The 56,917-nt window shown below is 43.2% G+C and carries 56 protein-coding genes, 1 tRNA gene and 1 pseudogene (1 of these 58 only partly in view); 50 read left to right on the top strand and 8 right to left on the bottom strand.

Annotated elements, in window-relative coordinates:
• Positions 1-241: the 3' end of an ABC transporter ATP-binding protein gene (locus HMPREF2893_RS06205; protein ID WP_003005434.1), read on the top strand. The gene continues 470 nt to the left of window position 1, outside the view; the window shows 241 of its 711 coding nt (coding positions 471-711); its start codon lies beyond the left edge, outside the window; its stop codon occupies positions 239-241.
• A 174-nt stretch (positions 242-415) separates the two neighbouring features.
• Entirely contained in the window at positions 416-1,072 is a 657-nt protein-coding gene (locus HMPREF2893_RS06200) for a CBS domain-containing protein (protein ID WP_003005183.1), read from the top strand.
• A gap of 476 nt (positions 1,073-1,548) precedes the next feature.
• On the opposite strand, the gene HMPREF2893_RS06195 is transcribed toward HMPREF2893_RS06200, so the two are convergent.
• Positions 1,549-2,436 (bottom strand): YitT family protein, encoded by an 888-nt coding sequence (locus HMPREF2893_RS06195; protein WP_070675049.1) that lies wholly within the window; start codon positions 2,434-2,436, stop codon positions 1,549-1,551.
• Between the two features lie 149 nt (positions 2,437-2,585).
• Here HMPREF2893_RS06195 and tmk point away from each other — a divergent pair, with 149 nt between their 5' ends.
• The 8 genes from tmk to HMPREF2893_RS06155 all read left to right on the top strand — a co-directional run bounded on the left by tmk (position 2,586) and on the right by HMPREF2893_RS06155 (position 8,631).
• Positions 2,586-3,224 carry a dTMP kinase gene (gene tmk / locus HMPREF2893_RS06190; RefSeq protein ID WP_021153665.1) on the top strand — a complete coding sequence of 213 codons (639 nt, stop codon included), beginning with the start codon at positions 2,586-2,588 and terminating at the stop codon, positions 3,222-3,224.
• Positions 3,221-4,114, top strand: coding sequence for a DNA polymerase III subunit delta' (locus tag HMPREF2893_RS06185; protein WP_070675047.1), 894 nt, complete (start codon positions 3,221-3,223; stop codon positions 4,112-4,114). Before tmk ends, HMPREF2893_RS06185 begins: the two co-directional genes overlap by 4 nt.
• 9 nt (positions 4,115-4,123) lie before the next feature.
• Positions 4,124-4,444: a DNA replication initiation control protein YabA gene (gene yabA, locus HMPREF2893_RS06180; RefSeq protein ID WP_003005416.1), complete on the top strand. Its 321-nt coding sequence runs from the start codon at positions 4,124-4,126 to the stop codon at positions 4,442-4,444.
• A gap of 2 nt (positions 4,445-4,446) precedes the next feature.
• Positions 4,447-5,304 (top strand): 16S rRNA (cytidine(1402)-2'-O)-methyltransferase, encoded by an 858-nt coding sequence (gene rsmI, locus HMPREF2893_RS06175; protein WP_013903955.1) that lies wholly within the window; start codon positions 4,447-4,449, stop codon positions 5,302-5,304.
• Positions 5,305-5,321: 17 nt separating this feature from the next.
• A complete protein-coding gene (locus HMPREF2893_RS06170; RefSeq protein WP_070675042.1) occupies positions 5,322-5,903 on the top strand; it encodes a GNAT family N-acetyltransferase in 582 nt (193 codons plus the stop codon).
• Positions 5,887-6,378 carry a methylated-DNA--[protein]-cysteine S-methyltransferase gene (locus HMPREF2893_RS06165; protein ID WP_049506481.1) on the top strand — a complete coding sequence of 164 codons (492 nt, stop codon included), beginning with the start codon at positions 5,887-5,889 and terminating at the stop codon, positions 6,376-6,378. Before HMPREF2893_RS06170 ends, HMPREF2893_RS06165 begins: the two co-directional genes overlap by 17 nt.
• 5 nt (positions 6,379-6,383) lie before the next feature.
• Positions 6,384-6,737 (top strand): arsenate reductase family protein, encoded by a 354-nt coding sequence (locus HMPREF2893_RS06160; RefSeq protein WP_003013024.1) that lies wholly within the window; start codon positions 6,384-6,386, stop codon positions 6,735-6,737.
• 352 nt (positions 6,738-7,089) lie between these two features.
• Positions 7,090-8,631, top strand: a complete 1,542-nt coding sequence (locus HMPREF2893_RS06155; RefSeq protein WP_049488524.1) for an ABC-F family ATP-binding cassette domain-containing protein — start codon at positions 7,090-7,092, stop codon at positions 8,629-8,631.
• 323 nt (positions 8,632-8,954) lie between these two features.
• Here the strand turns inward: HMPREF2893_RS06155 and HMPREF2893_RS06150 are convergent, their stop codons facing one another.
• Positions 8,955-9,800: a peptidylprolyl isomerase gene (locus tag HMPREF2893_RS06150; protein ID WP_070675041.1), complete on the bottom strand. Its 846-nt coding sequence runs from the start codon at positions 9,798-9,800 to the stop codon at positions 8,955-8,957.
• A gap of 239 nt (positions 9,801-10,039) precedes the next feature.
• On the opposite strand from HMPREF2893_RS06150, the gene HMPREF2893_RS06145 reads away from it, so the two are divergent.
• From HMPREF2893_RS06145 to HMPREF2893_RS06115, 8 genes and pseudogenes are all read left to right on the top strand, one after another.
• Complete coding sequence (locus HMPREF2893_RS06145; RefSeq protein ID WP_070675040.1) at positions 10,040-10,804, top strand: hypothetical protein; 765 nt, start codon at positions 10,040-10,042, stop codon at positions 10,802-10,804.
• A 69-nt stretch (positions 10,805-10,873) separates the two neighbouring features.
• Positions 10,874-11,734, top strand: a complete 861-nt coding sequence (locus HMPREF2893_RS06140) for a hypothetical protein (protein WP_070675039.1) — start codon at positions 10,874-10,876, stop codon at positions 11,732-11,734.
• A complete protein-coding gene (locus HMPREF2893_RS06135; protein ID WP_070675037.1) occupies positions 11,727-12,230 on the top strand; it encodes a hypothetical protein in 504 nt (167 codons plus the stop codon). The genes HMPREF2893_RS06140 and HMPREF2893_RS06135 overlap by 8 nt, the downstream gene beginning before the upstream one ends.
• Before the next feature lie 100 nt (positions 12,231-12,330).
• Positions 12,331-12,873, top strand: coding sequence for a hypothetical protein (locus HMPREF2893_RS06130; protein WP_070675036.1), 543 nt, complete (start codon positions 12,331-12,333; stop codon positions 12,871-12,873).
• Between the two features lie 99 nt (positions 12,874-12,972).
• Positions 12,973-15,084 (top strand): annotated as a pseudogene (locus HMPREF2893_RS06125) (DNA translocase FtsK); the annotation flags it as partial.
• 42 nt (positions 15,085-15,126) lie between these two features.
• Complete coding sequence (locus HMPREF2893_RS11300; RefSeq protein WP_398577639.1) at positions 15,127-15,333, top strand: DNA translocase FtsK; 207 nt, start codon at positions 15,127-15,129, stop codon at positions 15,331-15,333.
• A gap of 66 nt (positions 15,334-15,399) precedes the next feature.
• A complete protein-coding gene (locus HMPREF2893_RS06120; RefSeq protein ID WP_021153652.1) occupies positions 15,400-15,786 on the top strand; it encodes an SMU1112c/YaeR family gloxylase I-like metalloprotein in 387 nt (128 codons plus the stop codon).
• 8 nt (positions 15,787-15,794) lie between these two features.
• Positions 15,795-18,113, top strand: coding sequence for an HAD-IC family P-type ATPase (locus HMPREF2893_RS06115; protein ID WP_049522637.1), 2,319 nt, complete (start codon positions 15,795-15,797; stop codon positions 18,111-18,113).
• A gap of 186 nt (positions 18,114-18,299) precedes the next feature.
• On the opposite strand, the gene HMPREF2893_RS06110 is transcribed toward HMPREF2893_RS06115, so the two are convergent.
• Positions 18,300-18,644, bottom strand: coding sequence for a DUF3397 family protein (locus HMPREF2893_RS06110; protein ID WP_024056054.1), 345 nt, complete (start codon positions 18,642-18,644; stop codon positions 18,300-18,302).
• Positions 18,645-18,804: 160 nt separating this feature from the next.
• On the opposite strand from HMPREF2893_RS06110, the gene rplK reads away from it, so the two are divergent.
• The 7 genes from rplK (at position 18,805) to HMPREF2893_RS06075 (ending at position 23,744) form a co-directional block, all read left to right on the top strand.
• Positions 18,805-19,230 carry a 50S ribosomal protein L11 gene (rplK, locus tag HMPREF2893_RS06105; RefSeq protein ID WP_003005369.1) on the top strand — a complete coding sequence of 142 codons (426 nt, stop codon included), beginning with the start codon at positions 18,805-18,807 and terminating at the stop codon, positions 19,228-19,230.
• Between the two features lie 97 nt (positions 19,231-19,327).
• The gene (rplA, locus tag HMPREF2893_RS06100) at positions 19,328-20,017 is read left to right on the top strand and encodes a 50S ribosomal protein L1 (RefSeq protein ID WP_003005355.1); all 690 of its coding nucleotides are present in this window, start codon (positions 19,328-19,330) and stop codon (positions 20,015-20,017) included.
• A 163-nt stretch (positions 20,018-20,180) separates the two neighbouring features.
• Positions 20,181-20,912, top strand: coding sequence for a UMP kinase (gene pyrH, locus HMPREF2893_RS06095; RefSeq protein WP_003005706.1), 732 nt, complete (start codon positions 20,181-20,183; stop codon positions 20,910-20,912).
• 19 nt (positions 20,913-20,931) lie between these two features.
• A complete protein-coding gene (gene frr, locus HMPREF2893_RS06090) occupies positions 20,932-21,489 on the top strand; it encodes a ribosome recycling factor (protein WP_003005165.1) in 558 nt (185 codons plus the stop codon).
• Positions 21,490-21,588: 99 nt separating this feature from the next.
• Positions 21,589-22,443, top strand: a complete 855-nt coding sequence (gene cvfB / locus HMPREF2893_RS06085) for an RNA-binding virulence regulatory protein CvfB (RefSeq protein WP_003005366.1) — start codon at positions 21,589-21,591, stop codon at positions 22,441-22,443.
• A 10-nt stretch (positions 22,444-22,453) separates the two neighbouring features.
• The gene (locus HMPREF2893_RS06080) at positions 22,454-22,669 is read left to right on the top strand and encodes a YozE family protein (protein ID WP_003005127.1); all 216 of its coding nucleotides are present in this window, start codon (positions 22,454-22,456) and stop codon (positions 22,667-22,669) included.
• A gap of 79 nt (positions 22,670-22,748) precedes the next feature.
• Positions 22,749-23,744 (top strand): PhoH family protein, encoded by a 996-nt coding sequence (locus HMPREF2893_RS06075; protein ID WP_023918766.1) that lies wholly within the window; start codon positions 22,749-22,751, stop codon positions 23,742-23,744.
• A 47-nt stretch (positions 23,745-23,791) separates the two neighbouring features.
• Here HMPREF2893_RS06075 and ald read toward each other — a convergent pair whose 3' ends face one another.
• Positions 23,792-24,904 (bottom strand): alanine dehydrogenase, encoded by a 1,113-nt coding sequence (gene ald, locus HMPREF2893_RS06070; protein WP_023918764.1) that lies wholly within the window; start codon positions 24,902-24,904, stop codon positions 23,792-23,794.
• 200 nt (positions 24,905-25,104) lie between these two features.
• Between ald and HMPREF2893_RS06065 the strand changes: the two genes are divergently transcribed.
• From HMPREF2893_RS06065 to tehB, 16 genes are all read left to right on the top strand, one after another.
• A complete protein-coding gene (locus tag HMPREF2893_RS06065) occupies positions 25,105-25,674 on the top strand; it encodes a GNAT family N-acetyltransferase (protein ID WP_070466351.1) in 570 nt (189 codons plus the stop codon).
• Between the two features lie 50 nt (positions 25,675-25,724).
• A tRNA-Thr gene (locus HMPREF2893_RS06060) sits at positions 25,725-25,797 on the top strand.
• Between the two features lie 394 nt (positions 25,798-26,191).
• Entirely contained in the window at positions 26,192-27,916 is a 1,725-nt protein-coding gene (gene tetA(46) / locus HMPREF2893_RS06050; RefSeq protein ID WP_070466347.1) for a tetracycline efflux ABC transporter Tet(46) subunit A, read from the top strand.
• Position 27,917: 1 nt separating this feature from the next.
• Positions 27,918-29,654 carry a tetracycline efflux ABC transporter Tet(46) subunit B gene (gene tetB(46) / locus HMPREF2893_RS06045; RefSeq protein WP_070449688.1) on the top strand — a complete coding sequence of 579 codons (1,737 nt, stop codon included), beginning with the start codon at positions 27,918-27,920 and terminating at the stop codon, positions 29,652-29,654.
• A gap of 97 nt (positions 29,655-29,751) precedes the next feature.
• Positions 29,752-30,249, top strand: a complete 498-nt coding sequence (gene ybeY, locus HMPREF2893_RS06040; protein ID WP_003005431.1) for an rRNA maturation RNase YbeY — start codon at positions 29,752-29,754, stop codon at positions 30,247-30,249.
• The gene (locus HMPREF2893_RS06035) at positions 30,230-30,628 is read left to right on the top strand and encodes a diacylglycerol kinase family protein (protein ID WP_003005463.1); all 399 of its coding nucleotides are present in this window, start codon (positions 30,230-30,232) and stop codon (positions 30,626-30,628) included. Before ybeY ends, HMPREF2893_RS06035 begins: the two co-directional genes overlap by 20 nt.
• Before the next feature lie 29 nt (positions 30,629-30,657).
• Positions 30,658-31,557 (top strand): GTPase Era, encoded by a 900-nt coding sequence (gene era, locus HMPREF2893_RS06030; RefSeq protein WP_003004993.1) that lies wholly within the window; start codon positions 30,658-30,660, stop codon positions 31,555-31,557.
• Between the two features lie 48 nt (positions 31,558-31,605).
• Positions 31,606-32,430 (top strand): DNA-formamidopyrimidine glycosylase, encoded by an 825-nt coding sequence (mutM, locus tag HMPREF2893_RS06025; protein ID WP_070675030.1) that lies wholly within the window; start codon positions 31,606-31,608, stop codon positions 32,428-32,430.
• Positions 32,431-33,027 (top strand): dephospho-CoA kinase, encoded by a 597-nt coding sequence (coaE, locus tag HMPREF2893_RS06020; protein WP_070675027.1) that lies wholly within the window; start codon positions 32,431-32,433, stop codon positions 33,025-33,027.
• 16 nt (positions 33,028-33,043) lie between these two features.
• Positions 33,044-34,243 carry a multidrug efflux MFS transporter gene (locus tag HMPREF2893_RS06015; RefSeq protein WP_303660010.1) on the top strand — a complete coding sequence of 400 codons (1,200 nt, stop codon included), beginning with the start codon at positions 33,044-33,046 and terminating at the stop codon, positions 34,241-34,243.
• A complete protein-coding gene (rpmG, locus tag HMPREF2893_RS10620) occupies positions 34,233-34,382 on the top strand; it encodes a 50S ribosomal protein L33 (protein WP_083312235.1) in 150 nt (49 codons plus the stop codon). Before HMPREF2893_RS06015 ends, rpmG begins: the two co-directional genes overlap by 11 nt.
• A 41-nt stretch (positions 34,383-34,423) precedes the next feature.
• Positions 34,424-34,657 (top strand): preprotein translocase subunit SecG, encoded by a 234-nt coding sequence (gene secG, locus HMPREF2893_RS06010; RefSeq protein WP_003008189.1) that lies wholly within the window; start codon positions 34,424-34,426, stop codon positions 34,655-34,657.
• Between the two features lie 95 nt (positions 34,658-34,752).
• Positions 34,753-37,113 carry a ribonuclease R gene (gene rnr / locus HMPREF2893_RS06005; protein ID WP_070675024.1) on the top strand — a complete coding sequence of 787 codons (2,361 nt, stop codon included), beginning with the start codon at positions 34,753-34,755 and terminating at the stop codon, positions 37,111-37,113.
• Positions 37,076-37,543, top strand: coding sequence for an SsrA-binding protein SmpB (gene smpB, locus HMPREF2893_RS06000; protein ID WP_003005443.1), 468 nt, complete (start codon positions 37,076-37,078; stop codon positions 37,541-37,543). The genes rnr and smpB overlap by 38 nt, the downstream gene beginning before the upstream one ends.
• A 175-nt stretch (positions 37,544-37,718) precedes the next feature.
• Positions 37,719-39,464 (top strand): C69 family dipeptidase, encoded by a 1,746-nt coding sequence (locus HMPREF2893_RS05995; protein WP_070675021.1) that lies wholly within the window; start codon positions 37,719-37,721, stop codon positions 39,462-39,464.
• 106 nt (positions 39,465-39,570) lie between these two features.
• Positions 39,571-40,431, top strand: a complete 861-nt coding sequence (tehB, locus tag HMPREF2893_RS05990; RefSeq protein WP_070675017.1) for an SAM-dependent methyltransferase TehB — start codon at positions 39,571-39,573, stop codon at positions 40,429-40,431.
• A gap of 128 nt (positions 40,432-40,559) precedes the next feature.
• Here tehB and HMPREF2893_RS05985 read toward each other — a convergent pair whose 3' ends face one another.
• Together HMPREF2893_RS05985 and HMPREF2893_RS05980 are read right to left on the bottom strand one after the other, a co-directional pair.
• Positions 40,560-41,102, bottom strand: a complete 543-nt coding sequence (locus tag HMPREF2893_RS05985) for a TetR/AcrR family transcriptional regulator (RefSeq protein WP_070675014.1) — start codon at positions 41,100-41,102, stop codon at positions 40,560-40,562.
• 342 nt (positions 41,103-41,444) lie between these two features.
• Positions 41,445-42,791 (bottom strand): Nramp family divalent metal transporter, encoded by a 1,347-nt coding sequence (locus HMPREF2893_RS05980; protein ID WP_003013089.1) that lies wholly within the window; start codon positions 42,789-42,791, stop codon positions 41,445-41,447.
• A gap of 170 nt (positions 42,792-42,961) precedes the next feature.
• Here HMPREF2893_RS05980 and HMPREF2893_RS05975 point away from each other — a divergent pair, with 170 nt between their 5' ends.
• From HMPREF2893_RS05975 to HMPREF2893_RS05960, 4 genes are all read left to right on the top strand, one after another.
• A complete protein-coding gene (locus HMPREF2893_RS05975) occupies positions 42,962-43,663 on the top strand; it encodes an ABC transporter ATP-binding protein (protein WP_070595245.1) in 702 nt (233 codons plus the stop codon).
• Between the two features lie 13 nt (positions 43,664-43,676).
• The gene (locus tag HMPREF2893_RS05970; protein WP_070675011.1) at positions 43,677-46,400 is read left to right on the top strand and encodes an FtsX-like permease family protein; all 2,724 of its coding nucleotides are present in this window, start codon (positions 43,677-43,679) and stop codon (positions 46,398-46,400) included.
• Positions 46,401-46,565: 165 nt separating this feature from the next.
• Complete coding sequence (locus tag HMPREF2893_RS05965) at positions 46,566-47,408, top strand: metallophosphoesterase family protein (RefSeq protein ID WP_070675008.1); 843 nt, start codon at positions 46,566-46,568, stop codon at positions 47,406-47,408.
• A 111-nt stretch (positions 47,409-47,519) separates the two neighbouring features.
• A complete protein-coding gene (locus HMPREF2893_RS05960; RefSeq protein ID WP_023918737.1) occupies positions 47,520-47,969 on the top strand; it encodes an Rrf2 family transcriptional regulator in 450 nt (149 codons plus the stop codon).
• 240 nt (positions 47,970-48,209) lie between these two features.
• Here HMPREF2893_RS05960 and HMPREF2893_RS05955 read toward each other — a convergent pair whose 3' ends face one another.
• The gene (locus HMPREF2893_RS05955) at positions 48,210-49,292 is read right to left on the bottom strand and encodes a M24 family metallopeptidase (protein ID WP_003008166.1); all 1,083 of its coding nucleotides are present in this window, start codon (positions 49,290-49,292) and stop codon (positions 48,210-48,212) included.
• 160 nt (positions 49,293-49,452) lie between these two features.
• Between HMPREF2893_RS05955 and ccpA the strand changes: the two genes are divergently transcribed.
• Positions 49,453-50,457 carry a catabolite control protein A gene (gene ccpA, locus HMPREF2893_RS05950; protein ID WP_003005429.1) on the top strand — a complete coding sequence of 335 codons (1,005 nt, stop codon included), beginning with the start codon at positions 49,453-49,455 and terminating at the stop codon, positions 50,455-50,457.
• A 161-nt stretch (positions 50,458-50,618) separates the two neighbouring features.
• Here the strand turns inward: ccpA and HMPREF2893_RS05945 are convergent, their stop codons facing one another.
• On the bottom strand, positions 50,619-51,209 hold the full coding sequence (locus HMPREF2893_RS05945) for a TetR/AcrR family transcriptional regulator (RefSeq protein ID WP_024055141.1): 591 nt from the start codon (positions 51,207-51,209) through the stop codon (positions 50,619-50,621).
• Between the two features lie 156 nt (positions 51,210-51,365).
• Between HMPREF2893_RS05945 and HMPREF2893_RS05940 the strand changes: the two genes are divergently transcribed.
• The 4 genes from HMPREF2893_RS05940 (at position 51,366) to thrS (ending at position 56,675) form a co-directional block, all read left to right on the top strand.
• Entirely contained in the window at positions 51,366-51,953 is a 588-nt protein-coding gene (locus HMPREF2893_RS05940) for a class I SAM-dependent methyltransferase (protein WP_049485661.1), read from the top strand.
• Between the two features lie 102 nt (positions 51,954-52,055).
• On the top strand, positions 52,056-53,054 hold the full coding sequence (locus tag HMPREF2893_RS05935) for an LTA glycolipid anchor biosynthesis glycosyltransferase, IagA/BgsA family (protein WP_003008161.1): 999 nt from the start codon (positions 52,056-52,058) through the stop codon (positions 53,052-53,054).
• 1 nt (position 53,055) lies between these two features.
• Positions 53,056-54,378 (top strand): glycosyltransferase family 4 protein, encoded by a 1,323-nt coding sequence (locus HMPREF2893_RS05930; RefSeq protein ID WP_021153617.1) that lies wholly within the window; start codon positions 53,056-53,058, stop codon positions 54,376-54,378.
• A gap of 353 nt (positions 54,379-54,731) precedes the next feature.
• Positions 54,732-56,675 (top strand): threonine--tRNA ligase, encoded by a 1,944-nt coding sequence (gene thrS, locus HMPREF2893_RS05925; RefSeq protein ID WP_070675005.1) that lies wholly within the window; start codon positions 54,732-54,734, stop codon positions 56,673-56,675.
• Positions 56,676-56,917: the final 242 nt, after the last annotated feature.

Genomic DNA, 56,917 nt, shown 5'->3' with positions numbered 1-56,917 from the left:
CTTGCTTCTGGATGAACCTTCTATGGGATTGGCTCCAATCTTTATCCAAGAAATCTTTGATATCATCCAAGATATCCAAAAACAAGGGACAACGGTTCTCTTGATCGAGCAAAATGCCAACAAGGCTCTTGCCATCGCAGACCGCGGTTATGTTTTGGAAACAGGGAAAGTCGTTCTTACCGGAACAGGAAAAGAACTCTTAGCCTCAGAAGAAGTCCGCAAGGCCTACCTTGGTGGATAAGATTTCTAAAGTTCACTAGAATATTAAAAAGAAAGGTCCTGAAGACCTTTCTTTTTTTATCTTTCTTGTTTGATTTTTCTAAATTTTGAAAACAAGAGAAAACTGCTGAAAGCGTTTGAAATCATTCTTAAAATCAAGTATAATAAAACTAATAAAAGCATAGGAGAACTTGTTATGGCTGTTAAAGATTTTATGACACGTAAAGTGGTTTACATTAGTCCAGATACGACAATTGCCCACGCGGCAGATTTGATGCGCGAACAAGGTTTGCACCGTTTGCCAGTCATTGAAAACGATAAATTGGTTGGGTTGGTGACAGAAGGTACGATTGCAGAAGCAAGTCCATCTAAAGCAACAAGCTTGTCTATTTTCGAGATGAACTATCTGTTGAACAAGACTAAGGTTAAAGATGTCATGCTTCGCGATGTCATTACCGTCTCTAAATTTGCGAGCTTAGAAGATGCGACCTACCTCATGTATAAGAACAAGGTGGGAATTCTTCCAGTCGTGGACAATGACCAAGTATCCGGTGTCATCACAGACCGTGATATTTTCCGTGCTTTCCTTGAAGTATCCGGTTATGGAGAAGAAGGAGTTCGTGTTCGCTTTGTGACAGAAGATAAGGTTGGCGTTCTAGAACAAATCATTCACTTGATTGTAGAAGAAGGGTATAACATCGCAAATACAGTCAATATCCCAACAAAAGACGATCGTGTGGTTATCGAAGTCCAAATTGATGGGGTGACAGATCTAGAAGGAATCCGTAGTAAATTTGAAGCCAACGGTTTGAAAGTCGATGAAATCACTCGAACAACCGCAAAAGCTATTTAATAAAAAAATCAGGCTGGATGACAATCCAGTCTGATTTTTGTATAAGGTAACCTAATAAATTCTATAAAAATAATTATGATTTTATTAATCATGACGTGTATTCTAAGATTTTCCGCCGTGAGAAAAGAGCATGAAACATACTTGTTTCATGCTCTCGGAATTTTTGAGAGTAAAACAGTTTGGGGAACTGTTTTAGCCTGAGCTTAGAAATTAAAAAGCGAAGGGGCTCAATACAAATTGAACACAGGTTGCGGATTGTGTCAAAAAGATAAGTCTTCCTAGAATCTAAAGATTCTTCGTCAAACTTCCTATTTTGACTTTATCCGCAGGCGCCCTTTGTATCTTGATTTAGTCATGGAACTTCCTGGATTGCTGAAATCATCCACTGGATAATTTCACCTAACGTCCGTACTCACCTAAGGAAAATCGTAAATAGAAAAACAAAGCTAGATGAGAATCTAGCCTTATTTTTTCTATTAACGGGTAATGGGTTGTTTTTCTTTATCTAAAGTAAAGCCTTCGCCGAGAATTTCATGGGCTTCAGAAATGGTGATGAAGGCGAATGGATCGATCTGATTGATGATGTCTTTCATTTGTTTCATCTCATTCCGTGAAACGACACAGTAGACGATATCCAGGTCCTTACGGCTGTAATAGCCCATCCCGCGAATAAAGGTAATCCCGCGACCCAGATCGTCAGAAACCTTTTTGGCAATTTCTTCTGGTTTAGAGGTAACGATAAGGAAGCCTTTTCCAGCAAAACCACCTTCTCCAATCAAGTCGATCACAAGGGTGTCAATCAGGATAAAGAAGAGGGTATACATAGCTGTGCGGACATCTTGGAAGACTACGACAACAGTTATCAGAACAATGGCATCTACAATCAACATGAGTTTTCCCATGGTGAGGGAAGTGTATTTGTTAAAGATGCGAGCGAGGATATCAGTTCCTCCCGTAGTTCCCCCAGCATTGAAGATGATCCCTAGCCCTAAACCAAGGACAACCCCTGAGGCGATACAGGCAAGCAGAATATCTCCTTTAAAGGCTGTAAAGATAAAGTGATGGTAGTGGTGGCTGAGGGGCATAGCTTCAAAAATTGCCATCCATGCCGAAACCGAGAAAGTCCCCAGTAAGCTCAGATAAAGAGATTTCTTGCCCAGCAGTTTCCAAGCCAGAACGAAGAGAGGGATATTGATCAGCAAGTTCATCAGGGAAACGGGGATTTTGAAGAGGTAATAGGTGATCAAGGTAATCCCTGTCGCTCCTCCTTCATAGAAGTGAAAGGGAATGACTAAAAAATAGATCCCAAACGAAAAAATGCCGGCCCCCAAGATGATAGCCAGAATATCTTTAAATTTAAACATGATAGGTTGTCTCCTAAAACTTTATAAGAACATTGTAACAAAAAAGTGAAAAAATGAAAATGACTTTGAAAAATTTTCTCTCCTAAAATACAAGATTTTTACCCTTATTTTTGGTAAAATAAAAAGAAGAAAACTAGAAAGAGGATACTATGGTAAACGGTACATTAATTTCATTTGAAGGTCCAGAAGGAGCGGGAAAATCATCGGTCCTAGAAGCCGTTTTGCCTCTACTTGAAGAAAAAGGAATTCCTTTTATTACAACCCGTGAACCAGGCGGTGTAGACATTGCAGAAAAGATCCGCCAAGTCATTTTAGATCCAGACCATACTCGTATGGATGCCAAGACCGAGTTGTTGCTCTATATTGCTAGTCGCCGGCAGCATTTGGTGGAACGTGTCTTGCCAGCCCTTGCAGCTGGGAAGATTGTCTTGATGGACCGCTTTATTGATAGCTCGGTCGCTTATCAAGGGTATGGTCGCGGTCTGAGTGTGGAAGATATCGAGTGGCTCAATCAATTCGCGACAGATGGTCTTAAACCAGATCTCACCCTTTACTTTGATCTGGATGTCGAAGAAGGGCTCGCTCGAATTGCGAAAAACCAAGAGCGGGAAGTCAATCGTTTGGATTTGGAAGGATTGGAGCTTCACCAAAAAGTCAGACAGGGTTATTTAGCCTTGTATGAAAAGGAACCAGAGCGCATTGTGAAAATCGATGCCAGTCAATCCTTTGAAGCAGTCTTTGCGGATGTCTTGGCTGTTTTAGAAAATCGCTTGGGGATATTGAAATGAAGCTAGAAGAGATCCAACAGCTCCAGCCAGAATTGGTGGAGCGTTTCACCCAGATCTTAGAACACAAACAGCTCAGTCATGCTTATCTCTTTACGGGTTCTTTTGCCAGTTTTGAGATGGCCCTCTTGCTAGCTCAAAGTCAATTTTGCGAAGATTTGCAGGGAGTCTGGCCTTGTGGCAAATGCCGTTCCTGCCGCTTGATTGCTGAAGAAGAATTCTCAGACGTAAAGATCGTGCGTCCAGTCAACCAGATCATTAAGACGGACCGCATTCGTTCGCTGGTTCAAGATTTTTCTCAATCAGGATTTGAAGGAAGTCGGCAGGTCTTTATCGTCCAAGATGCGGATAAGATGCATACCAATGCGGCCAACTCTCTCTTAAAAGTCATGGAAGAGCCCCAGAGTGAGATCTATCTCTTCTTGTTGACATCCGATGAAAACTTAATCTTACCGACTATCAAGAGTCGGGCCCAGCAGGTTCATTTTCCTAAAAAGCAAGCCTACCTAACGGAACTGCTAGAAAAAGAAGGCTTGATCAAGTCACAGGCAAATTTAGTAGCTCGTTTTAGTTTTAGTCTCGAAGAAGCAGAACAACAAAAAAAGAATGCTACGTTTTTTGAACTGGCAAAAGTTTGTGATCAGTTCATCGAACGTTGTCAATCCAATTTGAATCGCGCCTATTTGGAAGTGACACGCTTGGTGAGTTTAGCAGATGATAAGGAAAAACAAAGCCAGGCCTTTCGTTTGATGGAGTTGGCTTTAGAAGAGCAGTTGCGCTTAAGTCGATCCCAGCAGTTGCTTGAGAAATTGAGTCATGCTCGCAGGATGTGGAAGGCCAATGTTTCTTTTCAAAATGCTCTAGAATATATGGTGTTGAGCTTAGAAAGTTAAGGAGTCAGAATGAATAAAAAAGAATTATTTGATGCTTTAGACGGCTTTTCTCAGAATTTGTTGGTCACCTTGGCTGAAGTCGAAGCCATCAAGAAAAATTTGAAACAAGTCATCGAAGAAAATACAGCTCTTCGCTTAGAAAATGATAAATTGAGAGAGCGTTTGGGGGAAGTTGAGAAGACTTCATCCGCAAAGTCCCAACACCATGGTCGTGAAAATTTGCAACGTATTTACAATGACGGTTTTCATATCTGCACTTATTCCTACGGTCAACGCCGTGAGAACGATGAAGAGTGTATGTTTTGTGACGAGTTGTTATTTAGGGAGTAAGCATGCAGATCCAACGAAGTTTTAAAGGGGAAAAGAAAACTGGGGTGCTTTACCTGGTCCCAACACCGATCGGTAATCGGGAGGATATGAGTTACCGCATGGTCCAGACCTTAAAGGATGTGGACTTGATCGCAGCTGAGGATACTAGAAATACAGGACTCTTACTCAAGCATTTTGAGATTGCGACACCCCAGACTAGCTTTCATGAGCACAATGCCATGGAGAAAATTCCAGATCTAATCGCCTATTTAGAATCCGGAAAGGATGTGGCGCAAGTCTCAGATGCAGGACTCCCTAGTATTTCTGACCCTGGTCATGATTTGGTCAAGGCAGCGATTGAACGCGAGATTCCTGTCGTAGCTGTGCCTGGTCCTAGTGCAGGTATAACGGGTTTGATTGCCAGTGGCCTAGCCCCTCAACCTCATATTTTTTATGGATTTCTGCCTCGCAAAGAGGGGCAACAGAAGGCATTTTTCCAAGAAAAAGTGGCCTACCCTGAGACTCAGATCTTTTATGAGTCGCCCCATCGAGTGAAGGCAACCCTAGAGAATATGTTGGCTGTCTATGGGGATCGTCCTGTCGTATTGGTTCGTGAATTAACCAAGATCTATGAGGAATATACTCGCGGCAGTATTTCTGAGTTAGTCGCATTTCTTGAAGAAAATCCTCTCAAAGGGGAGTGCCTCTTGATTGTCGAAGGAGCCAAGGAAGAAGAGCTAGACCTAGAAGAGGTCGACTTGATCCAAGAGATCGATACCTTGGTCCAAGAGGGCATGAAGAAAAATCAAGCAATTAAACAGGTCGCCAAACAATACGGCCTGCAAAAGAGTGAGCTCTATGCTCGTTACCATCAAGACTAGGAAAGGTTGGAAGCAGGATGGAAATTAGAATGGCTTATCCCAACGAGATTAAGCGAATTATGGAAATCATCCAAGATGCCAAGGAAAGCCTGGCTCAAAGACAGGTCGACCAGTGGCAGGATGGCTATCCAGATGAAGAGATCATTTTTGAAGATATTCTAGAAAGTCGTGGCTATGTGGCAGTTGAAGATCAGGAAGTTGTCGCCTATGCAGCCGTCCACAAGGGAAATGAAGCGGCCTATAATGAGATTTACGATGGCAAGTGGGAGCATGACAACTATATGTATGTCACTTTTCACCGAGTCGCTGTAGCCAAAGAAGCTGCTGGCAAAGGGGTAGCGCAGACCTTCCTTCAAGGTTTAATCGAAGGGGAAAAAGGACCAGATTTCCGTTGCGATACGCACCCAGATAATGTGGTGATGCAGCATTTACTTGAAAAATTGGGCTACCATTATTGTGGAAAGGTCCCCATTGATGGAGTCCGTCTGGCTTATCAAAAGATCAAGCGAAAAGCAGAAACGAGTCTATTCCAAGTGGTCTCAGAAGAGGACCGCTGGGACCAAAGAGCAGAAGCAGCCTACAATGACTCTCTATCTTAAACAATTTTATGAAAGCCCGATGGGGCTTCTTTCGATCATTGTCAGTGAAGAAGGCCTTGTAGAGCTTGATTTTTATGATCCGAAAGAAGAGGCGCCTGATCCCTATGGGGCGCGGGAACAGATCCATCCCTACCATGAGAAGGTGAAGGAGTGGTTGGATCACTATTTTGCTGGGGAGCCAATCGCTATCAGCTTTCCACTAGTACCGCAAGGGACAGCCTTTCAAGAGCGGGTGTGGCAGTTATTGCGAGAGATCCCATATGGTGAGACCAAGACCTATGGCCAGCTGGCCCAGGATCTTTCTTGTGGTTCAGCCCAGGCCGTGGGACAGGCTGTCGGACGTAATCCCTTGACGATCTTAGTCCCTTGTCACCGTGTGATGGGAAAAGATGGACAACTGACGGGCTACGCGTCTGGACTCGATCGCAAACGCTGGCTCTTACACCATGAAGGAATTACCTGGAAGGAGAAATAAAATCGATGTATACCTTTATTGAATACCCAAAATGTTCGACTTGTCGAAAGGCTAAATCAGAATTGGACGGTCTCCAATGTGAGTTTCAAAGCCAAAACATTGTCACAGAAACACCGACTAGCCAAGAATTGCAAGATTGGATGGCAGCTTCTGGCCTACCGATCAAGTCTTTCTTCAATACTAGCGGAATGAAATACCGAGAACTCGGTTTGAAAGATAAGGTGGATCAACTGACAGTGAAAGAAGCGGCGGATCTCCTTGCTTCAGACGGTATGCTGATCAAACGGCCTCTGCTTGTCAAAGACGGAAAAGTAGTTCAAGTGGGCTACCGGAAACCATACGCAGACTTAGGTTTGTAAAAGAAAAGGGAGTTGGGCTCCTTTCAGATCGAAGACAACGTCTTCTGAAAAACTTTCCTTAGGTGAGTACGGACGTCAGCGAACTTCTACGAAGTTCCATGACTTAGTTTTGAGCCTGAGGTCTCAAAACTCCCGAGCGCTTGAAATTTAATAGTTCAAGCGCTTTTCTCACGGCGGAAAGTTTCGGTATATTCTTTATGAAATTCATAAGTTAGAACTTATTTTGATTTCTTGACAAAATCGCGTAACTATAATTTATTTATATATATTCTAAAGGGAGTTGGGCTCCCTTTTCATTTTGTAGTGAAGATGATATAATCATACGAGTGAAATCAATGAAAGAGAGTCAAGCATGAGTATTTTGGAAGTGAAAAATTTGAGTCACGGTTTTGGGGACCGGGCGATTTTTGAGGATGTGTCCTTCCGTTTGCTAAAGGGAGAGCATATCGGGCTTGTCGGGGCCAATGGTGAGGGGAAATCGACCTTCATGAGCATCGTGACTGGTAAAATGCAACCTGACGAAGGAAAGGTGGAGTGGTCTAAGTATGTGACGGCAGGTTACCTGGATCAGCATTCGGTCTTAGAAGAAGGACAAACTGTTCGCGATGTCTTACGGACCGCTTTTGATGAGTTGTTCACAGCTGAAGCTCGCATCAATGACCTCTATATGGCCATGGCGGAAGAGGGAGCCGATGTCGATGCTCTGATGGAAGAGGTTGGAGAACTCCAAGAGCGTCTAGAAAGTCGTGATTTTTATACCTTGGATGCCAAGATTGATGAAGTGGCGCGTGCTCTTGGGGTCATGGACTTTGGCATGGATACGGATGTGACCTCCTTGTCAGGTGGGCAACGGACCAAGGTCCTCTTGGCCAAACTCTTACTTGAGAAACCAGATATCCTTCTCTTGGACGAGCCAACCAACTACTTGGATGCAGAGCACATCGATTGGCTCAAACGCTACTTGCAAAATTATGAAAATGCCTTTGTCCTCATTTCCCATGATATTCCTTTCTTGAACGATGTGATCAACATCGTCTACCATGTGGAAAATCAGCAGTTAACCCGCTATTCCGGAGACTACTACCAATTCCTTGAAGTCTATGAAATGAAGAAATCGCAATTGGAAGCGGCTTATGAGCGCCAGCAAAAAGAGATTGCTGATTTGAAAGATTTCGTAGCCCGCAATAAGGCGCGTGTGGCTACACGGAACATGGCCATGTCTCGTCAGAAGAAGCTGGACAAGATGGAACTCATTGAGTTGCAAAGTGAGAAACCAAAACCCTCCTTTGAATTTAAAAATGCCCGGACTCCTGGACGCTTTATCTTCCAAGCCAAAGATCTTCAGATTGGCTATGACCGTCCGTTGACCAAGCCTTTGAACTTAACCTTCGAGCGCAATCAAAAGGTGGCCATCATCGGGGCCAACGGGATCGGGAAAACCACTCTCTTGAAGAGCTTGCTGGGAATCATCCCACCAATCGCTGGTGAAGTCGAGCGTGGAGACTACCTAGAGCTTGGCTACTTCGAGCAAGAGGTCGAAGGTGGCAATCGTCAGACCCCGCTTGAAGCAGTTTGGAATGCCTTTCCAGCTCTCAACCAAGCAGAAGTCCGTGCAGCCCTTGCTCGCTGTGGTTTGACTACCAAGCATATCGAGAGCCAAATCCAGGTGTTATCCGGTGGAGAGCAAGCCAAGGTACGCTTCTGTCTCTTGATGAATCGTGAAAATAATGTCTTGGTACTAGACGAGCCGACCAACCACTTGGATGTGGATGCCAAAGATGAATTGAAACGGGCTCTGAAAGAGTACAAGGGATCGATCCTCATGGTTTGCCACGAGCCAGACTTCTATGAAGGCTGGATGGACCAAATCTGGGACTTTAATGAATTGACTTAAAGACAAAAAGAGAACCGCATGGTTCTCTTTTCAGATTCTTCTTAGAAACTTTCCTTAGGTGAGTACGGAGGTTAGGTGAAAATATCCAGTGGATGATTTCAGCAATCCAGGAAGTTCCATGACTAATTATTGAGCCTAAGGTCTCAATAATTCCGTGTGCCTGAAACAAATCTGTTTCAGGCACTTTTCTCACGGCGGAAAGTTTCAGTAGATGAATGACTTAAATAATTAGAATTCTTTTTTTTACCAATGAATCTATTAGCTAATTTTATGTAAAATGTTTATCAATATCTTAAAAAGAGAGCCTCTCGGTTCTCTTTTCATTATTTCTTGAAATTATAGTCTTTTAAGATCTCGATTTTTTCAATCTTTATGTCTGTTTTTGGTTTGTCCTTATCATCAGTTTCGGCAGAGGCGATTTTATCGACCACATCCATGCCATCGATCACTTGGCCAAAGACAGTGTAGTTACCACCATCGAGGGTTGGATTTCCACCATTTTTATAAGCATCGATGATCTTAGCTGGGAAGCGGTCAGTTGGGAGTTTACTTGAAATATCATCCTTATTTTGGTTGATATAGAATTGACTCCCATTGGTATTTGGACCAGAATTGGCCATGGCAAGGGCTCCACGAAGGTTGTAAAGGTATGGAGAATACTCATTCTCAAAACCAGTACCTGAATCTTTGGATTTGTCTTTGCCCTTCCAGATGGATTCGCCACCAGTACCATCTCCCTTAGGATCCCCAGTTTGGATCATAAAGTTGTTAATGACACGGTGGAAAAGTAAGCCATTGTAGTAGCCTTCTTTTGCGTGGGTCAAGAAGTTTTCAACTGCAAGTGGAGCATATTTAGGGAAGAGCTTGACAGTGATGTCGCCTTCAGTTGTTGTGATTTTAACTTCTGCTTCGTCTTCAGCCACTTCATTTGAGAGCTGTGGAAAAACTGCATTTTCATTGGTCATGGCATCGTTAAAATCTTTGCGCAGTTGTTCTAATTTCTTTTGTTCTTGTTCAATTTTCTTTTGATCTTTTTCACTAGAGCTAGAAGTTGCTGTCTGCTCTGTCTTTTCTTTGCTTGCGCTTGAAGAGCTAGCGTCTGTCTTATTGGACGAACAAGCTGTCAAAGCCAAGCCGGAAAATAATAGTAGTGCGATTAATTTTTTCATATTCTTCCTTTCCAACATAGTTGTCTTTCTCTATTGTACCTTAATTTTGCGATACTTTCAAATCTGGACGGGATTCTCTATTTTCTGAGGTTGTTTCAAGACCGATAACATTTGATAAATCACTAATTAAGAAGGAAGTTGCGTATAGATGGAAAATTCGGTATGATGGGAGATATGTTAATTTGTTTGAAAATGAACGAATTCCCTCAAAAACCGTATCATGAATAGGAGGCTACAAATTGGATTATAAAACTCTACGCAAAAACTATAGACTCTATATTAGATCTGCAGGCTTGTTAGCAATGCTTCTGATCTTTTGCATTGGATTAGTGGTCAGGGATACTCTTCTTCAGACTGCTGGCGTTTTATTGGTTATTGCATGCTTGATTTTATTCATCCAATTGCTCAAGAAAAGCTACACCAACAAGTGCAACACCTTGCTCCATGTAGACTTAGATTTAGCTTTTTGGCAGCAATACCTTCAGTTGAACAAGAATGTGAAAAAGCCCATTTTACAGATAGATATTAAGCTGACATCGGTTGCCTATTCGTTTATGATGGGAGATTTTGATACTGTTATAAAGGAAGCTAGAGAAGCAATCAGTCAGACGGATTGTCCGCAGAAATATAAGAACTTTTTTGAGAGTTATCTCATGCGATCTACTGTTCTCACAGATCCTGATTTGACTAGAGAAGAACTGGAGGGTCGGTTGAATGAATTGACCATCACAGACCCGACTTTAGCTGAGAAAACTAAAAAGGTCTGTCTCGCTTTTTATGATTTAACCATTGCCCACCAAAGCAATGACTATTTCGAAGACTTAAGCAATGACTTCAAGTATCAACAGTTGGAAATTATCTACTACCAAGCCTTGAATGCTACTCTTAAAGGTGATAAGGATAGAGCGAAAGAGCTTTTTCGTAAGTTGATTTCAGAAGATGAGTCACTCTATATCGTTCGAAAGGCTAAACAATACTTGGAGGATGAGGGCAGTCATCTGTAAATCCTCTAATCGAAATAGAGATTAATTGAAAGAGCCTGAACAAACACAAGGAGTTTTTGGAAGGTAAGAATGAAGAAATCAATCTTTAAGGCTAATTTTTATGAAAGCCGTCGTTTGCGTCACGATGGCTTTATCGATTATATGGTCAAGGACACAAATAGTCGCAAAATCTACACAAAGCCATTTAGTATTGCTAGGAAACTATTTTCATTTTTGGGGATTTTGTTCCTGTTTGGACTATCTGCAATAACCGATTCAAATATTGCATATCCACAGAATGGCATGACTGTGAAAACTTGGGGCATCAATTTTTTACCATTCTGGTTATTTTTCTTGTGCGGTTTTTTGTGGTATGCCATAAGTAAAGTCAATTGTAGAAAACAATACACTGCAAAAGTTCCATATGTTAGCATTCTAAATGGAAACTTGTATATAATTTGGATGACATTGTTTGTTAATTTATTCTTTATTAGTGCTTTTGGGAGAACTTTAACCATTCCTGGTTTACTTGTAATTTATTCTCTAATTGGAATCATTGATGGGATGATTATTCGAAAAAGAATATCTTCAATTCGAACTCGATTATATGAAAAACAAACTGATAATGGTTCTCAATCTAAACAAATTCAATTAGTTACAGGATTTGCTGGAGGAATTGTTGCAATTTGGATGGTTTTAAAATTCTTTTTTCCACAAATCGGAGAAGTTAGAACCGATATTATAGGTGTAGTATCAGTGATTGGTATGATATTTCTAATGAATGTGATATTTTTGGGTATGTATTTTATATTACTTTTGCCCCATTCACTATATGGTTACTATCGAAATAAATATTCAGAGGAATACCGCGAGTTCGAAGGAAAATCGCTAGAAGAATGGTATGGCAAACAATACCTGAAAAAACACAAGGAGTTATTGGAAAATGAATAAGAATTTTAACGAGATGTCGTTTGATGAATTGAAATGTTACCGCAGGGAAGGTCTATGGAGATCTTTTGGCTTATTACTGGTCATTATTTTGGTGATTACAGGCATGGTCCTGATGGAAGTGAATCATGTTTCTCCGTCCAATCAGAATCGTTTTCGGGTTATTGGCTTGACAACGGTCATTGCGCTCTTTGGCTACCTGATGCCTCTGATGGCAGCTAATCGTGTGATGCGAGACCATCCGGATTGGGTTAAGAAATCGGGGATTCGAGCAAAAATTCCCTTGCCGATGTCTTGGCATATCACAAGATTTTGCGTTCTTGGAGCGAGTCTCTTGGTGATTGGAGTAGGATTTGCCTCGCTATACAAACCACAAATTCCGCAGACAAATTTACAAGATCAAATTGATATGATTCAAACGGATCATGACCTGGAAAGAGAACAAAAAGTCGACCAAGTTCTAGATACTATCACACCGAATGATAAAAAATCTGAGTGAAATCCATTTTACATTAGGCACCTGTCATCAGGAAGTTTTCTTGATCGACAGGTTCTTTTTATTTTGTTATGATACAGTCAATGATAGATAGGAGAGACTTATGACGACTATTTCAGATGTAATGGAAAAATTTTACTCCGATCACGAGGTGAAACCCTATATTTCACCTGAGAGGGATTTGGAAGCTTGGTTGTTGGATCCAAAGCCTGTTTCCAAACGGAATATGGAGCTACTTCGAGATGGCTTGCTTGCTGGGGATATCATTCTCTTGTGGCGAATCCATTTTGGAACCTTTACGACAGAGACTTGGTTTCCTAAGTACTTCGAATATACTTATGGGATTCATGCGTCGGAACACTTGAAGGCTTTAGTGGAGAAGGGCTATACTTTTATTGAATCCGCTTTTGATTCACTGGACCATATCAATGCGACCATGAAAAAAGCCATTCTCAAAAAGAAGGGAGTTGCGGGTTTGTCCAAGATGAAAGCAGCTGATTTGAATCAAGCTTTGTCTGACCATTTTACGGAGGAAGAACTGACGGAGCAGTTCACAATTCGGGGTTATCAGTTGACGGACAAAGGAAAGCAAGCGCTGAAAGACTATCAAGCCATCATTGACCGCCATCCAAAGAAAAACATCTAAAACAGTGCCTACTCGGTGCTGTTTTTTTACTTTATTCTGAAAAATTGAGGAAATGATTTTACTAGAGAACTGGCCTGGAAATGTGATATAATAAAGGTTATGGCAAACAATAATCAATCAAAAAAAACACGGTCGACGAGACGACTGTCCAAAGCAGAATTAGAAAGAAAAAAAGCGATTCATCGCATGATTGCGACCATTCTCATTAGTCTGGTTTTAGTTTTTGCGGCCTTGAAATTGGGAGCAGTAGGGGTCTTGGCCTACAACTTGATCCGACTGATTGTTGGGAGTTTGGCTTACTTGGCTATTTTAGCGACCTTTTTCTACCTCTATGCCTTTAAATGGCTGGACAAACACGAAGGGGTGATTTCAGGATTCCTAAGCTTCTTTGCTGGGGTTCTCTTGATGTTTCAGGCCTTCTTTGTATCCTCCCTTCATTTAGACAATAATGGAATCAAGGTCACCTTTTCAAGAATCATGGCAGACTTGATTCATCTGCGAGTGGAGAGCTTTGCCGGTGGTGGTATGATCGGTGCCCTTCTTTATGCCCCGATTTCCTTCCTCTTTTCAAATATTGGCTCTTATTTTATTGGCCTTCTCTTTATTGGATTGGGGATCCTCTTGATGAGTCCTTACTCCATCTATGATTTGTTTGAAAAGGGATCGGAAGCCTTCCACTCTTCTATGGAAAAACGCAAAGAACGTCGCGAGCAGAAATTCCTTGAACAGGAAGCGAGAGCTACTGAGGAAGCTGCTGCAGCTGAACGAGAGCAAGAAGAAGCAAGTGCAGTTCTTCCAACTCCCCTTTCAATGGAAGGGTATCCTGTAGACCCTGAAACGGGAGAGGTGCTGGCGGAGGAGCCGTTCACAGAGTCTTTCTCAGAAGCTGAAATTGTCGCACCAGCAACACCAGAGATCTACCTGCCAGATGAAGAATGGCCTGAAGAGCCTGAAGCATACGAAGAGCTTCCGGAAGCCGAAGAATTCGAGGACGATGGGGAAGAAGTTCAAGTGGATTTCACACCTAAGGAACTCCTCCAGTACAAGCTTCCAACCATTGATCTCTTCGCACCTGACAAGCCCAAAAATCAATCCAAAGAGAAAAACATCGTTCGCCAGAACATCCGCATTTTGGAAGAGACCTTTGCAAGCTTCAATATCAAGGCGACAGTGGAGCGGGCAGAGATCGGTCCTTCTGTCACCAAGTATGAAGTCAAGCCAGCTGTTGGTGTGCGGGTCAACCGCATCTCTAACCTAGCAGATGATTTGGCCTTGGCCCTAGCAGCCAAGGATGTGCGGATTGAAGCACCGATTCCAGGGAAGTCTCTGGTCGGGATTGAAGTGCCCAACTCAGAGATTGCGACGGTTTCCTTCCGTGAATTGTGGGAGCAGTCCAAAACAGATCCAGCTAAACTCCTTGAGATTCCTCTTGGGAAGGCTGTAGATGGTTCAGCTCGGACCTTTGATTTGGCTCGGATGCCCCACCTCTTGGTAGCGGGGTCTACCGGATCTGGTAAGTCAGTAGCGGTTAATGGGATTATTTCGAGTATCTTGATGAAGGCCCGTCCGGACGAAGTTAAGTTTATGATGGTCGATCCAAAGATGGTGGAGCTTTCTGTCTACAATGATATTCCTCATCTATTGATTCCAGTGGTGACCAACCCACGCAAGGCTAGTCGAGCCCTGCAGAAGGTCGTTGATGAGATGGAAAATCGCTATGAGCTCTTCTCGAAAGTGGGTGCTCGTAATATTGCTGGCTTTAATGCCAAGGTGGCTGAGTACAATGCCCAGTCTGAGATGAAGCAAGTGCCCCTTCCATTGATCGTGGTCATTGTCGATGAGTTGGCAGACTTAATGATGGTCGCAAGTAAAGAAGTAGAAGATGCCATTATTCGCCTTGGACAGAAGGCGCGTGCAGCGGGGATCCACATGATTCTCGCGACCCAACGGCCATCGGTTGACGTTATCTCAGGTTTGATCAAGGCCAATGTGCCTTCCCGTGTCGCTTTTGCGGTATCATCTGGGACCGACTCACGGACCATCTTGGATGAAAATGGAGCAGAGAAATTGCTCGGTCGCGGGGACATGCTCTTTAAACCGATTGATGAAAATCATCCGATCCGTCTCCAAGGATCCTTTATCTCTGATGATGATGTGGAGCGGATTGTCAACTTTGTCAAAGAGCAGGCAGAAGCTGATTATGATGATGCCTTTGATCCAGGAGAAGTATCGGAGTCAGACTTTGACGGAGGTATGGGTGGCTCAGACGAAGGCGATCCTCTCTTTGAAGAGGCAAAGGCGCTCGTGATTGAAACCCAAAAAGCCAGTGCTTCCATGATCCAGCGCCGCTTATCGGTTGGTTTTAACCGAGCGACTCGCCTCATGGAAGAGTTGGAAGCAGCGGGTGTGATTGGACCAGCTGAAGGAACCAAGCCTCGAAAAGTATTGCAACAATCATAAGAATAGGGAAAAAGGGCATATGTCCCACTCCCTTTTCTTTTTATAGAAAATAGAAAGTAGGACCAGATGAAGTTAGACACGATTCATCATATTGCCATCATTGGACGGGATCGCGACGCCATGTTGCATTTTTATGTGGACCAGTTGGGCTTTGCGATTGTCAGTGAGTATGACCGTCCCGAACGCGGAGATATCTTGATCAATCTCCGTCAGGGTCAGCTGACTTTAGAACTCTTTATCAAACCGACGGCCCCAGAACGGCCTAAGCTCCCCTTGCCCGAGCATGCGGGACTGCGTCATCTAGCCTTTCAAGTGGACGATGTAGAGACGTATCTAGCTAGATTGGATCAGCTAGGTATTGAGAATACAGGCCTTCGCTATGATGACTTTGATGGCAAGAAGATGGCATTTTTCTTCGATCCAGAAGGATTGCCCTTGGAAATACATGAGTGAGGAAAGCAATGGTTAGATTAGAAGGACTCAGTCAGGAAGAAGTAGCCAAAAAGATCCAAGAGGGCAAGCAAAATAGGGTCACGATTAAGACAGAAAAAAGTATTGGGCAGATCATTCGAGACAATGTCTTTACTTACTTTAATCTGATTTTCCTGGTCTTAGCGGTCTTGCTGGTAGCAGTGAAGTCTTGGAACAATCTCTTGTTTGTCCCGGTCGTCGTGGTCAACTCCTTGGTAGGAATTGTGCAGGAAGTCCGCTCTCGACGGATCTTGCGTCAGATGCAATTTCTGCATATGAGTGAGGCGATCGTTCTTCGCGAAGGAAAAGAAGTCGCTCTACCGATCGATCAGCTGGTAGAGGGCGATCTGGTTCGTTTTCAAGCTGGAGATCAGATCTATGCGGATGGGGTCTTGCTGGAGGGCGAGCTAAAAGTCGATGAGTCGCAATTGACAGGTGAAGCCGATGAGGTCAAAAAAGGAGCGCAAGATGCGCTCATGTCAGGTAGCTTTGTGATTGCTGGTCAAGGACTGGCACGATTGGATAAAGTTGGGAACGACTCCTACATCAACCAATTGAGCCTGGAAGCCAAGCAGGTCAAGTCTCATGAGGAGTCCGATATGGTCCATGCGGTCAATCGCATTGTGGGGATCATTGGTCTCCTTATCATTCCGCTAGGTTCGCTCCTTTTTCTTCGCAGCTATATCAGCCTAGGCGATAGTCTCAAGCTCAGTGTGACTTCAACAGTCGGGGCCTTGATCGGGATGATTCCAGAAGGCTTGTATCTCTTGATGACCTTGGCACTGGCTCTGGGTGCTGTCAGATTAGCCAAGGAAAAGGTCCTGCTCAATAGCATGAAGGGGATTGAGACCTTATCGCGCGTGGATATCCTTTGTGTCGATAAGACAGGGACCATTACAGAGCCGGGTATGGAAGTAACAGAGATTCGTCCAGTTAAAGACGCTCAAGACTTGGAAGCTCTAGCTCAGTATGTAGAAGCTAGTATGGATCAAAACGATACCATGGATGCCATCCGTAAATTCCACAAGACACAAGTCAGCCAGCCTTGGGAGGCTCTCGACATTCAGCCCTTTACGTCTAAGAAAAAGTATGGGGCCATTGCCTTTGAATCTGGGATCTATGTATTGGGGGCTCCAGAATTTGTCTTACGAGAGGGCTTCTCTGAGCTTGAACAAGAGATAGCTCCTGCTACTCAGGCAGGGAATCGGGTCTTGGCCTTTGGGAAATATAAGGGAGAACACCTGGGAGAGACTTTAGAGGCTCCTGTAGACTTGGTAGCCTGGATTATTCTCTCCAATCCTTTGAGAAAAAATGCCAAAGAAACCTTCGCCTACTTCAAACAACAAGGAGTGACCATTAAGGTCATTTCAGGGGACAACCCAGCTACAGTTTCTGCCATCGCGCAAAAAGCAGGCATTAAAGGAGCAGAAGATCTAATCGATGCCAGAACCTTGCTGACGGAAGAAGACTTGCACCAAGCGGCGAGCCAGTATACAGTCTTTGGTCGAGTGACACCAGAGCAAAAGAAAAGCCTTGTAGAAGGCTTGCAGGCAAAGGGGCATAAAGTCGCCATGACTGGAGATGGCGTCAACGATATTCTGGCCCTCAAAACAGCGGATTGTAGTATTGCGATGGAATCTGGAAATGATGCGACCAAAAAGATGGCGCAAGTGGTTTTACTGGATTCCGACTTTGGAAAGATGCCGTCCATCGTGGCAGAAGGTCGGCGGGTGGTCAATAATATTCAACGATCAGCCAGTCTCTTTTTGATCAAGAATATCTTTTCCATTTTGTTGGCCATCTCAGTGACGCTTTTAGCCTTTACCTATCCCATTATGCCGTCACAGATGTCTTTGATCAGTGGTTTTACGATTGGGATTCCAGGATTCTTTCTAGCGCTTGAGCCCAATAGCGAGCGCATCAAAGGGCGCTTTATCGAAACGGTCTTTAAAAATGCGCTACCTGCTGCCTTGACGGATTTTATACTGATCTTTAGTTTGGTATTGCTCTCTTCAACATTTGGCATGAGGTCGGAAGAACTCTCAAGTGCAGCCATCTGCTTGATGGCCTTCGTTGGCTTTACCATTATCTATCAAGAATCCCAGCCTCTCAATCACTACAAGAGACTGGTTCTTCTAGGAAATATCCTAGCCTTCCTGGTTTCAAGTAGTATCTTAGGGAGATTCTTTAACATGAGCCCCTTGAGGCTTCAAACGCTGCTTATCTGCGCTATCATGGCAGTTCTTGCTCTCTTCTTGATTCAAGTATTCAAGAAACTAGTGGGCTGGTTCTTTCATCGAAAGAAATAAAAAAGAGAGTGGGACAGAAATCGGTAATTCGTTAGAATTCGATTTCGTCGTCCCACCTCCGCACAGTTGAGTAGGGCTGTAAAAGCTGATGAAATCAGCGTAGTAGAGCCCACTCAACCACTGCGTCTTGCTCGACAATCCAAAAACAATTGAGAGGCTAGGACTTTTGTCCCAGCCTCTTTGCCATTAGATAAACAAACTAGCGGTTAAGATCAGATAGAGCAAGAAGGTAACTAGAAATCCAGCGCGCCAGAAGTATTTGATAAATTTCGGATAATAAAAACACTTTTTCTTTTTTAAGAAATAAATCGTTAGCCCCAAGGCCAAAAGCGAAAGGCTCAAGGCTAATAGTGGTAAGAGGCTGTGGTAAAAGGCGCTGTCTGAGATCAGGTAGTACTCCAAGGCAAATAAAGGAAAGGCAATATCGGTAGATCGCCATCCTCTTTTTTGGAGTTTAAAGAGGTGAACAATGATGCCGCTCAGAATCAGCGTTAAAAAAATAAATAATACAGAAGCAACTTTGATTAACATAGCTTCATTCTATCATAAAACGAAAAAAAAGTTTACTATATTTTAATTTTTTCTTGCAAAAAAAGAGAAATCGTGTATAATAGAAAGGTATGCACAAAGCATACTTGTGGGAGGTAAAAATCTGTAATTACCGCCAAAACCACAAAGGAGGATTTAAGAAATGGCTAAAAAAGTCGAAAAACTTGTAAAATTGCAAATCCCTGCTGGTAAAGCTACTCCAGCTCCACCGGTTGGTCCAGCGCTTGGTCAAGCAGGTATCAACATCATGGGATTCACTAAAGAGTTTAACGCTCGTACAGCTGATCAAGCTGGTATGATCATCCCAGTTGTTATCACTGTTTATGAAGACAAATCATTCGATTTCGTTACAAAAACACCACCAGCTGCTGTTCTTTTGAAAAAAGCTGCAGGTGTTGAAAAAGGTTCAGGTACACCGAACAAAACGAAAGTTGCAACTGTAACTCGTGCACAAGTACAACAAATCGCTGAAACTAAGATGCCAGATTTGAACGCTGCAAACATTGAGTCTGCAATGCGTATGATCGAAGGTACTGCTCGTTCTATGGGATTCACTGTTACTGACTAATTGTAACAATCCTATTTGCCCGCAATACACTTGATCAAATGACGAGTGACGTGGGAGATGAAAATCGATATGACCACATTACAAGGAGAAAGATAAAATGGCTAAAAAAAGCAAACAACTTCGTGCTGCTCTTGAAAAAATCGACAGCACAAAAGTCTACAGCGTAGAAGAAGCTGTAGCTCTTGCAAAAGAAACTAACTTTGCAAAATTTGACGCAACTGTAGAAGTTGCTTACAACTTGAACATCGACGTGAAAAAAGCTGACCAACAAATCCGTGGTGCAATGGTATTGCCAAACGGAACTGGTAAAACAGCTCGCGTACTTGTATTTGCACGTGGTGCAAAAGCTGAAGAAGCAAAAGCTGCTGGTGCAGACTTCGTAGGTGAAGATGACCTTGTTGCGAAAATCAACGATGGTTGGTTGGACTTCGACGTTGTTATCGCTACACCTGACATGATGGCTCTTGTTGGACGTCTTGGACGTGTCCTTGGACCACGTAACTTGATGCCAAACCCTAAAACTGGTACAGTAACAATGGATGTTGCGAAAGCAGTTGAAGAGTCTAAAGGTGGTAAAATCACTTACCGTGCTGATAAAGCAGGTATCGTTCAAGCGATCATCGGTAAAGTTTCATTCGATGATACTAAATTGGTTGAAAACTTTAAAGCTTTCAACGACACAATCCAAAAAGCAAAACCAGCTACAGCTAAAGGTACTTACGTAACTAGCTTGACTTTGACTACAACTCAAGGTCCTGGTATCAAAGTGGATGTTAACTCACTTTAATTGAAATGAAAAGCTGCCTTCGGGTAGCTTTTTTTGTACGCCATTTTTATTTGCTACAGTTGGTAAAACTAATCGGATGGAAAAAAGAAAATTTTGATAGATATGACTATATAAAAAACGTAATTTATGGTAAAATAATACAGATCAAAAAAGGAGAGAGAAAATGGTAGAACCTAAGTATAAACGTATCTTAATCAAGCTATCTGGTGAGGCTCTTGCCGGCGAACGTGGTGTCGGAATCGATATCAAAACTGTCCAAAATATGGCCCAAGAAATCAAGGAAGTTCATGAACTTGGAATTGAAATTGCCTTGGTGATTGGAGGGGGAAACCTTTGGCGTGGAGAACCTGCTGCTGAAGCAGGGATGGATCGTGTCCAAGCAGACTACACAGGTATGCTTGGGACTGTCATGAACGCTCTTGTGATGGCTGATTCGCTTCAACAAGTTGGCGTGGATACCCGTGTTCAAACTGCGATTGCCATGCAACAAGTCGCAGAACCATATATCCGTGGTCGTGCCCTTCGTCACCTTGAAAAAGATCGGATCGTGATCTTTGGTGCAGGGATCGGTTCTCCTTACTTCTCAACAGATACGACCGCAGCCCTTCGTGCAGCTGAGATTGAAGCAGATGCCATTCTCATGGCCAAAAATGGGGTCGATGGTGTTTACAATGCCGATCCGAAAAAAGATGCTTCAGCTGTGAAATTTGAGGAATTGACTCACCGTGATGTGATCAATAAAGGTCTTCGCATCATGGACTCAACAGCTTCTACACTCTCCATGGACAACGACATTGACTTGGTTGTCTTTAACATGAATGAACCAGGCAATATCAAACGTGTTGTCTTTGGTGAAAATATCGGTACAACCGTATCGAATAACGTAGAAAAATAATAGAAAATAGAGGAAGATTATGGCAAACCCAATCGTAGAAAAAGCAAAAGAAAGAATGACCCAGTCTCACCAAAGTTTGGGACGTGAATTTGGTAGCATCCGTGCTGGACGTGCAAATGCAAGTCTTTTGGATCGTATTTTCGTAGAATACTACGGAGTAGAGACTCCATTGAACCAATTGGCATCTATCACCATTCCAGAGGCGCGTGTCTTGTTGATCACACCATTTGATAAATCATCTTTGAAAGACATCGAGCACAGCATCAATGCTTCTGACCTTGGTATCACTCCAGCCAACGATGGATCTGTTATCCGCTTGGTTATCCCAGCTTTGACAGAAGAAACTCGTCGCGACTTGGCAAAAGAAGTGAAAAAAGTGGGTGAAAATGCTAAAGTAGCGATCCGTAACATTCGTCGTGATGCTATGGATGAAGCGAAGAAACAAGAAAAAGCAAAAGAAATCACAGAAGATGAATTGAAAGGTCTTGAAAAAGAGATTCAAAAAGTTACGGATGACGCTGTTAAGCATGTAGATGAAATGACAGCTCACAAAGAAAAAGAATTGATGGAAGTTTAATCCATCCCAACCATTACAGGAAAGATAGACTCAGTTGGCACTGCTGGCTGGGTTTTATTTCCATTATTCTTGTGAAGAGGCAAGAGGAAAGAAGGAAACATGAATACGAATCTAGCAAGCTACATCATGGGAATGGTCATCGATGAAAATGATCACTTCTATTTTGTTCAAAAAGATGGCCAAACCTACGCGCTTGATAAAGCAGAAGGCCCACACCAAGTCGGAGAAAGTGTCAAGGGCTTTGCCTATACAGATATGAAGCAAAAACTACGACTCACGACACTTGAAGTCACTGCAACTCAAGAAAGCTTTGGCTGGGGAACGGTCACGGAAGTGCGCAAGGATTTGGGAGTCTTCGTGGATACAGGGCTTCCAGATAAGCAGATTGTTGTCTCACTAGATATCCTACCGGAGATCAAAGATCTATGGCCTAAAAAGGGCGATCGTCTCTATATTCGTTTAGAAGTCGATAAGAAAGATCGGATTTGGGGGATCTTAGCCTACCAGGAAGATTTCCAGCGTTTGGCTCGTCCAGCCTACAACAATATGCAAAACCAAAACTGGCCAGCCATTGTCTACCGCTTGAAATTGTCTGGGACCTTTGTTTACCTTCCAGAGAATAATATGCTGGGCTTTATCCACCCAAGTGAGCGCTATGCAGAACCTCGTTTGGGAGAGGTCTTAAATGCTCGCGTTATTGGTTTTCGTGAGGTGGACCGGACCTTGAACCTATCTTTGAAGCCACGCTCCTTTGAGATGTTGGAAAACGATGCCCAAATGATTTTGACCTATTTGGAAGCCAATGGTGGCTTTATGACCTTGAATGATAAATCATCTCCAGAAGAGATCAAGGCAACTTTTGGGATTTCAAAAGGCCAGTTCAAAAAGGCCTTGGGTGGCTTGATGAAGGCCAAAAAAATCAAGCAGGACCAGTTTGGAACAGAGTTAATCTAAGAGGAGGCTTATGCGAAAATCGTTTTATACTTGGTTGATGACGGAGCGTAATCCTAAAAGCAATGCTCCTAAGGCCATTCTAGCAGATCTTGCTTTTCACGAGTCTGCTTTTCCCAAGCATACAGATGACTTTGACGAGGTCAGTCGCTATCTAGAAGAGCATGCGAGCTTTTCCTTTAATCTTGGCGATTTTGATGCGATTTGGGAAGAATACCAAGCCCACTAGAGAAGGATAGGTCGAGGATGGTTTTTTCTCGGCCTCTTTGTTATAATAATAGAAAAATACAGGTAGAGAGGTTCTTTATTTGCAAGAACATTCAGTTGAAATTACATTAACGCATCCAGACGATCTCTTTCATTTGTTTGGATCTAACGAACGCCATCTTCGTTTGATGGAGCAAGAATTTGGGGTAACTATTCACGCCCGGACAGAAATCGTCCAAATCATTGGGGAAGAAGAAAGCTGCGAGCAGGTTCGTCAAGTCATCCAGGCTCTTTTGGTCCTCGTCAACCGTGGCATGACCATTGGAACGCCGGATGTGGTGACCGCCATTACCATGGTGAGAAATGGTGAATTGGATAAGTTCATCGCTCTCTATGAAGAAGAGATTATCAAGGATAGTTACGGTAAGCCCATTCGAGTTAAAACGCTTGGTCAAAAGATCTATGTGGATAGTGTCAAGAATCATGATGTCACTTTTGGGATTGGACCAGCGGGGACTGGGAAAACCTTCCTAGCAGTGACCTTGGCTGTGACTGCCCTCAAGCGTGGTCAAGTCAAGCGGATCATTTTGACGCGTCCTGCTGTTGAAGCTGGAGAGAGCCTTGGTTTCCTTCCAGGAGATCTCAAAGAAAAAGTAGACCCTTATCTACGTCCGGTCTATGATGCTCTTTATCAAATTTTAGGGAAAGACCAAACCACTCGGATGATGGAGCGGGAGATTATCGAGATAGCGCCTTTGGCTTATATGCGGGGGCGGACCTTGGACGATGCCTTTGTCATCCTCGATGAAGCGCAAAACACCACCATCATGCAGATGAAGATGTTTTTGACCCGTCTTGGTTTTAACTCTAAGATGATTGTCAATGGAGATACTAGCCAGATTGACCTTCCTCGAAATGTCAAATCCGGCTTGATTGATGCTCAGGAGAAATTGAAGAACATTTCTCAAATTGACTTTGTGCATTTCTCTGCCAAGGATGTCGTTCGCCATCCAGTAGTAGCAGAGATTATTCGGGCCTATGAGCCCATTCCAAATCCAGTCCTCAAAGAAAAACCGGATGTGGAAGAAGAAGAATAAAAGAAAAGGCAAAGATCATCAGATCTTTGCCTTTTTTATGTTAGAAATTAAACCAATTCATCGATTGGGGTGAAGTCGCGCTCTAAACCAGTAGCAACAGGTTGGCTTGTGATATGGCCTTGGTAAGTGGTGACCCCTTGGCGCAGGCCTTCGTCGAGGGCAATTGCCTTGTGGAAGCCATTGTCAGCTAGGGATTCGACATAAGGAAGGGTCACATTGGTAAGGGCGATAGTAGAGGTACGAGCGACAGCCCCTGGGATATTGGCAACGGCATAATGGAGCACGCCATGTTTTTCGTAAACTGGCTCCGTATGCGTTGTGACACGGTCTGCTGTTTCGATAACCCCACCTTGGTCAACGGCCACATCGACGATGACTGAACCGGGACGCATTTGTTTAACCATATCGTCTGTCACTAATTTAGGAGCTTTAGCACCAGGAATCAAGACAGCACCGATGACAACATCGGCATCACGGACGCTGGCCTCAATATTAAATGGGTTGGACATAAGGGTTTGGATTTGATGACCAAAGACATCTTCCAGAACAGCCAGACGTTTGGCGCTGATATCTAAGATGGTCACTTGGGCACCGAGTCCAAGGGCGATACGAGCTGCGTGGGTTCCAACGACCCCGCCTCCGATGATGGTGACTTTCCCTTTGGGAACACCTGGCACCCCACCTAGGAGGACGCCTGATCCACCTTCTTGTTTGGTCAGGAAGTGAGCACCGATTTGCACGGCCATCCGTCCAGCAACCTCACTCATTGGCACCAAGAGAGGCAATTGTCCATCAAGGTCACGCACCGTTTCGTAGGCCACCCCTGTTGTTTTAGCTGAGACCATAGCGTCCGCTAATTCTGGAGCAGCAGCCATATGCAAGTAAGTGAAGAGCAAGAGGTCTTCGCGAAGGAAGCCGTATTCTTCAGCGAGAGGTTCTTTGACTTTGACCACCATCTCAGCGGCCCAAGCTTCTGCAGCAGTTGCTACAATAGTCGCTCCTTGTTTGGCGTAATCTTCATCGACAAAGCCAGAACCAAGTCCAGCATTTGTTTCCACCAACACTTGATGTCCTTTCTTCACCAAGCTTTGTACGCCTGCAGGTGTCAAACCGACCCGATTTTCGTTGTTTTTAATTTCTTTAGGAATTCCAATGAGCATTTTTGCCTCCTTGCTCAGATTTAGGTGTAAAAAGGCCATTGGTGTGAGATTGCTCTCTTGACTCAATGACCTTTTCACTCCTTATCTGATTGTTTTGATTGATTTTATTGTATAGAAAAGTGGGTTAAAAAGCAAGAAAAATTTGAGCTTGCCTTCCTTTAGGTTATTTGCTAAACTAATCCCTAAAGAAGGAGTGTCAAATGGAAAATTTATATGTGAAGTTAGCGGCTTATCTAGAAATAGAGACTGAGCGCTTGCACTTGCGTCCGGTCACTCTTGAAGATGCACCAGCTATGTTTGAGTATGCTTCTGATGAGACAGTTACGCGCTATACCTTTGCAACCAATCAAAGTATAGAAGAGACGCGTAATAATATTGCCCTCTTTTACCTAGCGAGCCCACTTGGAAGATGGGGGATCGAGCTCAAAGAAAATGAAAAATTTATAGGGACGATTGATTTACTGGATTTGGATCTTTGTCTGAAGAAGGGGAGTATTGGCTATGTTCTGAATAAAGATTATTGGAACCAGGGTCTTGCGACAGAGGCTACCAAGGCAGTCATTGCCTTGGCTTTTGAACAGTTAGGAATGAACAAGCTCATTGCTGTTCATGATAAGGACAATCCAGCTTCTGGCCGGGTGATGGCTAAATCAGGTATGAAATATTCTCACGAGGAGCCCTACGCGATGCTAGACTTGCATGAAGAGGGGCGAATGGTGACAAGAGTCCACTATGTCCTCACGAAGGAAGAATATTTGGCAGAAAAATGATTCAGGATATTGACAAAAGACCTATCTCCATGATATAGTAGATAGGTACTGCTGGTTTAGCTCAGTCGGTAGAGCGCATCCATGGTAAGGATGAGGTCGCCGGTTCAATCCCGGCAACTAGCATAGCAGAAGAGAGAAGCTTAGAGAAGATCTAGGCTTCTTTTTTTGCGAGTCTATCTTTAACAGTCCGGCTTTTTTCAACAATTTTCAAAAAAACGTTGACAAGCAAGGAAATCCGTGGTAAAGTTAGAACAACAAAGAGAAAGGAGAAAACCATCATGAACAAAGTAGATGTTTTGATGACACAATTGAATACACAACTTCTCCAATCTCAGTTGAGTTCTATGTAAAAATTGAATGAAACCCAAGATGGAGGAGTCTGTCTTGGGTTTTTTGTATGCATTTTTGCCTGCCTTAACTGAATTGGTGACAGGCATCAGAAGGCCCAAGTGTGGACTGAGCACCTACTCAGCTCCTTGCTTGGGTTTTTTCTGTTCCATTTTGAAAAGGAGAATATATGATCAGAGCTATTTGGGAGTATATCAGGGAGCGCAAGTGGCGATATGTGAAGATCGCTATGGTCCTGATTCTTTATGATTACACCTTATTGATCCCGACGCAAGTTATCCAGCGTTTAGTGGATCATTTGAGTCAGCAGACGCTGACGCAATCGAACTTTGTATGGGATATGGTCCTATTGGTAGGGTCAGCCATCCTCAATTATTTGACGGCTTTTTATTGGCAGTTGCGACTCTTTCAGTCGTCAGTCCATTTCAAGGCGACCCTTCAGGGTCAAGCGTTTCGTAAGCTAGTAGCCATGCGGCGTCCCTTTTTTGAGAAATTCCGTTCAGGAGATCTCTTGACGCGCTTTACGACAGATGTGGATGGGATGGCCGATATGGCTGGTTACGGGATGATGGTGCTCCTGTTTGGCGGTGGCTTGTTTGCCTTTATTATTCCGACCATGTTTTTCATTTCTTGGCAATTAACCTTGATTTCCTTTATTCCCATGATCTTCCTCGTCGTCTCTACCTATTTTTTGAGTAGAAAGCAGGAGGAGTATGTTGAGCAAAACCGGGAAGCAGTCGCTCAGTTGAACGATGAGGTCTTGGAGTCGATCGAAGGGATCCGGGTCATGCGGGCCTATAGTAGACGGGACCAGCAGGTCAAACAGTTTCAGAAAAAAACAGCCAGTCTCTCCAAAACAGGGGACAAAATTGCCTCTATCCAGTATTCTTTTGGACCTTTAGCCCTGTTGTTTATTGGATTCTCGACGGTCTTGCTCCTGCTATTTGGAGGCCAGTCCCTGGCAAGCGGGCAGTTGAGCCTTGGTAAGTTATTGGCTTTACAGCTGTATTTGGTCTTCTTAATTGAGCCTATGTGGATGATGGCGGACCTGATCTTGGTCTACCAGACAGGTCAAATGTCCTATAAAAAATTAAAAGAAGTGATTGATGAAACGGATGATCTGGAGCCAGATGGTCCTCACTACTTAGAGCAGATTGATTTGGTGCAGTTTAAGGACTATTCTTTCAGCTATCCTGGTGTTGAGCGAAAGAGCCTGTCAGGCATTGATTGGACCATTCAGAAAGGACAGACGGTTGGAATTGTTGGTCGTACCGGTGCAGGAAAGACTACCCTGGTTCGACAATTCTTGCGGCAGTACCCAGTTGGTGAGGGAGAGTTTTTGGTCAACCAGCAACCGATCGTGGACTACAACCGACACTCCATCGAAGAAAAAATTGGCTATGTTTCCCAAGAACATATTTTATTCTCCAAGTCTATCCGTGAGAATATAGCGCTTGGTAAAAAAGGAGCCAGCCAAGATGACTTGGTGGAAGCAGTAGCCCAAGCTGCTTTTGCGGATGATCTCGAGCGGATGTCTCAGGGAATGGACACCCTGATCGGTGAGAAAGGGGTCTCTGTATCAGGAGGTCAAAAACAACGGATTTCTCTGGCACGTGCCTTCTTAAGAGATGCAGAGCTCTTGCTGTTAGATGATTCCCTTTCGGCAGTAGATGCTAAGACTGAACAGGCCATTATTGACACGCTTCAAAAGGAACGAAAAGACAAGACGACCATTATTGTTTCTCATCGCTTGTCTGCTGTTCATCAGGCGGATTGGATCATCGTCTTGGATCAAGGACAGATTGTAGAAGAAGGCAGAGCTAGTGATTTATTGGCTCAAGAAGGCTGGTATTATGAACAATACCAACGGCAACAAAAACAGGAAGGAGAATAAGATGAAAGTTTTGAAACGATTATTATCTAGGATCACGCTTTATCCAACTGTCTTTCTTGCTGGCTTTATTTGCCTCTTACTAGCCACCATTTTTTCTGAATTGTCACCCTTTCTTCTCCAAAAGATGATCGATGGGCCTTTGACCGCACTGACCCACGGTGGCGGGCAAGGTGACTTGCTTCAGATGGGAGGATTTTATCTCTTGGTCTTGAGCCTGGGGCAGCTGATTAGCTACATGGGAAATCGGATCTTGCTACATGGAAGTAATCAAGTAACCGCTAGTCTGAGAGATCAAGCCTTTCAAGTCATGCAAGGGCTGCCTATTTCTTATTTTGATGATAAACCGGCTGGGAAGATCGCGACAAGAATTGTCAATGATACGGAGACCTTGCGGACCCAGTTTTATAACTCTTGTATGATTTTAGTCATTTATTTGGTTCGCTTTCTCTTTATCCTAGGGATTCTCTTTTACCTAAGTCCTATGATGGGCCTTCTCTTGTGTTTGGTCTTTCCAATTTTCTATGGGATTCAGTATCTCTACAAGGTCATGACGGACCAGCCGATGAAGGATTTCTTTGATGCGCGAAGCGAGGTCAATACCCAGGTCAATGAACTCTTGCATGGTGCCAGTATGATTCAGCTCTATCATCAAGAGCCTGGTGTGGTAGAGGAGTTTGAAGCCACTACCCAGAAGATGTTAGGAGCCAATGATCGAATCCTCTTAGCCGATTCTATTGCTTCTTGGACCTTGACGGAATTGCTCAAGTTTTTAGTGATTGCAGGCATTTTGACTATAGCTGGGATTTCTTTCCTACAGGGTAATATCGGTGTGACGGCTGGTTTCTTATTTATCAATATTAACTATGTCATTAATCTATTTGATCTCATGGCCAATCTCAGTCGTCAATTCCCAAATATTCGGCGATCCTTAGAAACGGGGAGCCGCGTCCTTGCCTTCTTAGACCAACCCTTAGAGGCCGATGGTGCATCGGAACTGAAGATAGAAAAGGCAGAAGTCGTGTTTGACGACGTTCAATTTGCCTATGAAGAAGGCAAGCCAGTTCTGCGGGATATTGCCTTTCAGGCTAGTCCAGGTCAAACCATCGCTCTTGTGGGCCATACTGGATCAGGTAAGTCTTCCATTATGAACCTGCTCTATCGTTTTTATGATCCTCAAGAAGGAGCGATTTTGATTGATGGTCAAGATATTCGCCAAGTCTCTCGTGAGAGCTTACGCAGCCATATGGGGATTGTTCTGCAGGATCCTTATCTATTTACAGGAACCATAGCTAGTAATGTAGCCATGAGTCAGGATCACATTGATCGGGATGCGGTCAAAGATGCCTTGAAAAAAGTCGGGGCTTGGCCCTTTGTAGAGCGCCTTGAAAAGGGAATCGACCATCCAGTCGTAGAAAAAGGATCCGCCTTTTCAAGTGGTGAGCGCCAATTGATTTCCTTTGCGCGGACGCTCTATATGAATCCGCAAATTCTGATTTTGGATGAGGCTACCTCTCACATCGATACGGAAACAGAAGAAATCATCCAGAAGGCTATGGCAGTCCTGCAAAAGGGCCGGACCACCTTTATCATTGCCCATCGCTTGTCCACTATTCAAGATGCGGATCAGATCTTAGTCTTATCCGAAGGGCGCATTGTGGAACGTGGTAGACACGAGGAACTGGTTGCACAAGGCGGGATCTATGCCCAGATGAATGCCATCCAGCAAACAGTGGTGTAAGATTGTCCTGCAAAGAAAAAGATTGAAAACCAGCCTGTATCTAGTATATAGGCTGGTTTTTGTGATATAATAAAGTGATAATAGTGAGGTGATCCAGATGTATATTGAAATGGTAGATGAGACTGGTCAAGTCTCTGACGAAATCTTAAAACAAACGCAAGAAATTTTAGAATTTGCTGCTCAAAAAATTGGGAAAGAAGACAAGGAAATGGCTGTGACTTTTGTAACCAATGAACGCAGTCATGAACTAAATCTTGAATACCGTGATACGGATCGTCCGACGGATGTCATCAGTTTAGAATACAAGCCAGAGATGGAGATTTCTTTTGACGAGGAAGACCTTGCAGAAAATCCAGAATTGGCAGAGATGATGGCTGAATTCGATACCTATATTGGTGAGCTCTTTATTTCAATTGATAAGGCGCGTGAGCAAGCCGAAGAATATGGCCACAGTTTTGAGCGCGAAATGGGATTTTTAGCAGTGCATGGTTTTCTTCACATTAATGGCTATGATCATTATACGCCGGAAGAAGAAAAGGAAATGTTTGGCTTACAGGAAGAGATTTTGACAGCCTATGGACTCACAAGACAATAAGCGAAAATGGAAAAATCGGGACTTCACTTCAAGCCTGGAGTTTGCGATAACAGGAATTTTTACTTCGATCAAAGAAGAGCGCAATATGCGCAAACATGCCTTATCAGCCCTTGTAGCAATTCTTGCTGGTTTGGTATTTAGGATTTCTGCGACAGAGTGGCTCTTTTTGTTGCTCAGCATCACCTTGGTGATTGCTTTTGAAATTATGAATTCAGCCATTGAAAATGTGGTGGATCTAGCTAGTAACTACCATTTCTCCATGTTGGCAAAGAATGCCAAAGACATGGCGGCTGGAGCAGTCCTCGTCGTATCAGGCTTTGCCCTACTAACAGGACTGGTGATTTTTGTGCCCAAATTCTGGGCCTTGGTATTTGGATAAGAGGGAGTATGCCCTCGTGAAAGGATAATATGACATTTAAATCAGGCTTTGTAGCCATTTTAGGACGTCCCAATGTTGGGAAGTCAACTTTTTTGAACCACGTCATGGGGCAAAAAATTGCCATCATGAGTGACAAGGCGCAGACAACGCGCAACAAGATTATGGGAATCTACACGACCGATAAGGAACAGATCGTCTTTATCGATACCCCAGGGATTCACAAACCCAAGACAGCGCTTGGAGACTTCATGGTGGAGTCGGCCTATAGCACCCTTCGAGAAGTCGATACCGTTCTCTTTATGGTGCCAGCAGATGAGCCACGTGGGAAGGGCGATGACATGATCATCGAGCGCCTCAAGGCTGCTAAGGTGCCGGTTATTCTGGTGGTCAACAAGATCGACAAGGTGCACCCTGACCAACTCTTGGCGCAAATCGATGACTTCCGTAGTCAGATGGATTTCAAGGAAATCGTGCCGATTTCAGCCCTTCAAGGAAACAATGTTTCGCGTTTGATTGATATTTTAAGTGAAAACTTAGAAGAAGGTTTTCAATATTTCCCTGCTGACCAAATCACTGACCACCCAGAGCGCTTCTTGGTCTCTGAAATGATCCGTGAAAAGGTCTTGCACTTGACGCGGGAAGAAATTCCCCACTCTGTGGCAGTAGTAGTGGATTCTATGAAGCGGGATGAGGAGACAGATAAGGTTCATATCCGTGCAACCATCATGGTCGAGCGCGATAGCCAAAAAGGCATTGTCATCGGAAAAGGTGGCGCCATGCTCAAGAAGATTGGAACCCTTGCGCGTAAGGATATCGAGCTCATGCTAGGGGACAAAGTCTTCCTAGAAACCTGGGTCAAGGTCAAGAAAAATTGGCGGGATAAGAAATTAGACCTAGCTGATTTCGGATACAACGAAAAAGAATATTAAGAAGAGGTGGGCAGAAGCCTGCTTCTTGTTTTTAGAGAAGGAGAAGCTATGCCTGAATTACCAGAAGTAGAGACGGTTCGACGCGGTCTTGAGAAATTAATTCTTGGGAAAATCATCCAGTCCGTGGAAGTAAAGTATCCAAAGATGATTCAGACGGATCTGGATACTTTTCGTCAAGATCTCCCAGGCCAAGAAATTCGGGTCATGGGGCGCCGTGGGAAATACCTTTTATTTTATCTGACGGATCTGGTCCTCATCTCGCATTTGCGGATGGAAGGCAAGTATTTCTTTTATCCAGACGAGGTTCCTCTTCGCAAGCATGCCCATGTCTTCTTTCATTTTACAGATGGTAGCACCCTGGTCTATGAAGATGTCCGCAAGTTTGGGACCATGGAAGTCCTCATACCTGAGCTTGTCGACAGCTATTTTTTGGCGAAAAAAATTGGTCCAGAGCCGACGGAAGCGGATTTTAAAGCACCAGCCTTCCAAGCAGCTCTTAAAAAATCAAAGAAACCCATTAAATCAGCTCTTTTAGACCAAAAATTAGTGGCTGGTCTGGGCAATATCTATGTGGATGAGGTCCTTTATCGAGCCAAGATTCATCCAGCCCGTTTGGGTCAAAGATTGACTACTAGAGAAGCCAAAGCAATCCGCAAAGAAACGATTGCTGTGCTTGCTCAGGCTGTTGAAAAGGGTGGCTCCACTATTCGCTCCTATAGCAATGCCTTCGGAGAGGATGGTACCATGCAGGAAGAGCACCAGGTCTATGGGAAAACAGGCCAGCCTTGTTTGCGCTGCGGGACACCGATTGAGAAAATCCAGTTAGGGGGACGCGGAACCCATTTTTGCCCCCACTGCCAAAAGGAGAACTAGATGGCAAGAATCATCGGATTAACAGGAGGGATTGCTTCAGGAAAGTCCACTGTCACCTCCTATTTGAGAGGAAAAGGGTATCCTGTCATTGATGCGGATCAAGTGGTCCATGATTTGCAAGCACCAGGAGGAGCCCTCTACCGTGTCTTAGTGGATCATTTTGGGAGAGAGATCCTTACCAAAGAAGGAGAGCTGGATCGCGTCGCTTTGGGTCAGCGGATCTTTTCAGACCTTAGTGAAAGAGACTGGTCCAATCGCGTTCAAGGCAGGCTTATTCGTGAGGCTCTAGCTGAGGTAAGAGATAGACAAGCTGCACAATCCGATCTCTTTTTTATGGATATTCCTCTCTTAATCGAGCAGCACTATGAAGGGTGGTTTGAATCTGTCTGGTTGGTAGCTGTATCAAAAGAAACCCAGCTCAAACGCCTGATGGAACGCAACCACTTATCAGAACTGCAGGCCCAAGAACGCATCGCGTCTCAAATGCCGCTAGATGAAAAAAGAGCCCATGCAGATCTGGTCTTAGACAATAATGGCGATCTAACGGCCCTCTATGCCCAATTAGATGCAGCCCTACAACAATTAGAAAGAAGATGATTTTATCACAAGAGAAATCAATTGGCGTAAAAATCTATATATTGCCTGGATCGGGTGCTTTTTCATCGGAGCCAGCCTTTCTTTAGTCGTTCCTTTTATGGCCCTCTTTGTGGAAGAGTTGGGTGTTACGGGCAAGGCTGTTCCCTTTTATGCTGGCATTGCCGTCGCAAGTTCTTCTGTAACTTCTGCGATCATGTCTCCCATCTGGGGGAGCTTAGCCGACCGCTATGGTCGAAAACCCATGATGCTTAGAGCTTCCATTGCCATGACGCTGACCATGGGAGGAATTGCCTTTGTCCCATCCGTCTTTTGGCTCTTGGTCCTGCGCTTGCTCAATGGGGTCTTTTCAGGCTTTGTCCCCAATAGTACAGCCCTGATTGCCAGTCAAGTTCCCAAGGACCAATCCGGCTATGCCCTAGGGACCTTGTCGACCGGTGTCGTGGCTGGAACCTTGATGGGGCCTTTGATTGGGGGACTCATTGCCGAAAATCTGGGAATGCGCAATGTCTTTCTCTTGGTCGGTTTCTTCTTATTTTTGGTTTCCCTCTTAACCTTCTGGGGCATTGAGGAAGACTATGAGCCCCTTCCAAAAGAAGAACAAAAATCCAGTTGGGAGTTGCTCAAATCTATTCAGCAAAAAGATATCCTCTTAGGCCTCTTTTTGACCAGCATGACCATTCAAATGATCGCTCAATCTATTTCTCCGATCCTGCCTCTTTATGTGCGAGCTTTGGGACAAAGAGATAATCTGATCTTCGTATCGGGGATGATTGTTTCAGCTATGGGAGTCTCCAGTATGCTCTTTTCAGGTTGGATGGGAAAACTCGGAGACCGAATCGGGAATCACCGGCTCTTATTAATCGCCCTTCTCTATAGTGGCTGTCTCTATATCCTTTGTGCCCAAGCGCAAACACCCCTTCAATTAGGGATTTTACGCTTCCTCTTTGGGATCGGGACAGGAGCCCTACTACCAGGAGTTTCTGCATTATTGAATCGTTTAACCCCTCCTGAAGGGATTTCTCGGATCTTTAGCTACAACCAGCTCTTTTATTACTTAGGTGGTGTATTAGGGCCAATGATGGGATCGAGTATTTTCATGCATTTTGGCTATCATTGGGTATTTTACGGTACAGCCCTTTTGGCCTTTACCGATTTGATGTTCCTCTTATTCTTATTTAGAAAGTATTTGAAAGTGAGAGACGTACGTGCGAATTAAAGTTCAATTGACCTGCACCAGCTGTGGGAGTCAGAATTATTTGACCAGTAAAAATATCAAAACCCATCCTGAAAAGATCGAGGTCTTGAAGTATTGTCCCAAGGAAAGAAAAGTAACCTTACATATTGAATCAAAATGATTTTCATGGTATAATAGTGAAGATTTTAAGGAGTTTTGAATATGAGCGGAGCATTAACAACTATTTTACTAGTATTATCAGTATTGATTATTATCGCAATTTTTATGCAACCAACAAAAAACCAATCGAGCAACGTCTTTGACGCAAGCTCAAATGACTTGTTTGAACGTTCAAAAGCGCGCGGGTTTGAAGCCGTGATGCAGCGTTTAACAGCTATTATGATCTTCTTTTGGTTATTGATCGCGATGATCTTAATGGTACTTTCTAGTAGATAAGATAGGCTCAGACAATGTCTTTGCCTATTTTTATTTTGTAAAACAAAGACACAAGTAGATAGAAAAAGGAGGCTGGATAACCAGCAAATAAATCAATGAAAACAAGTATTAAAGAATATTTACAGGAGCATGACAAAGCCCAGATCAATGATCTGGCAGCAGCTCTAGGAAAGGAAGGGTCTAAGGATTTCCGTGACTTGGTCAAAACCATCTCTCTGATGGAACGCCGTCATGAGTTGAAATTCGAAGATGATGGCTCTCTTCGTTTAGCTCAAAAGAAGGCCCCAGCCATTACCCTCAAGGGGATCTTTCATGCGCATAAGAATGGCTTTGGCTTTGTCAGTTTAGAAGGCGAAGAAGAGGACCTCTTTGTTGGCCGAAATGATGTTAATCACGCTATCGATGGTGACACCGTTGAGATCGTCATTACCAAGGTAGCAGACCGAAACAAGGGAACGGCAGCAGAAGCTAAGATTATTGATGTCTTGGAGCATAGCATCAAAACGGTAGTTGGACAAATCGTTCTGGATGAGGAAAAGCCTAAATATGCCGGCTACATTCGTTCGAAAAATCAAAAGATCAGCCAGCTGATCTATGTGAAGAAGCCAGCCATCCAATTGGAAGGGACCGAAATCCTCAAGGTCGAAATTGATCAATACCCGAGCCGCAAGCACAATTATTTTGTGGCGACGGTGCGGGATGTGGTCGGTCATGTGACAGATCCAGGAATCGATGTTTTGGAAGTGTTAGAATCCATGGACATTGTCTCAGAATTTCCAGAAGAAGTGCTGAAGGAAGCCGAGCAGGTTCCAGATGCACCGTCTGCAAAGGATTTAGAGGGACGCTTGGATCTGCGAGATGAGATCACCTTTACCATCGACGGGGCTGATGCCAAAGACTTGGACGATGCGGTCCATATCAAGTTACTCAAGAATGGCAACTTTGAGCTGGGTGTTCACATCGCAGATGTTTCTTATTACGTTCAGGAAGGTTCAGCACTCGACAAGGAAGCTCTAAATCGGGCGACCTCTGTCTATGTGACCGACCGAGTAGTACCCATGTTGCCAGAGCGTCTCTCCAATGGGATCTGTTCTTTAAATCCGAATGTGGATCGCCTGACCCAGTCTGCCATCATGGAGATTGATCCTCATGGCAAGGTTGTCAAGCATACCATTACCCAAACAGTGATCAACACAACCTTCCGAATGACCTATAGCGACGTCAATGATATCTTAGCGGGAGACGAAGAAAAGGCTCAAACCTTTAAGAAAATTGTCCCAAGTATTCATCAAATGGCCACCTTGCATGGCATTCTAGAAAGCATGCGGATTCGTCGCGGAGCCCTCAATTTTGATACCAATGAGGCTAAAATTCTGGTCAATAAAGAAGGAAAACCGGTCGACATTGTCCTTCGTCAAAGAGGAATTGCCGAGCGGATGATTGAGTCCTTTATGCTGATCGCTAATGAGACAGTGGCGGAGCACTTTACGCGACTGAAACTACCGTTCATCTACCGGATCCACGAAGATCCAAAGGCAGAAAAAGTACAGAAGTTTATCGATTATGCTTCTAGTTTTGGAATCCAGATCTACGGAACGGCTAGTGAGATGAGCCAAGAAGCCCTGCAAGAAATTATGCGCAAGGTCGAAGGAGAACCCTATGCAGACGTTCTCTCAATGATGTTGTTGCGCTCGATGCAGCAAGCTCGCTATTCAGAGCACAACCATGGCCACTATGGGCTTGCTGCGGAATATTATACCCACTTTACTAGTCCCATCCGTCGGTATCCGGACCTGATGGTTCACCGAATGGTGCGCGAATATGGAAAATCTCAAGAAGTGGCTGAACACTTTGAACAAGTCCTTCCAGACATTGCCAACCAATCCTCTAGTCGGGAGCGCCGGGCTATTGATGCGGAGCGCGAAGTAGAGGCTATGAAGAAGGCAGAATACATGGAAGACTATGTTGGGGAAGAGTACGATGCTGTGGTTTCCAGTGTGGTGAAATTTGGCCTCTTTGTGGAGTTGCCAAATACGGTTGAAGGCTTGATCCATATTACCAATCTCCCTGAATTCTACCATTTTAATGAACGGGATCTAACCCTTCGCGGAGAAAAATCAGGAGTGACCTTCCGTGTCGGTCAGCAAATCCGGATCAAGGTAGAAAGAGCCGACAAGATGACAGGAGAGATTGATTTCTCTTATATTCCAAGTGAATGGGATGTCGTCGAAAAAGGTCTCAAGTCTAAAGGACGTGACCGAGATGGCAATCGTAGAGATCGCAGACGCAAGGACAAAAAAGTTTCTAAGGGATCAACCGCTAGAAAAGATGACAAGCGGAAAGATTCTTCCTCTAAATCCAAAAAGAAAAAAGGGAAGAAACCATTTTACAAGGAAGTAGCAAAGAAAGGAGCCAAACATGGCAAAGGGCGAAGGAAAGGTAGTCGCGCAAAATAAAAAGGCGAGACATGACTACACCATCGTGGATACGATTGAAGCAGGGATGGTGCTGACGGGGACAGAGATCAAAAGTGTCCGTGCGGCACGCATTAACTTGAAAGATGGCTTTGCACAAGTAAAAAATGGCGAAGTTTGGCTTAGCAATGTCCACATTGCCCCTTATGAGGAAGGCAATATCTGGAACCAAGACCCAGACCGTCGTCGCAAGCTCCTTCTTCATAAAAAGCAAATCCAAAAGCTGGACCAAGACACCAAAGGGACCGGAATGACCTTGGTGCCTTTGAAGGTCTATCTCAAGGACGGCTATGCCAAATTGCTTTTGGGACTCGCTAAAGGGAAACATGATTATGACAAGCGTGAATCCATCAAGCGTCGGGAACAAAACCGGGACATCGCACGGGTCATGAAACAATACAATACACGTTAAAGAAAAAGACAGTTTTGAAACTTGTTTCAGATCTGTCTTTTTTATGCTTTCTGCTTGTAATCGCTTGCAAAACAATTGCTTATATTATATACTAAAATTAGGGTGTTGGTATAGTTGCTTTTCTTAGGCTTGAAAGTTTTTCTAGCCTCTTTTGTAGTCAATAAGGAGAAAGACTATGAAGAAAATCCTATTCAAACTACTGTTTGGCCTCATGCTGATCGCTCTCTTCCCTGTGCAGGTTGCACAAGCCTGTTCCGCCTTCATTGTGGGAAAGGACTTAACCACGGATGGCTCTATGCTTTACGGTCGTACAGAGGACTATCCCTATGCACCAGATGGCGGGCGCCACAATCAAAACTTTGTTGTAGTTCCAGCAAAGGACTACAAGGAAGGGGATAAGATCGAAGATGAGTCCAATGGCTTTACCTATCCTCATTTGAGCCATGAAATGAAGTACACAGCGACCTATGATGCTGCGCGTGGTGATGGTAGCAACGGGAACTTCGGAGCTCATGGTTTTAATGAAGTGGGCGTGTCGATGACAGCGACGGTATCAGCGACTCCGCATGACAAGATTTTGAAAGCCGACCCTTTGGTCAAAGATGGCCTACCAGAAGCTTCCATGATCGACTTGGTCTTGCCTCGTGCAAAAACTGCTCGAGAAGGAATCGAAATCGTTGCCAAGACTCTGGATGAAAAAGGTTCTGCTGAAGGGAATATTATTGTCGTAGCAGATAAAAATGAGCTCTGGTACATGGAAATCCTCTCAGGTCACCAATATGTGGCCATTAAATTCCCACAAGACCGCTATGCTATTTTTGCCAATACCTACTATCTGGGACATGTCGATCTCAAGGACAAGGACAATGTCATTGCTTCAAAAGATGTAGAAGCAGTAGCTAAGAAAGCCGATCATTACAAGACGGATAAGGATGGCAAGTTCCATATTGCGGATTCTTATGGTCCGGACGAATACACCGAACGCAACCGCTCACGGACCTATGCAGGGATTACCCTGATGGATCCAAAGGCAGATGTCAAATATGATGATCAACACTTTGATCTGCTTCGTAAACCAACGGATCCTTCTAAGAAGTATAGTCTAGAAGATGTTTTTGCCGAACAACGGAACCGTTTTGAACACCTCAAACAATTTACAGCAGATGACTTGGCCGAACCAGGTAAAAAAGTTGATACCAAGAAATACAAGTATGCTCTAGGAAATGAAAACGTCATTGATGCCCATGTCTATCAAATCAAGAAAGACTTACCAAGTCCATTTGGTGGAATCGTTTGGTTGGGTCTTGCCCAAAGTCGCAATACCCCATATGTCCCATTCTATGGCTTAGTCAATGACACCTACGGTGCCTTTAAAGTCCGCTCTGCTAAGTACGATCCAACTTCATGGTATTGGGCTGTTTGGCACATCGACCAAATGGTCATGAAATATCCAGACCTCTTTGGCACCAGTATCCAAGATAAATGGAAAAAAATGGAAGCCGGCTGGATCAAGGAACAAGCTGCTTTGGATCAAAAATATAGTGGTCTCACAGATGACCAAGCCAAAGCTCTTCAAGGTGAAGTCACCAAGGAATCCATGGATCGAGCAGATGTAATCTTCAAACAAATCAAGGCTACTGAAAAGGAAATGGAAGATAAGATTCGTGAAGAAAAGGGCTTGGAAGCTGACTTTGTCTACGATGGCTATAACAAAGCGAATTTAATGGCTGCTGCTGAAAAAGACAGTTCAGACAAGAAGCCAGAAACTTGTCAGGAAGCGCTCGGAGATACCCCTAAAAAGGCTAGCCAGACTCAAGATTCAAGTGTGGTCTTCTCAGTCCTTCTTGGGGTATTGGCTGTTTGTGGATTTAGTTTAGCTGGATTCTTTTATAAAAAATCAAAAAATAAAGAGGATGAATAGATCCTAACAAGGAGGTTTCGCTAGAAAGCGGAGCCTCTTTTTCCAACTTGTAAAAAGGGGCTTTTTTCTGTATGATAAGGGTACAGAAAGAAAAAGGAGAAGCAGCATGACACAAAAATTGATTGCTTACAAGCGCATGCCTATCTGGACCAAGGATACCATGCCAGAAGCTCTTCAAAGAAAGCACAATACCAAGGTAGAAACCTGGGGAAAGATTACAGTTTTAAAGGGGCAGTTACGATTTATTGAATTGACAGAAGAGGGGGAAGAAATCGCGAGCCACCTCTTTGAAGCAGGAGCAGAGAACCCCATGGCCGAGCCCCAGGCATGGCATCGTGTCGAAGCGGCGACTGACGATGTGGAGTGGTACCTAGAATTTTACTGTGAGCCAAAAGACTATTTCCCCAAAAAATACAACACCAATCCTGTCCATTCAGAAGTGCTAGAAGCAGTGGGAATTGTCCCCGCTGGAAAGGCATTGGATCTAGGATGCGGGCAAGGACGCAACGCCCTCTTTTTGGCCCAACATGGCTTTGACGTGACAGCTGTAGATCAAAATGAACTGGCTCTTGAGATCTTACAAAGTATTGTCGCTGAGGAAGATCTAGAGATGCCAGTGGGACTCTATGATATCAATGCTGCAGCTCTTACCCAAAACTATGACTTCATCGTATCGACTGTGGTCCTCATGTTTTTAGAGGCTGATCGGATTCCAGCGATTATCCGCAATATGCAAGAGCATACCAATCCAGGTGGTTACAATCTCATTGTATGTGCTATGGATACAGAAGATTATCCTTGCCAGATGCCCTTCTCGTTCACCTTTAAAGAAGGAGAATTGGCGGAGTATTACAAGGATTGGGAATTGGTCAAGTACAATGAAAATCCAGGACATCTCCATCGTCGAGATGAGAATGGCCATCGGATTCAACTTCGATTTGCAACCATGTTGGCAAAGAAAAAATAGAGAAAAAGCAGGATCCTAGCATCCTGCTTTTTTGCTTTTTACAAACAAGTTGAACAAGGTGATCTATATGTTGTTCATTTGCCAAAAAGAAAAACCTTCTCCGTAAAGGTAGGAAAAGGTTGGGGGATTTAGTTCCAGCTAGCAAAGTCGCAGACACTGAGAATAATGGTTGCAATTTCGATTGGCTCTTCTTTCGCACCTGATTCTAGCCAGGTCACAATCACAGATTCGATGGTAGCAATGAAAATTTCTAGACCATACTTGTATGGAACTTGAAAGTCTGAAATGATGTGTTCTTTCGAATGAGGAGTATCATCTAGTGCATGGAGGGTAAAACTTCTTACCAATTTACGGAAGTCCGAGCAACAGGATTGGGACAATGCATAAATAAAATCATAATTCTCTTTAATAGTAGTCAAGACATTGAGAAAGTTTACCTTGACAGGGCTTCCTTCAACGAAGAGGCTATCCAATTCTTGCATCATGTCCATTTTCATTTGCTCAAACATGTCGTATTTATCGACATAGTGCAAGTAGAAGGTCCCACGGTTAATCCCTGCGGTTTCGGTTAATTGTCGAATAGTGATGCTTTCAAAAGGTTGTTGCAAGAGGAGTTTTGAGAGCGCATTTCGTAAGTCTGACTTGGTTGTTGTTTGTCTTTGGCGTACCATATGTTCCTTTCTGTAGTTGTATAAATTTATTCTTATTTATTTGACGTTGAAATAATTTATATGTTAAATAATTTCACGACACTAACAAAGAGCATTATACTCCAAAAGAATAAATTAGACAACAATTCTCATTTTTGTACAGATAACGAAAAGTGTACAAAAATTTCACAAGTTTATGAATGACGGGCTCTGACAAGATTTTGTGAAAATCTCACAATAATTAGTGATTTAAAATAATTCCCTCCTAAAAAAATGGTCAGGAAATTTTTAGGAAATGGAGGTTCAAGATGGAAAAGGCAGTGTAATAAACAAAAAACCAGCACCTTTTAAGTGCTGGTTACTTTATTTGATAAAAGTTGTCACGATCAAATTGAAATTTAAGATAGTTAAGACAATCGCAACGAGATAGCCTAAGAATGTATTCCATTTCGCATTGACATGTTCTCCCATGATTTCCTTGTTGGAGGTGAAATAAACCAGAGGGAAGATGGAGAATGGAAGAGCCGCTGATAGGAAGACTTGAGAATAAACCAGAAGGTCATCAAGGACATGTTCCTGATCTCCAAATAAGATCGCAACGATGATGACAGGAAGAAGGGCAATGATCCGAGTCATGAGACGAACGACCCATTGTGGTAAGCGGAATCTCAAGAAACCTTCCATAACGATTTGACCGGTTAGAGTCCCAGTAATGGTTGAATTTTGACCACTGGCTAACAAAGCGATGGCAAAGAGGGTGGATAAGAAGGGACTAGCGATAGCACCGGCAATATGGTTATCCTTGAGGGCGTTGTACATGCTAGAAAAAGCACCGATCTTATCTCCGTGACCAAAGAAGAGGGCCGCTCCAAGAATCAAGAGGAGGGAGTTGACGACGAAAGCCAGACTCAATTCAATATTTGAATCCCAGGTCATAAAGCGCACTGCCCGTTTGATATCTGCTGGATCCTTGTAATCGACTTTTCGCGTTTGCGAAATGGAAGAGTGGAGGTAGAGGTTGTGGGGCATCACCGTTGCTCCGATGATTCCAAGCGCCAGGGTTAAGGCTTCATTTCCTTTTGGAAGCCCAATTCCTAGCACCTCTTTTTGAGGGAGGAAGCCAGCGAAGATTCCCCCGATATCTGGCTTCGAAAGAAAGACGAGATAACCAAAAATCGCAAGGATTGTGAGGATCAAGGTTGATACGATGGCCTCGATCTTTCGAAATCCTAGATGCATGAGGCCCAATAAGAGGAAGACATCAAAGATGGTGATCAGAATGGAAAAGAGCAAGGGCCAACCAAAGAGGAGGTGGAGGGCAATCCCTGAGCCGATGACTTCCGCTAAATCTGTCGCCATCAAGGCAAGCTCGATCACAATCCAAAGGGTATAGCGAAGCCATTTTGGTAAGTGATGGGCGGTTGTTTGGGCCAGGTCCTTACGATGGACAATCCCTAATTTCCCAGCCATTTGTTGCAACTGCATGGCGATCAAAGACGAGAGAAGAACCACTGATAAGAGGAGGTAGCGGTATTGTGCCCCTCCGACCACACTGGTAATCCAGTTTCCCGGATCCATATAGCCGACAGCTACCAGACTTCCTGGTCCTGAAAAGAGTAGAAGAGTCTTCCAAAAGGGGATGCCTTTTGGCACGTCAATAGACTGGTTGATTTCTTGAAGTGATTTCCTTTCAAACTGTTGTAAACTCATGATGAGCCTTCTTTCTAAGAATAAATCAAATTTCTCTCTAATTATAGCATAAAATTTATAATAGTTCATGATAATGAGGAAGAATCACTATTGGTGATGCCTCGATTTCTTTGTAATCTATACGAAAAGGACTATAATATAGATAGGAAATAGGAGGGAGGAGAGAAAAAATGGCCTACATCGAAATGCAGCACTGTTACAAGCGATACACTAGTGGAGAAACGGAGATTCTCGCTAATCAGGATGTTTCTTTTGAGATTGAAAAAGGCGAATTGGTCATTATTTTAGGGGCGTCAGGAGCTGGAAAATCAACAGTTCTCAATATCTTAGGAGGGATGGACACGAATGACGAAGGACAGGTCCTGATTGATGGGGTGGATATTTCTAAGCTCAATTCCCATCAACGAACGGATTATCGACGAGATGACGTTGGCTTTGTCTTTCAATTTTATAATTTAGTAGCCAATCTGACAGCCAAGGAAAATGTCGAATTGGCTTCAGAAATCGTCTCTGATGCCTTGGATCCGGAAGCCGTTTTAAGAGAAGTAGGACTTGGCAATCGTCTTGATAATTTTCCTGCCCAATTGTCAGGTGGAGAGCAACAACGGGTGGCGATTGCTCGGGCAGTGGCGAAAAACCCTAAAATTCTCCTTTGTGATGAGCCTACAGGAGCCTTAGACTACCAGACAGGTAAGCAAGTATTGGGGATTTTACAGGCCATGTCTCGTAAAAAGGGAGCGACGGTCATCATCGTAACCCATAATGCTGCTTTAGCCCCGATTGCAGACCGTGTGATTCGCATGCATGATGCCAAGGTCAAGTCGGTAGAAATCAATGAGCTTCCTCAAGATATTGCTACACTAGAGTATTAGAAGAGGTGCTAGCATGAAACGAAAAGTCTATTGGAAGGATCTGTTTGGTTCTTTTACACATTCAAAAGGACGTTTTCTCTCCATCTTAACCTTGATGTTGTTGGGAAGCTTGGCCTTGGTAGGCTTAAAGGTGACTACTCCAAATATGCATCGAACGGCTAACCAGTTTATTCAGCAACAAAAGATGCTAGATCTTGCTGTCATGGGGGACTTGGGATTAGACCAGGTAGACCAAGAGGAGCTTTTAGGACTCAAAGGGACGCGTGTCGAATTTGGTTCACTGCTGGATCTGACGTTGAAAGGAACAGGAAAGGCAATCCGACTTTTTTCTCCCCCAAAGAGTCTCTCTTCTTTTCGTGTGACCAAGGGGCGTCTGCCTCAAAAAGAAGGGGAATTGGCCCTAGCGAGTTTTTGGGAGGATCGTTATCGATTAGGGGATACCCTCACACTTGAAGAAAAGGCGGGAACTAGGTCTAGTTTAAAGCAAAAGCAATTCACCATTGTTGGCTTTGTTCAATCCTCTGAGATGTGGTCTCAAAAGAATTTAGGCACTGCCATGAGTGGCAGTGGGAATCTGGATGCCTATGCTCTGGTTTCAAAAGAGGTCTTTACGACTAAACTCCCTGTGATGGCGCGGATCCAGTTTGATGATCTGAGATCTTTGGATTCTTTTTCGCAAGCCTACCAAAAACGGCTAGAAGATCACCAAGAAGAGTTAGAAAAACTTCTGAAAGACAATGGAAAGGCTCGCTATCAAAGACTCAAGAAGGAGGCGGATGGGCAGATCCAAAAAGGCCAGAAAGAACTCAGTCGTGCCAAGGAAACATTACAGTCAGCCAAGAATCAGATCGATCAGGCTCAAAAGCAATTAGACTTGCAGGAGACGCAGCTCAGTAAACTAGCTCCATTTCTGCCAGCTAAAGAGCGAGTAGCCAGTCAAGAAAAAATCCATCAAGCTAAAGAACAACTGGATCAGAAAAAGAAGGACTGGACTGCAGGTGAAAAGGAACTTGCAAAAAAAGAGGAGGAGCTAAAAAAAGCCAAAACCGAGCGAGATCAGCTGGAAATTCCAACTTATCATGTTTATGATCGCAAGACCATGCCAGGCGGACAAGGTTACCTGATGTATAGCAATGCTAGTAGCAGTATCTCTGCTATCGGAAATATTTTTCCGGTCGTTCTTTATCTGGTAGCAGCCATGGTGACCTTCACCACGATGACGCGCTTTGTCGATGAAGAGCGGACCAATGCAGGCGTTTTTAAGGCGTTGGGCTATCGAACCAAGGACATCATTCTCAAATTTGTCCTCTATGGATTCTTTGCTGGTACGATTGGAACCCTTCTAGGAAGCTTGTTGGGGCATTATTTCCTATCGGGAATCATCTCCAACATTATTACGCAAGGGATGGTTATAGGAGAGAGCAGAGAGTATTTTTATAGGGATATTACTCTGATTGCTCTTGGACTGTCTTTCGTCGCGAGTGTGCTTCCAGCTTACTGGGTTGCTCGTAAGGAATTAAAAGAAGAAGCCAATCTTTTATTACTGCCCAAACCACCAGTATCCGGTTCGAAAATTTTTCTGGAGCGTGTCCATTTTATTTGGAAGCGTCTGAATTTCACGCACAAGGTTACTGCTCGCAATCTCTTTCGTTACAAACAAAGGATGCTGATGACCATTTTTGGAGTGGCGGGTTCTGTTGCTCTTCTCTTTGCAGGGCTAGGGATTCAATCTTCTGTAGGAAGTGTTTCCAAACGCCAATTTCAAGAGATCCTATCTTATGAGTTGATTGTAGCCAAAAAAACGAATGCCTCCTACCAAGAAAGCAAAGAACTAACCAATCGTCTGGCAAAATCAGACATCAAGGATTATCGAGCTATCTATAGTAAGGTCATTGAAGCTTCTTTAAAAAATGGACACGACAAGCAGACCGTTACGATGTTGGTTACGGATTGTGCAGATTTTTCTCCCTTTGTCAGCCTGCGTTCTTTCAAGCAAGGGGAATCTTTGTCTCTAAAGAAAGGGGTTATCATCAGTAGCAAACTAGCACAACTAGCCCAGGTTACAGTTGGGGATCGACTGACCCTAGATGGTCACTCTTTTAAGGTGGCAGGAATCACTGAAAATTATGTCGGCCATTTTATCTATATGGATCAGGCAAGTTACCAAAAAATCTACGGAGAGCGGACTTCAGAAAACAGCTATTTGGTACAGCTGCAAAATTCCTCCACACAACAAGTGCAAGCAGTTAGTCGGGACATGATGGCTCTTGCAGCTGTGAAGGCAGTCAGTCAAAATGCTTCGATGATTTCCCTCTTTAACTCAGTTGCCAAATCGTTGGACACCACCATGATGATTCTAGTAGTTGTATCGGTTTTGTTAGCTATCGTGATCTTGTATAATTTAACCAATATCAATGTGGCGGAACGGATCCGTGAATTATCGACCATCAAGGTCTTGGGATTCCATAATAAGGAAGTGACACTCTATATTTACCGCGAAACCATCTTATTGTCTATCATAGGGATCCTCATGGGGTTAGTGGGGGGCTATTATCTTCATCAATTTCTTATTGCCATGATTGCACCAGATGCCATTCTCTTTTACCCCAAAGTAGGACTTGGTGTTTTCATTTTCCCTGTAGGAGGACTGATCCTTCTTTTGGTCCTGTTAGGAATTTATGTTGACCATTATCTCCGAAAAGTAGATATGCTAGAAGCCCTCAAATCAGTAGATTAAGATACAAAGCCGTTAAGCAACTCTTTGGAAAAAGATAAATCCAACGACGAAGCTTCCGCTTCTAGCCTGAGTTTTCATTTCTGGTAGCATGGAATGTTCATAAAACTTTCACCTTAGGGTGGAAGTTTTTCTTCTCTTTGTTATAATGGAGAGAAGGAGAAGATCATGACTAAAATTGCTTTACTTTCAGATATTCATGGAAATACGACAGCATTGGAAGCTGTCCTAGAGGATAGTCGAAAAGCCAAGGTGGATGAATATTGGCTCTTGGGAGATAGTTTGATGCCAGGGACAGGGAGACGGGACCTCTTGGAGCTGTTAGAGGAGTTACCGATTACGGTCAAAGTCCTTGGGAACTGGGAGGATAGTCTTTGGCGGGCTATGAGGGGGATGTTGGATGAGACCAGACCCAGTCATCGCTACCTCATGCGCCAGTGTCAATATATTCTTGAAGAAATCACGCCCCAGGAAATTGAAGACATGCAGAAAACGCCCATGCAGGTCCATAGAGAAATCGCAGGTTTAAAGATCGGCATTACCCACCACTTACCTGATAAGAATTGGGGTCGCGAATTGATCCACATTGGTGAGCAGAAGGATTTTGATCGTTTGGTGACAAACCCGTCTTGTGATATCGCAGTCTACGGACACATTCACCAGCAGTTTTTCCGCTACGGGACAGGAGGAGAACTGATTATCAATCCTGGATCGATCGGTCAACCTTTCTTTTTGGAAAAGAATCTTCGCAAGGACCTTCGGGCCATGTATGCTATTCTTGAATTTGATCAAATGGGGTTAAAAGATGTAGATTTTAGACGGGTGGACTATGATGTCCAAAAAGAACTGAAACTTGCAAAAGACCTCCATCTTCCTTATTACCAAGTGTATTATGAAAGTTTGGTCAATGGCATTCATCATACCCACAATCATGAGCTTCTTCATGAGATTGAGCAGAGAGAAGGTCATGATCGAGAAATCGATGCTTGGCTAGAGGACTTCTTCCAATAGTGTAACTGTTGACATTACAACTAAAAAGAGTATAATAGGAATAACGAAAGTCGTCCCTTGACGGTTGTTCAATAGACTCTATCTTCAAAACGGGTAGAAAGGAGTGAAGTTATGCAAATTTCGAGTCGCTTTACCATTGGGACTCATGTCTTGATCATGATTGCTCTACAAGGAGAAAAAACAAAAGTAACCAGTGATTTTTTGGCAGGAAGTGTCGGCGTGAACCCTGTTATTATTCGAAAAACCTTGTCTCAGTTGAAGAAAGCTGGATTGATCCATGTAGCGCGTGGGACAGGCGGAGCTGAGCTCGCAAAAGCAGCCGATGAGATCAGCCTGCTGGATATCTATCAAGCAGTAGAATGCTTAGGTTCGACAGGTCAATTATTTGGTTTTCATGACAATCCGAATCCAGCCTGCCCAATTGGCCACAATATCCATAATGTTTTAGATGGAAAGCTTGAGGACATTCAGACTGCTATGGAAAAAGAAATGTCCCAAACCACTTTAAAAGACGTTGTAGAAGATACGCAGAAAAGAATGAATCTAGAATCGGTTTCATAAGAAAAATGAGAGTGGGACAGAAATCGGTCATTCGTTAGAAATCGATTTCGTCGTCCCACCTCCGCACAGTTGAGTAGGGCTGTAAAAGCTGATGAAATCAGCGTAGTAGAGCCCACTCAACCACTGCGTCTTGCTCGACAATCCAAAAACAATTAAGAGGCTAGGACTTTTGTCCCAGCCTCATTTTTTATAGTTATTAACGAAACAAGATGTTTGTTATATATTGAAACGACTAAAGGATTAGTCAAAGTAAAGTAAGTCTTTGCTGGTTTCTGTGAAGAGTCCAAATCCGTCTTTTGTTACGTACCCACAATCTTCGATACGGACACCGACTTTACCTGGAATATAGATTCCTGGTTCGACTGAGAAGCACATGCCTTCTTCAAGTACCATGTCATTTCCTTCCATAATAGAAGGGAATTCATGCACGTCCATTCCGATCCCGTGTCCGAGGCGGTGGTTGAAGTACTCACCATAACCAGCTTTTTCAATGACGCTCCGTGCAGCACGGTCTACGTCATGTGCTGTTACACCTGGTTTGATCATGTCAATGGCTGCTTGTTGAGCTTCTAACGTCAAGTGGTAGATTTCTTTTTTGAAATCATCAGGTTTTCCAACAGCAACAGTACGAGTCATATCAGACGCATAACCATTCACCATACAGCCAAGGTCAAAGAGCAAGAGAGCATCGTTTTCGACTTTGTTGCTTCCAGGAATTCCGTGTGGGTTAGCTGCATTATTTCCAGTCAAGACCATGGTTTCAAAGCTCATTTCATAACCCAAGCGTTTGATTCCAAAGTCGATTTCTGCTACGATATCAGTTTCTGTTTTATCCAGTGAGATGGCGTCGAATCCCATATTGACAGCCTTATCTGCATATTGACCAGCCACCAACATTTTTTGGATTTCATCAGCAGATTTGATCAAGCGCATCCGGTTAATCCGAGGTGTTAAGTTAGTAAATTCCGCTTTTTCAAAGACAGTACGTAAGCCATTGTATTTGGTAAGGATCAAGTTATCATATTCAAGTGCAACGGTTTTAGCATCTGGTTTTGCGATAGCCCCTTTAATCTTTTCCCAAGGGTTTTCAGAATCCACATAGCCAACCACTTGGAAATCGACAACTGCAGTCGCCCGTTCCACTTCAAGTGCAGGAACGAAGAGAAGTGGTTCGTGGTCCGTGTAAACGAACAAGAAGAGTTGACGTTCGTGGGGATCACTGTAAAATCCAGTCAGGTAATTGATGGTGACAGGATCGGATACAACAGCGACATCTGTTTTTTCAGTTTCAAGAAAATCGACGATTTGATCTAATTTAGACATAATGCTACCTTCTTTCTATGGATCTATTTTGTCAAATTTTCCCCAAAAAAGCAAGAGTTTACAAAATTTTACCAAAATGCTTGAAAGTGTTTACAATAAGTGATAAAATAGGATTAATTAGAGAGTGAAAACGAAATTTTCAACAATGAAAGGAAATCTTATGAATACAGACGATACAGTAACAATTTATGATGTCGCCCGTGAAGCAGGGGTTTCAATGGCAACCGTTAGTCGTGTAGTAAATGGGAATAAAAACGTTAAAGAAAATACACGTAAAAAAGTTTTAGAAGTGATCGAACGCTTGGATTACCGTCCAAATGCTGTTGCGCGTGGTCTTGCTAGCAAGAAAACAACAACAGTCGGTGTTGTGATTCCAAACATCACGAATAGCTATTTCTCTACATTGGCTAAGGGGATCGATGACATTGCTGAAATGTACAAGTACAATATTGTTCTTGCAAATAGCGATGAAGACGATGACAAAGAAGTTTCAGTTGTAAACAACCTCTTTTCAAAACAAGTGGATGGGATCATTTTCATGGGCTATCATTTGACAGAAAAGATTCGCTCAGAATTTTCACGCTCTCGGACGCCAGTTGTCCTTGCTGGTACAGTGGATGTTGAACACCAATTGCCAAGTGTCAATATTGACTACAAGCAAGCGACTGTGGATGCTGTTACACAGTTGGCAAAACACAACAAGAAAATTGCTTTTGTAAGTGGCCCATTGGTGGATGATATCAATGGAAAAATTCGTTTGACAGGCTACAAAGAAGCTTTAAAAGCGAAAAAATTGAGCTATAGCGAAGGGCTTGTCTTTGAATCCAAGTACCGTTACGATGAAGGTTATAACTTGGCAGAACGCATCATTGCGTCAAAAGCAACAGCTGCCTTTGTAACAGGGGATGAATTGGCTGCAGGGCTCTTGAACGGCTTGTCTGATAAGGGAATCAAGGTACCAGAAGACTTTGAAATTATTACCAGCGATGATTCACAAGTAACTCGTTACACGCGTCCAAATCTATCAACGATTGGCCAACCCTTGTATGACCTTGGTGCGATCAGTATGCGCATGTTGACCAAGATCATGCACAAAGAAGAGTTGGAAGAACGTGAAGTGTTGTTGTCTCATACGATCAACCAACGTGGAACGACCAAAAAATAAGGATTAGTAGACTAGAGTCTCGACATGGGAAGACGTGTCTACTAGTCTAAGAGGCTAGAACAGAACTGTTCTAGCCTCTTTTTATATGTGTCATTAATCATAAGTAATGATGAAGTGAAATTGAATGAGTGTTGGTTCAAATATTGATGTGTAAGTTACAATTAAATCGTTCTAGAGTTTGTTAAAATACCATACAACAAAATATGATGAATTTGTTTTGTTTCGTCTTCTATGTTTTTATTTGGAGATAGATGATTTCCTGTGCTATTGAGAGCACTCATGACGTTTAAAATAACCTCTGTTGACAAATCTTTAGCAATTATATTTTCATTTTTACCTAGCTCAATATATGCACGATATATTTCACGCTTTTTCTCATCTATCGCTTTTGTCATAAGTTTCGTAAAAGTAGGATCCTCTAACGTTTTTTCTTGAAAGTAGTTAGAAATCTGTTGGCTTATTTTTTTCTGACATAAAGCTAAGGCTTGATTTAATTTTGATTTATAATCTATATTACTGAGTAGAATGTTTTCAGCTTCTTGTATGATGTCTTTAAACAATTCATTAATACATAAAGCTACTAAATTATCTTTCTTATCAAAGTAATTGTAGATTGACACAGGAGAAACTTCTGCGACTTTTGCAATTGATTGTATACTTGTTTCTTTAAACCCTTTTTCTTTAAATAAAGAAAGAGCAGACTGAATAATAGCTTGCTTCTTTTTTTCTGTTGTTTTTTGATATTGATTCATTTGAACACTCCATTTGATATCAATTATAGCACAACTTTGAAATTTATCTCAGATTATTTCATTAATTCTTGACGATATCTGATATTTACAATACAATTAAGTTTGAAATATAATTAATGATATTTCAAACTTATAATAATTGAGGGAAGATATTTAATGTTAACTGAATTTCTTATTAAGCAGTCTCAAAAACCTAGTGGTCTTATTGGTAGAGTCATCACAAAAATATGGTCATTCTATTTTAAAAAACTTAGTCTTTGGGCGATTAAACAGACTACTATTTCAGATAATTATAGAATTTTAGAAATTGGTTACGGTGGCGGGAGTACTATCAAGAACCTTCTTGCTTTAAATAAAAATCTTGAGATTCATGGTATTGATATTTCTAAGGAATCATATAGAACTGCCCAACGTGTTCATTCAGATTCCATAAGAAAAGGTAGTGTCCAACTTAAGATTGGAAATGTGGAGAATATGCCTTATCAAAATAACTATTTTGATAGAATATTTGCTATTCAGACCCATATTTTTTGGAAGGATATAAAAAAGAGTTTTCAAGAAGTTTATAGAGTCCTGTCCAGCAATTCTACTTTGATAATTGCTTCTGAAAAAGAAAAAATACATTATCATATGACAGATTATCGTACAAGTCATGAATTTAGTCAGTTACTAACAAGTATTGGTTTTTCAAAAATTGAGGAAAAACAGAATCGCAATTGGATTTTGTATATCGTATATAAATAAAATAGAATTTTAAATTTCGAACAGAACTGTTCTAGCCTCTTTTTTATACTGCAAACAGGTAGAGACTTGCTGGGCACTCTTTATTTCGGTATAATAGAAGGTATGAAAGTTTTACTGTATTTAGAAGGAAAATCCGTATTACAAAAATCAGGAATTGGTCGAGCCTTGCAGCATCAAATGCATGCGCTTGATTTGGCTGGGATTCCGTATACGACAGATATTTTAGGAGATTATGATGTGGTGCATATCAATACCTATGGCCCACGGAGTTTCCTTTTGCTCCATGCAGCAAAGCGTCGTGGAAAGAAAGTCATCATGCATGGCCATTCAACCCGTGAGGATTTTGAAAATTCCTTTATCGGGTCTAACTTTTTTGCGCCCTTGTTTGGGAAGTATTTGGCTCACATGTACCAAAAGGCAGACTATGTGATCACGCCATCTGAGTATTCCAAACACCTGATTCAGTCTTATGGGGTGACCACACCGATTATCGCGGTTTCCAATGGGATTGATTTGGAAAAATACAAGAAGGATCCGAAAAAAGAAGAAGTCTTTCGCAAGCATTTTAATATCCAAGAAGGTCAAAAGGTTGTCATCTGTGCAGGGCTTTATTTTAAACGCAAAGGGATTGAAGATTTCGTAGAAGTGGCCCGTCGCATGCCGGATGTGCGCTTTATTTGGCTAGGTTCTATCAACAAATGGATCATTCCGCGTAAGATTCGTCGTATCGTGGAAAAGGATCATCCGAGTAATGTGGAATTCCCTGGCTACTTCAAGGGAGCAGTCTTCCAAGGGGCCATGACGGGTTCAGATGCTTTCTTCTTCCCATCTTATGAAGAAACAGAAGGAATCGTTGTTTTGGAAGCCTTGGCCAGTCATCAGCACACGGTCTTGCGGGATATTCCCGTATATAATGGCTGGATTGACGAGACGTCATCTGAATTGTGCCATAATGTAGACGAATTTGTGGATTCCTTGAACAAGGTCTTGAACGGACAAGTAGACAAGCGGGAGGCAGGCTACAAGGTCGCTGAAAGTCGTTCGATTGACTTAGTGGCTTATCAATTGGTCGAAGCCTATCAAACAGTTTTGGAGATGTAAGATGCGTGTAGGGTTATTTACAGATACCTATTTCCCGCAAGTTTCGGGAGTGGCGACCAGCATTCGGACGCTCAAAACAGAATTAGAAAAATTGGGTCACACGGTCTTTATCTTTACGACAACGGATAAAGATGTGAACCGCTATGAAGATTGGCAGATTATTCGGATTCCAAGTGTGCCTTTCTTCGCCTTTAAGGACCGCCGCGTTGCTTATCGTGGTTTTTCAAAGGCACTTGCCATTGCCAAGCAATACCAGTTGGATATTATCCATACCCAGACTGAGTTTTCATTAGGCCTTTTGGGAGTGTGGATTGGACGCGAGTTGCGGATTCCAGTCATTCATACCTACCATACCCAGTATGAGGACTATGTCCGCTATATTGCAAGAGGCATGGTCATTCGCCCAAGTATGGTCAAATACATTGTGAGAAGTTATATGAATGATCTGGACGGCGTGATCTGTCCTAGTGAGATCGTCTATGACTTGCTCCAAAAGTACAAGGTCAAGGCAGAAAAACGCATTATTCCGACAGGGATTGATTTGGCCAAGTTTGACCGACCAGAAATCACTCCGACAGAGACAGCAGCCCTTCGTGAAAAATATGAAGTCGCAGAAGATGAAACGCTTTTACTGAGTCTGTCGCGGGTTTCTTATGAAAAGAATATTCAGGCTGTTATTGCGGCTCTTCCTGATGTCCTCAAGGTCAATCCAAAAGTTAAGTTGATCGTGGCTGGAGATGGTCCTTATTTGGATGATTTGAAAAAACAAGCGGCGAAACTGGGGATTTCAGATGCGGTTGTCTTTACAGGGATGATCCCACCAAATGAGACAGCTCTTTACTATAAGGCGGCTGACTTCTTTATTTCAGCTTCAACGAGTGAGACGCAAGGGTTGACTTATTTAGAGAGTATTGCGAGTGGTACCCCGATCATCGCTCATGGCAATCCTTATCTCGATCATGTGATTGATGACCCTATGTTTGGAAAGCTCTTTTATGAAGAGAGTGATCTGGCACAAGCGATTCTTGAAGCGATTGAGGAGATGCCTCCAATCGATGAGACCAAGTGGGCAGAAAAGATTGATGATATTTCTGCAGCAACCTTTGGCCGTCGGGTCTACGAATTTTACTTGGATAAAATCATCTCTAAAGACTTTTCAAATGATTTGAATCCTGAGCAAAGTCGGGTTAAGCGGATGTCTAAGACCATTGTGAAAATCCCGACCAAGGTGATTGCTCTTCCGGTCAATGGATCTGTGAAGATGATGAAGGCTTCGGTCAAACAAGTGAAGAAAATCCGTAAAATCACGCATTTCTTTGATTGAAAATGAAACTTTTTCTTGCAAAATTTTTCAATCGTGCTATAATAACTGACAGAGACATATCAAATCTAGGAAATCTGATAGAGAGCGCGTGGGGCTGGAAATCGCGTAGAGGATAGGTTTGGGACTACTCGTGATTCTTTTATGCAAACATAAAACGGTGGCTACGTTAGAGCCAATCAGAGGTGTCCCTCTTTTTTGAGGAACATAAATGAAGGTGGAACCACGTTGCGACGTCCTTTCGAGGAGGTCGCTTTTTTGATTTCTTCATGAAGACATCAAAAGGAGTGACGATTCCAATGTTCAAAGACACCTCCCACCCATTTAGCTACTAAAAACTTTATAAGGAGAAAATCATGATTAAGATTACTTTCCCAGATGGCGCTGTTCGTGAATTCGAATCTGGCGTTACTACTTTTGAAATTGCCCAATCTATCAGCAATTCTTTGGCTAAAAAAGCTCTTGCTGGTAAATTCAACGGCAAATTGATTGACACAACTCGTGCCATCACCGAAGATGGAAGCATTGAAATCGTGACACCTGATCACGAAGACGCTCTTCCAATCTTGCGTCACTCAGCAGCTCACTTGTTTGCCCAAGCAGCTCGTCGCCTCTTCCCAGATATCCACTTGGGTGTCGGTCCAGCGATCGAAGATGGTTTCTACTACGATACAGACAACCAAGCTGGTCAAATCTCTAACGAAGACCTTCCTCGTATCGAAGAAGAAATGAAGAAAATCGTGAAAGAAAACTTCCCATCTGTTCGTGAAGAAGTGACCAAAGATGAAGCGCGTGAAATCTTCAAAAATGATCCGTACAAATTAGAATTGATCGAAGAACATTCAGAAGACGAAGGTGGGTTGACCATCTACCGTCAAGGTGAATACGTTGACCTTTGCCGTGGACCACACGTCCCATCAACTGGTCGCATCCAAATCTTCCACCTTCTGAACGTTGCTGGTGCTTACTGGCGTGGGAATAGCGACAATGCGATGATGCAACGTATCTACGGTACAGCATGGTTTGACAAGAAAGACTTGAAGAACTACCTTCAAATGCGTGAAGAAGCCAAGGAACGTGACCACCGTAAACTTGGTAAAGAGCTTGACCTCTTCATGATTTCTCAAGAAGTTGGTCAAGGTCTTCCATTCTGGTTGCCAAATGGTGCGACCATCCGTCGTGAGTTGGAACGCTATATCGTTGATAAAGAAGTAGCAGCAGGCTACCAACACGTCTACACTCCACCAATTGCTTCTGTAGAACTGTATAAAACTTCAGGTCACTGGGATCACTACCGTGAAGACATGTTCCCACCAATGGATATGGGGGATGGAGAAGAGTTTGTTCTTCGTCCAATGAACTGTCCTCACCACATTGAAGTCTACAAACATCATGTGCACTCTTACCGCGAATTGCCAATCCGTATCGCTGAAATCGGTATGATGCACCGTTATGAAAAATCTGGTGCCCTTACAGGACTTCAACGTGTGCGTGAAATGTCTCTGAATGATGGTCATACCTTTGTGGCTCCAGAACAAATCGAGGAAGAATTCAAGAAGATCCTTCAATTGATCATCGATGTGTATGAAGACTTTAACTTGACAGATTACCGATTCCGCTTGTCTTACCGTGATCCTGAAGACAAACACAAATACTTTGACAACGATGAAATGTGGGAAAATGCTCAACGCATGTTGAAAGCAGCCGTTGATGATATGGGTGTTGAGTACTATGAAGCAGAAGGGGAAGCAGCCTTCTACGGACCAAAATTGGATATCCAAGTGAAAACAGCTCTTGGTAAAGAAGAAACCCTTTCTACCATCCAATTGGACTTCTTGCTTCCAGAACGCTTTGATCTTCATTACATTGGAGCAGATGGAGAAGAACACCGTCCAGTTATGATCCACCGTGGGGTTATCTCAACGATGGAACGCTTTACTGCGATCTTGATTGAAAACTACAAGGGAGCTTTCCCAACCTGGCTTGCTCCTCACCAAGTAACCCTTATCCCAGTATCGAACGAAAAACACGTGGACTATGCTTGGGAAGTGGCTAAGAAACTACGTGACCGTGGTGTTCGTGCAGATGTGGATGAACGCAATGAAAAAATGCAGTTCAAGATCCGTGCTTCTCAAACACAAAAGATTCCTTACCAATTGATCGTTGGGGACAAGGAAATGGAAGAGCAGGCTGTAAACGTTCGCCGTTATGGTCAAAAAGAAACAGAAACCATGTCAGTGGATGCATTTGTAGAATTAATTCTTACAGATATTGCAAATAAATCCCGTGTTGAGAAATAAACCATTTAACCTAGAACAAAATCTCAGCCACCTAAAAAGCAACAACTGAAATAGTTGTTGCTTTTTTACATTTTGATTAAGCTGAGCTAGTAGTGATCTGCTAAACCACCACAAATAGTATCCTCATCAACAATCCTTTCTACCCATTAACTTTTGGATATAGGATATCCTCCCAAGATTTGCTTCCTCGAGTTAGATAAGGTCAATATCCTCAATCCTTGTCTGCTTCATTTTCTTTTACG

This window comes from Streptococcus sp. HMSC072C09, assembly GCF_001813105.1.
In the GTDB taxonomy this organism is placed as follows: Bacteria; Bacillota; Bacilli; order Lactobacillales; family Streptococcaceae; genus Streptococcus.
Note: the sequence above shows the minus strand (reverse complement) of the source record. Positions and strands in the feature narration are given on the sequence as shown.

Excerpts from the sequence above, each read along its gene's own strand:
- HMPREF2893_RS06200 (WP_003005183.1), top strand. The coding sequence starts at position 416 with ATGGCTGTTAAAGATTTTATGACACGTAAAGTGGTTTACATTAGTCCA.
- HMPREF2893_RS06195 (WP_070675049.1), bottom strand. The coding sequence starts at position 2,436 with ATGTTTAAATTTAAAGATATTCTGGCTATCATCTTGGGGGCCGGCATT.
- tmk (WP_021153665.1), top strand. The coding sequence starts at position 2,586 with ATGGTAAACGGTACATTAATTTCATTTGAAGGTCCAGAAGGAGCGGGA.
- HMPREF2893_RS06185 (WP_070675047.1), top strand. The coding sequence starts at position 3,221 with ATGAAGCTAGAAGAGATCCAACAGCTCCAGCCAGAATTGGTGGAGCGT.
- yabA (WP_003005416.1), top strand. The coding sequence starts at position 4,124 with ATGAATAAAAAAGAATTATTTGATGCTTTAGACGGCTTTTCTCAGAAT.
- rsmI (WP_013903955.1), top strand. The coding sequence starts at position 4,447 with ATGCAGATCCAACGAAGTTTTAAAGGGGAAAAGAAAACTGGGGTGCTT.
- HMPREF2893_RS06170 (WP_070675042.1), top strand. The coding sequence starts at position 5,322 with ATGGAAATTAGAATGGCTTATCCCAACGAGATTAAGCGAATTATGGAA.
- HMPREF2893_RS06165 (WP_049506481.1), top strand. The coding sequence starts at position 5,887 with ATGACTCTCTATCTTAAACAATTTTATGAAAGCCCGATGGGGCTTCTT.
- HMPREF2893_RS06160 (WP_003013024.1), top strand. The coding sequence starts at position 6,384 with ATGTATACCTTTATTGAATACCCAAAATGTTCGACTTGTCGAAAGGCT.
- HMPREF2893_RS06155 (WP_049488524.1), top strand. The coding sequence starts at position 7,090 with ATGAGTATTTTGGAAGTGAAAAATTTGAGTCACGGTTTTGGGGACCGG.
- HMPREF2893_RS06150 (WP_070675041.1), bottom strand. The coding sequence starts at position 9,800 with ATGAAAAAATTAATCGCACTACTATTATTTTCCGGCTTGGCTTTGACA.
- HMPREF2893_RS06140 (WP_070675039.1), top strand. The coding sequence starts at position 10,874 with ATGAAGAAATCAATCTTTAAGGCTAATTTTTATGAAAGCCGTCGTTTG.
- HMPREF2893_RS06135 (WP_070675037.1), top strand. The coding sequence starts at position 11,727 with ATGAATAAGAATTTTAACGAGATGTCGTTTGATGAATTGAAATGTTAC.
- HMPREF2893_RS06130 (WP_070675036.1), top strand. The coding sequence starts at position 12,331 with ATGACGACTATTTCAGATGTAATGGAAAAATTTTACTCCGATCACGAG.
- HMPREF2893_RS11300 (WP_398577639.1), top strand. The coding sequence starts at position 15,127 with ATGGGTGGCTCAGACGAAGGCGATCCTCTCTTTGAAGAGGCAAAGGCG.
- HMPREF2893_RS06120 (WP_021153652.1), top strand. The coding sequence starts at position 15,400 with ATGAAGTTAGACACGATTCATCATATTGCCATCATTGGACGGGATCGC.
- HMPREF2893_RS06115 (WP_049522637.1), top strand. The coding sequence starts at position 15,795 with ATGGTTAGATTAGAAGGACTCAGTCAGGAAGAAGTAGCCAAAAAGATC.
- HMPREF2893_RS06110 (WP_024056054.1), bottom strand. The coding sequence starts at position 18,644 with ATGTTAATCAAAGTTGCTTCTGTATTATTTATTTTTTTAACGCTGATT.
- rplK (WP_003005369.1), top strand. The coding sequence starts at position 18,805 with ATGGCTAAAAAAGTCGAAAAACTTGTAAAATTGCAAATCCCTGCTGGT.
- rplA (WP_003005355.1), top strand. The coding sequence starts at position 19,328 with ATGGCTAAAAAAAGCAAACAACTTCGTGCTGCTCTTGAAAAAATCGAC.
- pyrH (WP_003005706.1), top strand. The coding sequence starts at position 20,181 with ATGGTAGAACCTAAGTATAAACGTATCTTAATCAAGCTATCTGGTGAG.
- frr (WP_003005165.1), top strand. The coding sequence starts at position 20,932 with ATGGCAAACCCAATCGTAGAAAAAGCAAAAGAAAGAATGACCCAGTCT.
- cvfB (WP_003005366.1), top strand. The coding sequence starts at position 21,589 with ATGAATACGAATCTAGCAAGCTACATCATGGGAATGGTCATCGATGAA.
- HMPREF2893_RS06080 (WP_003005127.1), top strand. The coding sequence starts at position 22,454 with ATGCGAAAATCGTTTTATACTTGGTTGATGACGGAGCGTAATCCTAAA.
- ald (WP_023918764.1), bottom strand. The coding sequence starts at position 24,904 with ATGCTCATTGGAATTCCTAAAGAAATTAAAAACAACGAAAATCGGGTC.
- HMPREF2893_RS06065 (WP_070466351.1), top strand. The coding sequence starts at position 25,105 with ATGGAAAATTTATATGTGAAGTTAGCGGCTTATCTAGAAATAGAGACT.
- ybeY (WP_003005431.1), top strand. The coding sequence starts at position 29,752 with ATGTATATTGAAATGGTAGATGAGACTGGTCAAGTCTCTGACGAAATC.
- HMPREF2893_RS06035 (WP_003005463.1), top strand. The coding sequence starts at position 30,230 with ATGGACTCACAAGACAATAAGCGAAAATGGAAAAATCGGGACTTCACT.
- era (WP_003004993.1), top strand. The coding sequence starts at position 30,658 with ATGACATTTAAATCAGGCTTTGTAGCCATTTTAGGACGTCCCAATGTT.
- mutM (WP_070675030.1), top strand. The coding sequence starts at position 31,606 with ATGCCTGAATTACCAGAAGTAGAGACGGTTCGACGCGGTCTTGAGAAA.
- coaE (WP_070675027.1), top strand. The coding sequence starts at position 32,431 with ATGGCAAGAATCATCGGATTAACAGGAGGGATTGCTTCAGGAAAGTCC.
- secG (WP_003008189.1), top strand. The coding sequence starts at position 34,424 with ATGAGCGGAGCATTAACAACTATTTTACTAGTATTATCAGTATTGATT.
- rnr (WP_070675024.1), top strand. The coding sequence starts at position 34,753 with ATGAAAACAAGTATTAAAGAATATTTACAGGAGCATGACAAAGCCCAG.
- smpB (WP_003005443.1), top strand. The coding sequence starts at position 37,076 with ATGGCAAAGGGCGAAGGAAAGGTAGTCGCGCAAAATAAAAAGGCGAGA.
- HMPREF2893_RS05995 (WP_070675021.1), top strand. The coding sequence starts at position 37,719 with ATGAAGAAAATCCTATTCAAACTACTGTTTGGCCTCATGCTGATCGCT.
- tehB (WP_070675017.1), top strand. The coding sequence starts at position 39,571 with ATGACACAAAAATTGATTGCTTACAAGCGCATGCCTATCTGGACCAAG.
- HMPREF2893_RS05985 (WP_070675014.1), bottom strand. The coding sequence starts at position 41,102 with ATGGTACGCCAAAGACAAACAACAACCAAGTCAGACTTACGAAATGCG.
- HMPREF2893_RS05980 (WP_003013089.1), bottom strand. The coding sequence starts at position 42,791 with ATGAGTTTACAACAGTTTGAAAGGAAATCACTTCAAGAAATCAACCAG.
- HMPREF2893_RS05975 (WP_070595245.1), top strand. The coding sequence starts at position 42,962 with ATGGCCTACATCGAAATGCAGCACTGTTACAAGCGATACACTAGTGGA.
- HMPREF2893_RS05970 (WP_070675011.1), top strand. The coding sequence starts at position 43,677 with ATGAAACGAAAAGTCTATTGGAAGGATCTGTTTGGTTCTTTTACACAT.
- HMPREF2893_RS05965 (WP_070675008.1), top strand. The coding sequence starts at position 46,566 with ATGACTAAAATTGCTTTACTTTCAGATATTCATGGAAATACGACAGCA.
- HMPREF2893_RS05960 (WP_023918737.1), top strand. The coding sequence starts at position 47,520 with ATGCAAATTTCGAGTCGCTTTACCATTGGGACTCATGTCTTGATCATG.
- HMPREF2893_RS05955 (WP_003008166.1), bottom strand. The coding sequence starts at position 49,292 with ATGTCTAAATTAGATCAAATCGTCGATTTTCTTGAAACTGAAAAAACA.
- ccpA (WP_003005429.1), top strand. The coding sequence starts at position 49,453 with ATGAATACAGACGATACAGTAACAATTTATGATGTCGCCCGTGAAGCA.
- HMPREF2893_RS05945 (WP_024055141.1), bottom strand. The coding sequence starts at position 51,209 with ATGAATCAATATCAAAAAACAACAGAAAAAAAGAAGCAAGCTATTATT.
- HMPREF2893_RS05940 (WP_049485661.1), top strand. The coding sequence starts at position 51,366 with ATGTTAACTGAATTTCTTATTAAGCAGTCTCAAAAACCTAGTGGTCTT.
- HMPREF2893_RS05935 (WP_003008161.1), top strand. The coding sequence starts at position 52,056 with ATGAAAGTTTTACTGTATTTAGAAGGAAAATCCGTATTACAAAAATCA.
- HMPREF2893_RS05930 (WP_021153617.1), top strand. The coding sequence starts at position 53,056 with ATGCGTGTAGGGTTATTTACAGATACCTATTTCCCGCAAGTTTCGGGA.
- thrS (WP_070675005.1), top strand. The coding sequence starts at position 54,732 with ATGATTAAGATTACTTTCCCAGATGGCGCTGTTCGTGAATTCGAATCT.